Here is a 57,671-nt window from a genome sequence, read left to right on the forward strand (position 1 = left end):
TATCCGGAATTTCCTTCAGCATTTTCTTCCAGCTTTAAGTTAATCTCAGATCCATTAGCCGAGATAACATCATAAGCATTGGTGAGATCTCCCAGTTTTCCATTAGGAGTGAAAAAGATCATGAAATCAAGATCATTGGATGGGTCAAATTCTGTCCCGTTATCATTGGAAACTCTCCAGGTTCCATTAAAAGATCCCAGGTTGGAATCTGCAACCAGTTCATTCGAACTTTGGAATATAAATGTATAATTTTCAAGATCATCGGTCTTATTCTGACCATTTTCAGTAAAACTGGTAATTCGCCATTCAGAATCCAGTAAGATCTCATATAAAGCAATCATTTCAGTTTCTAACAATTCCATGTCATCATTGTCTGTGTCGCAGGAGACGATAAAAGACATAACGAAAATTACTAACAAACAGTTCAATCTTTTCATAGGGTTGGGATTTTTTTGTTCGGTTTAAACGTAAAGTTATAAAGAGAAATAGAATAAATTAAGAAATATTTAAGAATTAACATTTATAGTCAATTACTACTTTTTCAGCTAAATAGAATTCAAATCTTTCAGAAGGTTGAAAATATTATGTATTCAGTAATAATAAGAGGATACCGGATTTGCTTCGAAGTTTAGTCTAATTCGTGAGGGTAGTTAATCTTAACAAAGCCTTAGGCTAAAGGATACTACTTGTACCCTAATTTTGCCCTTTAGATTTCGAATCAGTTAAAGCAAATTTATTAAAGACGATGAACCTGGTTAATATTTCCAAAGAAGAGAATTGTTATAAAATCAAAAGTGTCAAATATGTAAAGGTATTTGGGACGACTTTGTATAGTTATGACAAAATATTCGTGAAGCAAACTGAATCCAATCAATGGATAAATAAGAACACAAATAAAGAGGCTACACAAGCTGAATCTTTAAAATTAGATAAATGGTTGAAAGACCACCAAAAGTTTATTGAAAAAGGCTGATTTCAGAACTTTAATGACGAAGGCTCAAGTCCTTAGGTTGAATTAAGCTAAAATTAGCCTAAAGTTTGAGGGTTTGTTTAGTCATACGTTCAATTTCCGATAACTTTAAAAATGATTAACCAATCAAATTAATTAAAATGAGTAGTAAGAAAAAGAATTTTGCTCGGTTTGGAATGGCTGCGAAAGGTGCAGTTTATTGCCTAATTGGAGTATTAACAGCAATGGCCGCATTTGGCCAGGGCGGGCAAAAATCGGGGAGTAAAGGTGCATTGCAATATTTAGCACAACAGTCATATGGACAGGTTTTACTTGTAATTATGGGAATTGGACTTCTTGGATATGTATTCTGGAGAATGTATCAGGTATTTTATAACCCAGGAGAATTTGAAGATAATCTAAAGGGTTATGGAAAGCGGATAGGGTATTTTATTAGCGGACTCATCTACGGTGGTTTGGCTTATTATTCTTTCAAATTAGCTTTTGGTAGCAGTAGTTCAGGTGGTTCTGGCGGAATGATGGGTGGTATCATGTCTGGATCTAATGGTGACACCATTGCCATTATTATTGGTATAGGTATGGCGATAAAGGCTATCTATGACTTGTATCGGGCTTATTCTGGAAAATTTCGTGAAGAAGTGGAAGAAGCAGGAATGGATCAAAAAGAACGGAAGTTGCTTATTAATGCCGGTAAATTTGGGCATACTGCCAGAGGATTAGTATTGGGGCTTATGGCTTATTTAACGTTGAAGTCTGGACTTTCTAGCGGTAGCAATGTTAAAACTCAAACCGATGCATTTAGTTATATACAGGCAGAATTTGGGTCTATTGCACTAGGTATCGTAGCAATAGGTCTAGTTGGATATGGAGTTTACATGCTAATAAAAGCGAAATATCCATCTATTACTATAGCCAGTCTTAGATAGTAACGATATTAGATATAACAGAAGCCTGCTAATTCAGCGGGCTTTTTTTATGCACTCATTTTTTTGAAGCTTGTGTGAATCTGACCAACGACTAACTATTTGTAAGTTTTTCTAGGATAGTAAATGATGCTTATAGTGTATGGTTATAATGATATCTAAAAATGATTACTTGACTGAAGGATATGTATGAGCTTAAGGATCAATATCTATTAAATACCTAAAAATTCCAGGTGTTTGATTTCGTGATACCTCAAACAGGCTTTGATGCATTCTTTTAATTCATAGATAGGTATTTCCTGATCTAATTTAAAAATGATAGCTCTGTTTCCTTCGAATCTTAATTTTGGTTCGTACAATAATCGAAAAGTTTCAATCAACCTGCTGGAGCACTAAAAGTAGAGTGCGTATTGTTCGGGATTTTTTGATTTCCAGTCTATTCTTAGCGTACTTCCAATATTACTTCGGAATGCGGGTTCGCTCCATTTTAAACCAAGATCGAGTTTGTCAACACCTTGAGATTCCTTAGCTTTCACTTCAGGTTAGCTTGGGTAATATAAGCTTCTAAATTAACTATTTTATTAATTAGAGCTGCTGAAAATAAATTAGCTAACCAGTCTTTACTGAAATTTTCAATTGCTAAGATTAGATCATCTTGTTCTGAAGGAATATTGGATTATTACAAAAGAGCAATTGTTATAAAATGCTTGTAAGGTATAATGATCTATCAGATCCTGAATAAAACGAGGCTAGAATAGGCACAGAAGAAACCAATAATAAAAAAAGCCTGTCAATCAAAAGATTAACAGGCTTTGGTCGGGGTGGCAGCATACATAATTATTCCTTGTTAATTGTGATATTTAACCGAATCATTTATGAATTATAGAAGCGTTTAAGTTTAATACTTGATCTAGATGTTAAAGTTTTAATTTAATTCATTGGTTTTTAGATCACAAAAAATATCATACCGGCTATGCGTAAAAACTTTTGGGTATATCTAAAAATGTTACAATTATTTACTTTTTATTTGAGAAAATTTTAAAACCCAAATTATCATGAGAAAAATTACCATTTATTGCGGATTTCTATTAATCGCAATTGGCTGTTCAAAAAGTCCTGTTTCCGAGGACTTAGCAACAAATCAAGAGAGTTCCTCTGAAATTTCAAAACCAATTAAAGAATTCAAAGATTGGGAGGATTTCCAAAAAACTTACCATGCTTATAATAGTATGCCTACCGATGATTTAAGGATGATGAGTCAATTTTCGCTTGATCGTGAATTGCCTGTATCTTTTGCTGTTAAAGCCATTTTAAATGAGGACCTAGAATTTATTGTTGATAATGAATTGGTATGGTACTCTGAAGGCAGCCTTTTAGTTCTTGATCAAGACCAACCTATTGACTACCAAAAGCAAAATGCGTCTGATTTAAATCGTATAGGTGAAATTAGAGAGAGTAGCGGTGTAGGCAAAGAGCCTAGTTCAGATCAAACAAAAATCACTATGGATTTAAATGATGTGGACTCAAGATATCAAAAACAAATTCATCGATACGATTATGTTGATCAATGTGGCCAGGGCGTTCATTATGGACCAAAAAGTAAAGACTTTAAATATGTCTATGAAGTAAAAACTGAGAGCGTCAGTTATGGTTATCAATATACTCATACATTGTTTTTCAATATTAAGCTGGAATATAATGCGAGATCAGGTCGGTGGACTAGCGCAGGAGAAAGACGGAAAATCACGATTGATGTCACAGATTATTCCTCTTTAGTATCCGGTGGTGGATATGTTTATACAGGAGGATCAATTAAAAGTATAAATAAAACTTTGAATTGTACACAGGATCAAAGCTTCGCAATCAGATCATACTATGACATCAAACCATTGGCTTACAATACAAAATGGAACGTTTCTCTTAAAGGTAAGGTAACACAGCAAATGATTGGAGATTCAGACGTAAATAAAATAACAACCAATCTTGATTGGTAAAATCTTAATTCAATACTAAGAAGAACGCCATTTCATTAGAAATGGCGTTCTTAATTTTTTTTTATTTGATTATATAATATTTAGAAATATTTGTTCGCAAATATATTGTAGTTGTTCTTCATAGTCCCATACTTCAGCACTTCTCTCATATGCGATGTTTGATAATTTAAAAGTTCCGATAACTTTTTAAAAGAATCATCTGCTTCCCAATAGTTGGCTTTGATCATTTCCACTTTTAAAAGCTTATTCTCATTTTGAAGCCGCCGAAAGGATTCGTAAATTTTGTGGTAGACTCTTTCCAGAGAATTATTTTCTTGAATGCTTTCCGCGTCAGAACCTCTAAGACTAATTTTGCGTTCATTCCCAGAGATTTGAAGCAATTCTAAGTTGTAAACTTAAATCTATTCGCTCACCATTCAGGCTAATTCTTGCATAAAAGGGAGCTTGGTCATTTTTAGCTTTACTGGATTTTGGAATGAAGACGAGCCCAAAGGCCACCGAATTTCTCATAATAATCATTTTCAAAGTTAAACAAAATGCGTGAAAACTAAAGTCAAATCAATTGTTCGATTATTCAGTCCGAAATTTAAGAGGTCTCCGAATCGGACTTGATATATTATTTAAAATTAAATTCTATTAGTGCCCAAAAACAAGAAAACCTTGTTAATCATACGATTAACAAGGTTTTAATTCCATTTGGTAATGGTCTTGGTCGGGGTGGCAGGATTCGAACCTGCGGCCTCCTGCTCCCAAAGCAGGCGCGATAACCGGGCTACGCTACACCCCGAAAAGTGAATTGTGTTTTTAGTCTTTTCCGTTCCAAACTATCCTGTAAGATATCCGGGAAGCGGAGGAATTTTATTCCAATTTTCCGGTCGAAAAGAGAATAAAAGAACCACAGACTAAAAATATAGCGGAGAGTATGAGATTCGAACTCATGCGACAATTGCTCGTCGACAGTTTAGCAAACTGCTCCATTAACCACTCTGGCAACTCTCCGTTTATTTAAGAACTTCGCAAGTAATTTTGCGGTTGCAAATCTAAGTTTTACTTACGTACCAACCAAACCTTTTTTATCTTTTTGGAAGAAAATTTAAGGTAAAATCGAGCAACTTTCCTTAAACTACTTGACTTCAATTAAATAGGCGTGAAAAAAAATTATTAAAACTTTTCTGGATATAAAAAGTTGTGCAAGTTTCTAATAGCCTTATCATGATTTCGAACAAAAGGGTTTTTATTATCCCAGACATATCCTGCAAGGACAGAACAAATTTGCATTTTAATATTTTCACTGGCATTCTCAGTGAAAAATATATCCTGTAATCTTCCTGTATACCATTCTTTTACATAGGTGGCGAATACATTAATAGCCTTTTGTATATGCTCAGTATATTCTTTATTCCAATCTATAACTTCTCCCGACAATTGCCTTGCAACTAGTTTAGCACTTAGTAATCCGCTTTCTGTCGCAAATGCAACCCCGGAAGAAAAAACCGGATCGAGAAATTCAGCGGAGTTTCCAGCCAGCGCAAAACCTTCACCATGTAAAAGCTGAACATTCTTGGATATACCAGATAGTTTTACAGGCTCAAACAAATATTCCTGCTTTGAAAATCGATCTTTGTAAAAGTCGCACTGATCCAGCATTTGCTTAAATATCCCATCCTTAGAGCCTGAAAATGTATGGAACCAGTCGTTTTCTCCCACAAACCCCAAGCTAGTAGTCCCGTTGGAAAAAGGAATATACCAGAACCAGGCACCACGTTTAATGATCTCAAAAGTAATTTGTGTTCCTTCTTTACCTTGAGGTCGGTCTTCTTCCTTAATGTGAGTGAATATGGAGGAATGATCATAAATCTTGGCGGGAGCTTCCAGTTTAAGCATTCCGGCTAAGACCCGGCCATTTCCACTGGCATCAATTATAAATTTGGAAGTGATACGACTTAGAACGGCATCTGGGTCTTTAGATTCAATATTCCAAAGCTTGCTTTCCCATTCCGCAGAAACCACTTCAGCTCCAAAATTAATCAGTACTCCTCTTTTCTGTAAGCTTTCTGCAAGTTTATGATCAAAGTCTGCTCTGGGTACCTGCCAGGTCCAGTTCCAGCCTTCCCCAAACTTTTTACTGAAATCGAATTCAACGACTTTCCCATTCTTAACGAAACGTGCGCCCGTCTTTTTCTGGTAATTTTGTTTCTGCAGGTCTTCGAGTAATCCGGCTTCAGCGAAATTATCCATACAGCGGGGAATCAAACTTTCCCCAATGGCAAACCTTGGGAAAAACTGCTTTTCCAGCACCAATACAGATACACCGGTTTTCTCCAGGTAACCTGCTGCAACCATACCAGCCGGTCCCGCACCAATAATTACAACGTCATATTCTTTTTTAACCATAATCTAAGTATACAAAGCTAATGGAAAATATGCTTTAGTTGAATTCACCTCGATAAAAAGCTCTGCCAGTTAAGGCAGAGCTTTCGTGAGATATAAGCAATCGATCATGCCAGTGGCAGATCTATTGGACTAATGTATCTTATTGAAATTGATTTTAATAGCCGAATTTCCAATGCTAACTGTTTAATAACTTCAGCAATACTTTGATAAAATTCTGGAGAAGTTAAGTTGACATTTATGAAATTATCAATACTTATAATTTATTACCCGGTTCATGCTATATCCCGCTTTCCCGCTAAAAATATTACATTTGTCCAGAGCGAAATCTTTATACAATCCTGAAATTAAGCAGCTACTTATGATTAACCTGGAGAAGGAACTTACACTTTCAGAATTTCAACAAGTTGTTTTTCAGAGAACAAGGGTAGAATTAGGTGTTGAAGCCAGAGACAGGATTATCCAAAGTCATCAATTTCTTGAGAAATTTTCGCGAAATAAAATCATCTACGGAGTAAATACAGGTTTTGGACCTATGGCACAGTACCGAGTTGCAGAAGAAGATTCTGTCAACCTTCAGCTAAATCTTATAAGAAGTCATGCTACAGGTGCAGGTGCTATACTTTCAGAAGTAGACGTGCGGGCGCTAATGTTAGCCAGGCTGAATACTCTTAGCTTAGGTAAATCTGGAATCGATATTTCTGTTGCTGAAGTTTTAATTCAATTGATCAATTTAGAAATCACACCTTTGATCTTTGAACATGGTGGAGTAGGAGCTTCAGGTGATCTGGTGCAATTAGCTCATCTAGCTTTGGTCCTTATTGGGGAAGGTGAAGTTTTCTACCAAGGAAAACGCAGAGATACTGAAGAAGTCTTCAGACAAAAGAATATTCGTCCAGCGAAGATCACCATTAGAGAAGGGCTGGCAATCATGAATGGAACTTCTGCGATGACCGGTCTAGGCCTTGTGAATATCGTTTACGCAAAGCAATTGCTGGACTGGTCGGTTTTTTGTTCTTCTGTGATCAATGAAATTGTAAAAGCTTATGATGATCACCTTTCCGAAGAATTAAATCAGGCAAAACTTCATAAGGGTCAGCAGCAAATCGCTAAACTTATGCGAAATCACTTGAAGGACTCCGGTCTCACCAGATCCAGAAAGGAAGAACTTTATAATACAGATCATGCAAAAACGGAGTTGTTCAAAGAAAAAGTTCAGGAATATTATAGTTTAAGATGCGTTCCACAAGTTCTTGGACCTGTGATGGATACTCTTTCACAAACGACCAAAATTTTACTGGAAGAGGTGAATTCTGCAAATGATAATCCTATTATCGACATAAAGACTGAGCAGGTTTACCATGGAGGTAATTTCCATGGTGATTATATTTCTCTGGAAATGGATAAACTTAGGCTGGTTATGACCAAAACATCCATGCTTGCGGAAAGGCAGATTAACTATTTACTGAATCCAAAACTCAATGACTTTTTACCTGCTTTTGTCAATGCGTCTAAATTAGGTCTGAATTTCGGAATGCAGGGTGCACAGTTTCCAGCGGTTTCGACTACTGCTGAAAATCAAATGCTTTCCAATTCCATGTACGTTCATAGCATACCCAATAATAATGACAATCAGGACATTGTAAGTATGGGAGCAAATTCTGCGATGATGACCCGTAAGGTGATCGACAACTGTTACGAGGTTTTAGCAACTGAAATGGCAACGATCCTTCAGGCACTTTATATACTTCAATATGATGATCGTCTATCTTCATCGACTACCTTGAAAATTGAGGATCTTAAAAAGATTTTTCCGCAGATAATAGAAGACAGGGTCCTGTATAAAGACATTCAAAATTTAAAGGGATATCTCAAAACTCATCAGGCTTATGACTAAGAAAAGATTTGCTTTGGTAACCGGCGGTTCACGCGGAATTGGAAAAGCGATTTGTCTAGCGCTGGCTAATGATCATAAACTCAATATCTTATTGAATTACAGGTCTAATGAGGAGTCGGCTCAAGCGGTCAAACGGGAAGTTGAATCATTGAATGTTATCTGTGAACTTCTTAAATTTGATGTTGCCAATGCTTCTGAAGTTTCAGAGAAGATTAGTACGTGGAAATCTGAAAATAAGGATTCAACTATTGACGTTCTGGTAAACAATGCCGGTATTAGCGACGACGGACTTTTTATTTTTATGTCTGAGAATAGCTGGAATTCGGTTTTAGATACTAGTTTGCAGGGATTTTATCATGTGACCCAGAGCGTTGTAAAGGATATGTTGAGAGCTAGAAGCGGAAGGATCATTAATATGGTTTCGCTCTCAGGTTTAAAGGGAAACGCTGGACAAGTAAATTATTCAGCAGCAAAAGGAGCTGTTATTGCAGCTACCAAAGCACTTGCACAGGAAATTGGAAAAAGGAAAGTAACGGTGAATGCAGTTGCTCCCGGATTTATTAATACTGAAATGACCGCAGATTTTGATGCTGAAAAATATAAAGAACTAATTCCTTTGAATCGATTTGGAGATCCGGAAGAGGTGGCAAATCTGGTAAGTTTTCTGGCATCTGATAGATCTTCGTATATCACCGGTGAGGTGATCAATATTAATGGCGGACTCTACTCTTAATCATGGCAACTTGGAAAGGGAAATCCCGGGGAACTTTACTTGGCTTCAGGATCTATGTAAAGATCATTAAAAGCTTCGGACTGATCGCTGCTTATTTTGTACTCCTTTTCGTTGCCGCTTATTTTATCATTTTCTCTTCTTCTTCGACCCGCAGCACCTATTATCTCTTCAGAAAAAGACTTGGGTATTCTCCCTTGAGCTCAGCATTTAATGTATATCGTAGTTATTTTACCTTCGGAAGAATACAACTCGACAGGATTGCGATCACCAATGGATTAAGAAACAAGTTTACTTTTGAATTCGATGGCGTTGAATATATAGAAGCATTGCTGAAGCAGCAGAAAGGCGGAATCCTGCTTACAGCACACATAGGCAATTTTAATCTTGCCAAGCATTTCTTTGAGGAACGACATGCAGATGCAGTTGTAAACCTTGTAGTAACCGACTTTGAACACCAACAAATCAAGCAATACCTGCAATCTGTCACTGGAGATACAGAAGTGAAAGTGATCGTGATGAAGGATGATCTAAGTCATGTATTTGCGATGAAAAAAGCACTGGATCATAATGAATTACTGGTTTTTGCGGCAGACAGGTTTATGGAGCAGTCGAGCACTATGGAAGCTAATTTTCTGGGGGAAAGGGTTAAATTTCCTGAAGGTCCTTTCAAACTTGCCGCCAGGAATAAAATTCCAGTTTTGTTTGTACACTTAATGCGGGAAAAGAATTTTCACTATCATTTTTTTGCACGTCCTTATAAAGCTAACAGCTACACGACAAAAGAAATTTTAAAATCTTATCTTGACGATCTGGAAAGAATGGTGAGAACATATCCTCACCAATGGTATAATTATTATGATTACTGGAACGATTTCAGTTAGCTATGGCAGAAAACTTATTACATCATCCAATCCGTTCAGCAGAGGAAATTTCTAATCTCATTCCTCAAAAGAAACCTTTTGTATTCGTGGACACTTTATTTGAATATACAGATCTTACTGGTGTAACTGGATTTACGGTCCCGGAAGATAGTCTCATGCTCGATCATGGTAAATTATCTGAGAGTGGTCTTATTGAACATATGGCTCAAAGTATGTCCTTACATCGTGGTTATCAGGGTTATCTTAGCGGCAATACGAAGCCAAAAACAGGTTTTATAGGTGTGATTAAAACTGTTGAAATTCTTGGGCAGCCTTTGGTTGGAGAGAGTATTACCACCTATGTGGAAATTTTGCATGAGATCATGAACGTGACCTCGGTCTCCGCCCGAACCGAAAATGACAGGGGAGAGGTGATCGCCATGTCTGAGATGAAAACGGTAACTGTTGATTAATGTCCACAAGATTAACTCATACCACAAAGCTGAAAGTAAAGTTTCATGAATGCGATCCTTTAAGAATCGTCTGGCATGGGAACTATCTTAAATATTTTGAGGAAGGTCGGGAGGATTTCTGCCATACTCTTGGTATATCTTATCTCGATGCTGAAAGAAATGGTTATTCAATACCTATAGTTTCATCAAGTTGTGAGCATAAAAAACCTTTGGCTTATGGAGATAAGTTTACGGTTGAAACAAGTTTTGAAAATGCTGCTTCAGCAAAAATGATCTTTACCTATAAGATCTTTAAGAATCAAGAATTGATCTGTACGGGGAGAACCGTACAGGTTTTTTTAGATCAAAATAATGAACTTTCGCTTATAAACCCTGAGTTCTATCAAGCCTGGAAATCAAAAATGAACTTGTAAAATGCAGCAAGTTTACTTAAAATCTGATAGCATAATATCTCCGTTGGGTTTTGGCACTATGGCCAATCTACGGGAATTGAGATTGCAAAATTCAGCTTTAAAACTTCAGAAGCCTACGTCAAAGTATCCAGCTGGTTATTATGCAGGGATGCTGGATGTAGAAATCATTGATCGCAGTTTTTCCCTGATAGGTAATTGTGATGACTACACGAAGCTGGAAAAGATGCTGATTCTTGCTATAAAGGATGTAGTCGATAAAGAGGAAAGGGTAGATTCTTTGAGTACAGGGCTGGTTATTGCCACTACTAAGGGAAACATCGATCTTTTGAACTCTAATAAATTTGCTAAAGAGCGGGTCGAACTCTGGAAAATGGCACAGGTGGTTGCAGACTTTTTCGGATTTAAAAATAAGCCCATCGTGGTATCAAATGCATGTATTTCCGGAGGTCTGGCTATCAAAACAGCCGCAGATTTTATTAAATATGGAAAGTTTAATAGTGCCATAGTAGCAGCAGGAGATCTGGTGTCAGAATTTGTATTATCTGGTTTTCAATCATTCCAGGCGATGAGTGCGAAGGCATGCAAACCTTTTGATGCCGAACGAAATGGAATTAGTCTTGGTGAAGCAGCTGCCGCAGTATTTATTGATGGGCAAACATCACAGGAACAAAATGTGAAATTCATTCATGCTGTTACTACCAATGATGCAAATCATATTTCCGGCCCTAGCAGGGATGGTGAAGGTTTGTACCAGGCAATTTCCAGATTAGAACATTTTACTGGTATTACTTCCGAAGAAATTGACGCAATTTCAGCTCATGGAACAGCGACCATCTATAATGATGAAATGGAAGCTATAGCATTTGATAGATCCAATCTCAACGATATTCCTATGCATAGCTTGAAAGGCTATTTCGGGCATACCTTGGGCGCTTCAGCCTTGATCGAATCCATTATGCTTAAACATAGCTTGCTTAAAAACGAATTGATCATTTCGAAGAATTTCGAAAGCTCAGGTGTTTCTGCATCCTTAAATATTACTACGGAAGCTACTCAGAAAGAAATTAATATGGCACTAAAAACAGCATCAGGTTTTGGAGGCTGTAATATTGCCATGCTTTTCAGGAAAACGAAAGCTCATGTCTGAAGATCAATCAATTAAGTTCATCAGGGTAAAGAACAATAGGATCACATCTTCTGAAGGATTATTGTTTAAAACAGAAGATAAATTAGAGTCCGCTAAATTGATGAGTCAGGCGTATAAGTTCTTCGGAATTAATTATTCCAAGTTCTTCAAAATGGATGGACTTAGCAAAGCAGGGTTCATTGCTGCAGAATTACTTTCAGAAAAGATCCAATTGGAGAAAAATACCGGTTTAATATTCTCAAATTCCAGTTCAAGCCTGGACACAGATCTTCGTTTTCAGGAAAGTATGCAGAATTTCGCTTCACCTTCTGTCTTTGTATATACTTTGCCGAATATTGTGCTGGGAGAAATAAGTATCAGACATTCAATTCAGTCTGAAAATGCATTTTTTATCACCGAAAAATTCGATCCGGAACTAATGCTGGATTATGCTGAAATACAACTTAAGAATTTAGCTTGCGAAAATGTGCTTTGTGGCTGGCTAAACTTGCACAATAATGAATATGATGTATTTTTGTGGCATGTCGCCGGTCTTGAAGATCTGCAATCTCAACGGGGACAGTTGCCGAAAATCTACGCTACTACACATGAGTGACCTACATACCGAGCTAAAGGAAAGCATAATAGAACAACTTAATCTGGAGGACATGGAACCTTCAGACATTGAAAATGACGACGCCCTGTTTGGAGATGGACTGGGACTTGATAGCATTGACGCATTGGAATTAATTGTGTTGCTTGAAAAAGATTACGGAATTAAGCTGACCGATCCTAACCAGGGAAAGGAAATATTTGCTTCAGTAAATACCATGGCTAGTTTTATTAAGAAACATCGTACAAAGTAAATTATGAAAGCTGTAGTCGTAACCGGGATGGGCATAGTTTCTGCCATTGGTTCGAGCGTAACGGCTAATCTTCATGCTTTGCAAAATGATGTTCACGGATTATCCAAACCCGATATTCTAACAACAAAACATCAATTTCCTGTTGGCGAGATCAAACTTTCCAATGCTGAATTACTGGAAGAATTAAAACTTTCTGCAAACTCTGGGATCACCCGTGCTTCCTTACTCGGAATCAAAGCAATTACTGAAATATTTAAAAATACAGATCTGGTACCTGACCCAGAAATTACAGCTTTTGTATCTGGAACCAGTGTGGGAGGAATCGATAAAACAGAGGAATATTTCGAACAATTTGACGAAAATGTTGCTTTAAGAGCCTATATACAAGCGCAACATCCAGGTTATACCACACAAAAGATCGCGGAATATTTTGGGATTAAAGAACATGTTACAACGATCAGTACTGCCTGTTCATCCTCTGCAAACGCTATCCTGAACGGGGCAAGGTTGATTCAGTCGGGTAGATTCAATAAAGTGATCGTGGGAGGAAGTGATTGTCTCACAAAATTCACTATCAATGGCTTTAATTCTCTTCGAATTTTATCAGAAAAACCAGCCAGACCATTCGATATCAACAGAAATGGACTCAATCTCGGAGAAGCAGCGGCGTATTTGGTTCTGGAAGCTGAAGGTACCAGTCTTGAACAACATGTACTTGCGAAAGTCTCTGGTGCGGGTAATGCAAACGATGCATTTCACCAAACTGCCTCTTCAGAAAACGGGGAAGGCGCGTACAAAGCAATGACCGCTGCGTTAAGATCGGCAGAATTAAATTCCTCCCAGATCAATTATATTAATGCTCACGGTACCGGAACACTTAATAATGATCTCGCCGAAACCAATGCTCTGAAGCGTGTTTTCGCACAGGCTCAAGTTCCTGACTTCAGTTCAACTAAAGCTTTTACAGGTCACACTTTAGGAGCGGCTGGTGCAGTAGAGGCTATTTATTCTATATTATCGTTACAGAATCAACAGGTTTTTGCCAACCTCAATTTTCAGGGTGTGATAGAAAATGGTTTGATGCCGGTTACTCAAAAGGAATATCGTAAACTCGATCACGTAATGTCGAATTCTTTCGGGTTCGGTGGCAACTGCACCTCGTTAATCTTCAGTAAATATGCGTAGTTTTTACATTAACAGTGTTTCCACCATTACAGCGCAGCCTGAAGATTTCCTAACTTCCAAAGAAGTGCTGGAACTGCAGGGAAATATCTTAAGAGCAAGTGCGCGTAATTATAAGGAATTGATCAAACCCATGATGCTGCGAAGAATGTCTAAAGCAGTTAAAATGGGAATCTTCAGTGCAGTACAAGCTCTTTCCAGGTCTGGTATTGAAAGTCCCGATGCGATCCTCGTTGGCACAGGTCAGGGTTGTATGCAGGATACCGAAAAGTTCATGCAACAAATAGAGGAAAGTGAGGAGCAATTGTTGACACCGACTTCTTTTATTCAATCTACCCACAATACGGTAAGCGGACAAATCGCGCTTTTTCTGAAGTGCACGGGTTATAATATGACCTACACTCAAAATTCAGTAAGCTTTGAAAGTTGTCTTCTGGATGCGCAAATGCAGTTTGAGCTCGATCCTGAAATTCAGAATTTGATCGTTGGTGCCGTAGATGAAACTTCAGAGAAATTTACAGGTTTTCAAAAGCTTGACGGTCAGATTAAAGAAGAGAAAATTACGAATACAGATCTACTAAATTCCAATACTTCGGGAACCATTATTTCTGAAAGTTCTGCATTCTTCAGTATTTCCAGGGATAAAAGTTCAGGTTCACTGGCAGTTTGCAGCGCTGTTAAAATTCTGAATGATTTTCAGCCTTCTGAAATTGAAGAAAAAGTCATTCAATTTCTACAAGAAAATGAGCTAACATCAGAGAATTTAGACGCAATTGTTCTTGGGAACAATGGAGACAACAGGTTTGATGTTTATTATCATAATCTGCAGCAAGGTCTTTTAAGAAATGTTCCACAGCTCGCCTATAAATCTCTGACCGGAGATAACAATTCTATTTCAGCAATTGGTTTTGCACTAGGGATTTCTATCCTTCAGCATCAAGAAATTCCGAAGAAATTCAGGCTAAATTCAAAGTCGGCTTCAATTTTCAACCGAATTTTGGTCTATAACCAATATCTTGGTAGAAATCACGGATTCATCTTACTGGAAAGTCTTGAAATATAAAATACTTCGCATCATCTTCAGCTTTATACTGCTTGGAAGCGTTCTGGGTGCTCTAAATGAGTACTGGTCTGGGTGGTTCATTCTGCTGGTGGCGGTCATATATGTAAGCACTATCCTTATACTGTCCACAAATATTCGCCTTAATTTTTTTCAGAATTCGATACATTCCGCAGTGGGAAAGGAAGGAGTAGGAATAAGTTTTGATGATGGTCCGCACCCAAATACTTTAAAGATTCTGGATATCCTGGATGAATATGAGGTAAAGGCATTGTTCTTTTGCATAGGGAAAAATATAGCGGAACATCCTAAAATCTACCGGGAAATCATAAAAAGAGGTCATGTGGTGGGAAATCATACCTTTTCACATTCTCGAAAATTCGGTTTTCTCTCAACTCACGCGATCATTTCTGAAATTCAGCAATGTGATCGTATTGCTACGGAAGTAGCTGGTTTAAAAACAAAATTGTTCCGGCCACCATTTGGAGTTATCAATCCCAAGGTTTCCAGGGCAATTCTTGCTACCGGCCACATCACTGTAGGATGGAGTGTACGGCCTTATGACGCGATCACCAGCTCGCCGGATAAGATATATCAACGAATTACAAAAGATCTAAAAGCCGGGGATTTGATACTTTTACACGATAATATCACTCAAAACGCTAAAGTCTTGGAACAGTTATTGGTATTTTTGAAGCAGAAAAATTTAATGGCAATAAGGCCAGATCACTTACTTGATATCGATGCGTATTCTTAAATTCATTTTTATACTTTTTAGTTGCCAGCTCTTCGCTCAGAATGCGACCTTTTCTACTTCGGAAGCTAAAGCTTTTAAAGAGTCGGTTTCCACTAAAGCAGAGACCATTGAAAATCTTGAGGCAGATTTCAGGCAGCTGAAGTTTATGAAAACCATGGAAAAGACTGTAGAAAGTGATGGTCATATTTGGTATGCTTCTCCTGGGAAACTTAAATGGTCCTATACTTCTCCTTACGATTATGAGTTGCTGTTCAAAGATTCGAGTTTATATATCATTGAGGATGGTAAAACCAGGAAAATGAATACTGGAAACAGCGAACTTTTCGAAAAAATGGGAGAACTTGTTACAGGAAGCTTTAATGGTCGCATTCTGGAAATGGATGAATTGTTTAGAACAGACTTTGCCAGGGAGGGAAAATTTGTAAAAGCTACGGTTACTCCAAAGGATGAGAATTTAGCTGAAATGTTCTCTGAGATAAGGATATTCTTCAATGCTGAAAAATATATTGAAAAAGTAAAGCTTATAGAACCTTCAGGCGATTTTACCGAGATTAAAATGAGTAATTTTAAGACTAATCAGAACATACCAGCTTCGGTATTCGATCATAAATAAGAAATTTTGAACGATTTTTATACTGTTACCAAGTCTGTAAAAGATAATGATACCACGCGAACAAGCCTGAAGGTCAATGCGGAGCATGAACTTTACAATGGACATTTTCCCGGAAGACCGGTAACCCCGGGAGTTGTGCTCATGCAATTATTTAAGGAGGAGGCAGAAAGAATTTCAGAAAAAAAGCTTAGTCTTAAGAGGGCAAGCAATGTAAAGTTTACTGCAGTTTTTAATCCTACAGATAATGATGAACTCATTCTGGAATCAAAATTAGAAAAGCAGGGAACTTACTACGAGCTTAAAGGCATCGCGAAAAGTGAAACTGGGATTATAACTAAGATCAACGCGCTTTACGAGGTGATATAAATTTGTCCTGGCATAGGCAATTACTCTTTATTTAAATGATATTTTTGCATTAAAGCCAACAATTTGGGTACACTGCCTATTCTTCAAGAACGTTTTGATGCACTAAGTTGCGGTGTTATTGTTCCTACTTACAACAATGATCATTCGCTTCGTGCTTTTCTTACCGAATTGGTTACTTATACCCGCAATATCATCGTTATTAACGATGGATCGACAGATACCACCAATGAGATTTTAAAGGATTTTGAATTCCTGGATATTGTATCGCATGATACTAACAGAGGTAAAGGTATTGCCTTAAAAACAGGTTTTAGAAGAGCAGAGGAGAAGGCTTACGAGTATGCGATCACTATAGATTCAGATGGGCAACATTATCCGGCAGATCTGGAGAAGTTCCTGGTAGAACTCGAAAATAGGAAAACTGGCGATCCTGAATTATTGCTAGTGGGTGATCGAAATATGGCGCAGGCCGGAATCCCGGGACAAAGTAGCAAAGGCAATAGATTTTCCAGTTTCTGGTATTTGGTAGTAACCGCCCAGGAATTAAAAGATACTCAAAGTGGTTACCGACTGTATCCCGTTCGGCTTATTAATTCTTTAAGACTGATCACCTGGAAATTTGAATTAGAGATCGAGGTCCTGGTAAAGTCGGCATGGAAAAAAGTGGAAGTAAAAAATATACCTATAAGGGTTCACTACGATCCAGGAGAGCGGGTGACTCACTTCCGCCCATTCTGGGATATTGTACGTATCGTCTTTTTATACATGTACTTTGTATTGATCAGTTTCCTTTACATCCATCCAAGGAATAAATATCGTGAATTCAAGCAAAAGGGGATCAGTAGATTTTTTAGAGAGGATATTATAAGAGATCAGGATTCTCCTCAAAGAAAAGCATCCGCCATCGCTTTGGGAATATTTGTAGGGATCTCACCATTTTGGGGTTTGCATACCTTACTAGTTTTTACACTAGCATCACTACTGAAAGTTAATAAGGCCATAGCCTTTTTATTTAGCAATATAAGCATACCGCCTTTTATTCCGTTAATTCTCTATTTAAGTTATCAGTTAGGGAATTTTGTTATGGGGAATGGTTTTGACTGGCAATTGAACCTCGAGAATTTTGATTCGGGAAAAGATCTTTTCATAGGTTTAACTCAATATTTAATTGGTAGCATAGTCCTGGCAATTATTAGTGCAGCACTTACGTGGATTTTATTTTACTGTCTGTTCTCCATTCTGAAATCTAAACAACCAGCAAATAATTAATGTCTAGATTTTTTCTGAAAATTCACGAATTTTTGAATCGGCATAGAAGCCTGGCGTTGATCATTGCAGTTCTATATATCGGCCTTATGTCCCTTCTTGCTTCAGGCATAAAGTTAGAAGAGGATATAACCAAACTAGTGCCGTCTGGAAATGATCAGGATCTGGTGAAAACCATACTGGAAGAATCGAAGTTTTCAGATAAGATCATCTTTCGGGTGAAGGCTGAAGAAAATACAGATCGGGATAGCGTGGTGGCTTATGCCAACGAAATATCTGAGTTCTTAAACACAGAGCTTTCAGAATACGTTGCTGGTGTCAAAGGAAAAATTCCGGAACAGGACATCAAACAAATCTATAATTTTGTTCAGTCCAATTTACCCATCTTCTTAAATGAACAGGATTACGTAATCATTGATCAAAAGACCGATGCAGACAGTATAGCTGCAAGTATCGAATCTGGTTACAAGCAATTAATATCACCCACTGGATTTGTGACTAAAAATTATTTTCTCTCAGATCCTCTTAGTATTACAATACTTGGTTTGGCACGTTTGCAGGAATTGCAGGTTGGAGACCAGTATGTGCTATATCAGAACTATATCATGACAAAGGATCAAAAGAACATTCTGTTCTTTATAGATCCCGTCTATCCTGCATCAGAATCGAACAGGAATAAACAGTTTACAGCGAAACTGGAAGCTAAGATCGCGTCGCTGGATGCTCGCTATAATACTATAACAGGAGATTATTTTGGCGGACTCCGTTACTCGGTAGCCAATGCAGAACAAATAAAACAGGATGTCCGAACTACTGTAATAATTGCGGTTACGGTATTGCTCATTTTACTGGTGGTTTATTACAGGAAATTTTATGTTCCAATTTTGCTATTTCTACCCAGTATTTTTGCCGGAATCACGGCTGTAGCCATTCTTTATATTTTACAGGGATCAGTTTCGGCTATAAGCCTGGGAATTGGTGCGATTCTTTTGGGTATTACGCTGGATTACTCCTTACATATTTTAACGCATCTTCGAAATAGTTCAAATATTGAAAAACTGTATAAAGATATTACGAAGCCAGTCATTATGAGCAGTCTCACCACGGCGATCGCATTTATGTGCCTGGTTTTTGTAAAAAGTGAAGCTTTGCGTGATCTGGGGATATTTGCAAGTTTAAGCGTGTTATTCTCTTCCTTCTTCGCCCTTGTGCTTATTCCTTTTCTATATACACCAGGGAATATTTACGCAAAAACAACGATTCTGGACAGAGTTTCAAGCCTGGATTATTCCAAAATTAGACCTTTGATATACTTGCTATCAGGATTATTTGTAGTGTCTCTTTTCTTCTTCAGCAAAGTTGAATTTCATGAAGATCTATCAGAACTAAACTACCAGCCGGAACATATCAAAAAGGTAGAATTAGAGCTTGAAGGACTTGCTGGACGATCTGGAAAAACAATTTTGCTGGTTGCTTACGGAAACTCGCTGGATGAAGCTTTGTATAGGAATAATCAGTTATACCAGGATCTCAAAAAGTTCGAAAATGAAGGTGATATTGAAAACTTCAGTAGTATAGGAGGAGTAGTGCTTTCTACCGAAACCCAGGAATCCCGTATCGACAAATGGAACAGCTTCTGGACTGCTGAAAAACAGGATTCGGTAAAGAACAATATTCAAAAGACTTCAAAAATCTTTGGATTTAAATCGAATAGTTTTAGCAATTTCGATGAACTGCTGGTTAAAAATTATTCAAGTATAGGTCTCAAAGATTATGAGTTGGCCGGCTCACTTTATATGCAGGATTTTATATCCAACAATCCAGAAATTTCAACTGTTTCGAGCAGCGTTAATTTACCAGAAGATAAGGTTGAAAGATTTATTAGCTATTTCGAAAATGTTCCAGGAGTGGTAGCACTGGACAGAAAGGCGATCAATCAGAACTTTTTAGGAGATCTTAAAGCCGACTTTAATATCCTTATTCTCGCTTCAGTAGTGGCAGTTTTCCTGGTGCTGCTGGTATTTTATCAGAACTTGCTTCTAAGTGTGATCACCTTGCTACCAATCGCGATCACCTGGATCTGTGCCCTGGGTATCATGTATTTCTTTGGGATAGAATTCAACATTCTAAATATCATTATTTCGAGTTTTATCTTTGGGCTTGGCCTTGATTACAGCATTTTTATTACTAATTCATGTCTCAATGAATATGAAACTGGTAAATCTGAATTAAAAACCTATCAGGCATCCATCATTCTGTCGGTTATCACAACATTGCTGGGAATAGGGGCTCTGATTTTCGCTAAACATCCTGCTCTGAAATCCATTTCGATCGTTTCAATTATTGGAGTGCTTACAGCGGTTTCGGTAAGTTTCATACTTCAGCGCAGTTTATTCAGAAAATTGATCTTTCAGCAATATGGATCATTATCCTTCAGAAAAAATAATAAAAACCCTGTTTCTGAAAAACTTTATCATAAAGATGCAATTCTGAAGCATTACCGCTATCATTCAACTTATTCCGAAGCTAAAGCTGAATTCAGGCAACAAAGAGAAAAGTTCTTAAAGATATCACGTTATCTTGCTGAAGTAGATGATCTCCTTGTTCTGAATTCGGGAATAGGAATTTTGCCTTTATATATCAAGATCAAGTATCCTCAAAATGAAGTGTATAGCCTTGAATTCGAAGAATCGAAAAGAGCAGCGGCAAAGAATGCCTATAGATTAAAAGATGATAAAATCCATATGCTTGAAAGTGTTCAGGATCTTCCATTGCTTCGTAATTATATTATTCAGGGAGATACTCACGATTCTGCCCTAATCAAAGATCTTTCTAAAAGTGCCGATTTAATGATATTTCTGGATACAAAAATGAAAACTCGCTGGTTGCTTGATCAAAATTTTGAACTTACCTATCGACAGAATGATATTTTAATCTACCGAAAACTGACTTAGATGAAGAAGTTTATTCTACATATCCTCATTTTATTTTTTTTCAATTCCTGCGGAATTAAAAAGTCCATGGATCACAAGCCAGATCTTAGCGGTTTTGAACAAATTGATACCACAAGAATAAAACATTCAGATAGTCTATACACTCTGGGGAATAACCAGCTCTACCAGAACGATCTTGGCGTATGGGAAATGTATCTCGAAGGTAATGCCCTGGAAAGGGGAGTCGCTCATGGAAGTCTGGGACGGGAGCTTATACACCATCAGGAAAAAGCATTTATGTTTAAGCTGGAAGAAATGGTACCTTCAGAAGATTATAGAGGCTTCCTGAAAACATTTGTTAGTTGGTTCAACCGGAAACTGTACCTCCATGTTTCTGAAGAATATAAACAGGAGATCTATGGGGTTTCAAGGTACGGCCTGGAAAAGTATGATGATTTCGCACCTGCTTATATTCGCATGTTATATTTTCATGGAGCGCATGATATTGGACATGCTTTACAGGACCTAATGTTGGTGGGATGTACAAGTTTTGCAGCCTGGGACGAAAAAACCAGCGATGGAGAATTATTAATAGGTCGTAATTTTGATTTTTATGCAGGTGATGATTTTGGAGAACAAAAGATCGCCGCATTCGTAGCGCCGAATAAAGGTCACAGATTTATGATGTACACCTGGGGCGGGATGATAGGGGCATTAAGTGGTATGAACATGCAGGGAATCACCGTGACTATCAATGCCGGGAAATCCAGAGTGCCACTGGTTGCCAAAACTCCCATTAGTCTGTTAGCACGGGAAATTTTGCAATATGCCGGATCAATTGAAGAGGCAATTGCGATTGCGAAAAAACGTGAAGTGTTTGTTTCAGAATCGATCATGATTGGAAGTGGAGATGAAAAAAGAACGGTTTTGATAGAAGTGTCCCCTGGTAATTTTGGAGTATACGAAGTGGAGAATCGTGATCAACTAGTTTGTAGCAATCATTTTCAAAGCGAAGCATATTCGAGTGATAGAAATAATAAGCTAACCCGTGAGGAAAGTCACACTCAATACCGGTACGACCGCATGCAGCAATTGCTTGAAAAGGAAGATAAATTGAATCCACTTAAGGCGGTTGAGATCCTTAGGGATCGGCAGGGTCTGGACGGGCAGTCGATTGGAATGGGTAATGAAAAAGCAATTAACCAGCTCTTAGCGCATCATGGAATCGTTTTTAAACCGGCGGAACGGAAGGTTTGGGTAAGTTCAAATCCCTACCAGATGGGAGAATTTATACATTATGATCTAAATCAGGTTTTCTCAGATTATGGTCAGGGCATTAAGTCGGTTTCAGTGTCAACGAAGGAATTCAATATCCCGGCAAGTAGTTTCCTTCAAACTCAGGAATATCAGGATTACGAAGCCTTTAGAGTACTTGAAAGTAAAGTTAAAGGAGCATTATATAGCGCAAAATCTGTAGATGGGAATAAAGCCAGGCAACTTGTAAAACTTAATCCCGATTTCTGGGAGGCTTGGTATTTAGCAGGCAGAATCTATTATAAGAATAAGCATTATAAAAGTGCGTTGATCCATTTTAAGCAAGCCAGAAAAAGAGAGATTACAACCATTCCTGATTTAAAGCAAGTGGAGAAAATGATCAGGAAATCGACCAGAAAAATTTAATTTGAAGTGCAGGAGTCAGATCAAAAAACACAGTGGCAGAAAATTCAGCAACAGCTGAGCTATACATTCAGAACATCAAAATTTTATCAGAATGTTTTGCAGCAAAATTCTATCCAGGTCGATAGCATCACTAGTTATGTGGAGTTTTCAAAATTACCCATAACTACCAAAGAACAGCTGCAGCAATATAATGAGGATTTCATTTCCATTCCACAGGAAGATATCATAGATCATGTTACCACCAGCGGGACTCTTGGTGAGCCGGTTTCTTTCTATTTAAACGAACATGATCTAGACAGGCTCGCTGAGAATGAGTCACGTTCTTTCAAACTTGCCGGGATTACAAATCATGATAAAGTTTTGATCACTACAACGCTGGATCGAAGATTCATGGCGGGAATGGCTTATTTCCTTGGTCTTAGAAAATTAGGTGCTGGAGCGATTAGAACCGGAGGTGGTTTGCCGGGATTGCAATGGGAAAGTATTTTCAGATTTAAACCGAAATATATCATTGCTGTCCCTTCCTTTCTTCTGAAACTCATTCAATATGCTGAAGAAAATCATATTGATTATCGAAACTCATCAATTCAGTCTGCAATATGTATTGGCGAACCTTTGCGAACTTCCAATTTTGAGTTAAATAGCCTGGGACATAAAATTTCTTCCTTATGGGATATAGAGTTATTTTCGACTTATGCTTCAACAGAGATGGCTACTGCTTTTACGGAATGTAACCAGCATCAGGGCAATCATGTCCAGGAAGATCTCATTTATACTGAAATTCTTGATCAGGATGGCAATCATGTTGCTGATGGTGAAATAGGTGAGCTCGTAGTTACTCCATTAAATGTACAAAGTATGCCGCTTATTCGTTTTGCCACAGGCGATATGCTCACTTATACCGATACTCTTTGCGAATGTGGCAGGAAAGGAAGACGATTAGGACCAGTAATTGGCAGGAAGCAGCAGAAAATAAAATTAAAAGGCACCAGTCTTTATCCACAGCATATCATCGAAATATTAAATAGGTTTAACGAACTCCAAAATTTTATTATTGAAGTTTCTCTGGATGAAATTGGGGGTGACCAACTTAAAATTTTGATTCCGGAAAGTTTCAGGGAAATTGAAAGCCTGAAGGAGCATTTAAAAGCATTCTTGAATGTTTTGCCAGAGATTGGCTTCAAAGATTCTAAAACTCTTCAACAACTCAAATTTCCGGTTAATAGCAGGAAGCCAAAAATCTTTTACGATCTACGCTAAGTTTGCCTTTCTACAAAAGACTACAGTCTTCTCATTTTCCAGGTTTGTAGTGAAAAAGATATAATCATTTCCTCCATCCTGAATTTTGTATTTTTTCCGAATATTTTCTACTGAATCTGGGAAATTCCTGGTAGTAACATTTGCTTTTTTATTCTTCAATATCTTCTTTAGGTGCTTGTCTTTATAACTCTTAATATCAGTTATATGGAATATTCTTCCCGGAAATTCTTTAACCAGTGTTTCTGAAGTATAAATATGAGAATGCTCATGCAGTTTTAGAATTCCAAAAGTGGTGCTGACTTCCGTAAATAATCCGCTTTTCATGATCGCGGCATTCGGTTCGTAGAGATAGTTTAAAGGTTTTGAAAGAACCGCATTCAAGGGTTTTACTTCTGTATCAAAACTAAATTTTTGCAACTTTTTTCCCTGGAAATTGAGGGTTGTCACTTTAAAATCAGACCTCCAGTTTTTTTCAAATAGCCAAAGCAGCTCCTTTACTTCATTGTTAACCGCTATGATATGAATCTCCTTAACAGAATGCAGTTCACGCAGTCCAGCTGTGATATCGAGAATAGGTGAAGTTTTTAGAAGAATATAATCAGACTTTTCAAGTAAGAAATCGAGTTCTTCAGGAACATCTGGTGTACAATCAGATAAATGGTAGACTTTACCGCCATGTTCATCACGTCTCGCAGGATCTGCATAGATCCAGTCAAATTTCTGGTCGGTTTGCTTTAGTATATCAAGGCTATCTCCATGATGCAAACAAATATTAGAAGCTTCCAGTTCTTTGAAATTGTGCGCAGCCATTTCAAACAGCTCTTTATTCAATTCGTAATATTGAAAACTGTCGAATTTCTTTGCCAGGAAGTAAGTATCTATACCTAAACCTCCGGTGAGATCTGCCCCTGAAGAACCATTTACTAATCCTGATTTATATTCCGCAGTGATCTGTGAGGATGTTTGTTCCAGATTAAGCTTACGAGGGTAAAGTATTCGCGGATTATTAAAAAACAGTGGAAATTTCTTCTCTGCAATGCGCATGCCTTTTATCTGAGTTGCAATCTCCTGAATTTTAATATGGCTGAAAGGGCTACCTCTTAAAATGAGAGCAGGCAGATCCTTTTTTTGATTTTCCTTTATAAAACGTTGGACTTCTTCCTCTAAAAGCGCCTTTTGAAGCATCTAATTACAGATCTCTGGTTAGTCGTTTCACGATCTTGTATTCACTCAAAGATTCTTTGGCGATCACCTTAAGCGCTGTATAAAAAGGAACTGCGACTACCATTCCTGCAATCCCAAACATAAGTCCGGCGATCAGGATGATGAGGAATATTTCAAGTGGATGGGATTTCACGCTTGCACCAAATATCATGGGCTGGGAAATAAAGTTGTCAATTAGCTGACAAATTGCATAACCCATCATCACGTAGATCAATCTTGGAAGAATGATACTACTAAAATCTGCTCCAAGAAAACTGGAGATTACGAACAAAGCCATTAAAATACCTGCTAACAGTGGTCCCAGGTATGGAACAAGATTCAGGAACGCGCAAATAAAAGCGATGGCAATTGGATTATTGATCTCAAAGACACTAAGTAAAATGGAGTAGAGGAAAAACAACACTGTAATTTGCATAGTTAATCCCACAAAATACCGGCTTAGTAAAACCTTGATCTTATTAAAAACTCTTTGAAATTTCTTTTCTTCTCCATGATTGGCGAACACGAGGATGCTATTCAGCATTAACTTGGAATCTTTCAGGAAGAAAAAGGAAATGAAAATAATCGAAAATACAGCGATCATGGTTGTCCCCAATATTCCGAAGACATTATTTAAGAATTGCGGAATTAGACCAACATCGAAGTTTCGTACAAATTCACTTCGTTTCAGACCTTCAATTAAGTTCAATTCATTGACTCCTAGATAATTGTTTACCTGATCGTTTAAGTCATTCAGATCACTTTTAAAAGCTTCAATATCGATCTGACCCAAATATTTGCTTTGTTCAATAATAATAGGAACAAAAACGAAAATAATACCTACAAAGATTGATAAGACCAGCAGTAACACCGTAATTACCGCTAATTGATTGGGGAGTTTCAGCTTATTCCGAAGAAAGATGACGACAGGTCTACCAACAAGAGCTATGATTCCAGCAATGGCAATATAAACGATCACCGATTGTATTTCCCATAGAAAATAGAGTGCCAGAACGATACCAATCATGATACCCACTGCTCGTAATATACCGTTCGCGAATTCTTTTGCTTTCACAGCGTAAATATATTATTTCTAACTTAACTGCACAGCACTTTTGTAATTTCATACAAAGCAATTCCCAGTGATTGGGCGACATTCATGCTACTGTTCTTTCCAAACATCTCGATATGGTATGCAGTATCACATTTTTTTAAAATTTCTTCGGAAATGCCGTGTCTCTCGTTTCCGGCTACTAAAAGTATTTTTTCGGCCTCTAGTTGAAAGTTTGAGATAGGCTTACTTTCTGAAGTGATCTCGATCGCGGTCATTTTGTAACCGCTGTTTTTAAGATCAACAATTGCTTGGGTTGCATCTTCGAAAACCTCAAAATCTACCGTGTTATGGGTGTTTCTGGCTGTTCTTTTTAATCGGTTACTGTTTAGATTTGGAACGGTCCCATGAAAGATAAGTTTTTCAACTCCAAAGGCATCGGCAAGACGAAAAATGCTTCCTATATTCGCTTCACTGGTAATATTGTCAAGCAGCAAAATAACTGGAAATTGTTTGTTCTCGAAATTCGTAGTGTCGTGAGTAAGTTGCATAACTAGTTTTCGAATGCGTATTTGATGATGTTTGCTCCCATTTGCAATGCTTTAAGCCGAATTTCTTCCGGGTCATTGTGAACTTCCTGACTTTCCCAACCATCACCGAGATCACTTTCTACGGTGTATAAAATTAGCAATCTCCCGTTTTCAAAGATTCCCAGAGCCTGAGGTCTTTGTGCATCATGTTCATGAATTTTTGGAAGTCCGTTAGGAAATTTATACTGATTCCTGAAGATTTCGTGATCCGCAGGGATTTCCTGTAGATTTTGTTCAGGAAATAATTCCTTTAATATTGGCCGGATATACTCATCCATTCCATAATTGTCATCGATATGCAGGAATCCGCCACTCAATAAGTATTGCCTGAGATTTTCTTTTTCAGCTTCGCTAAATACCACATTTCCATGTCCGGTCATATGTATAAACGGATATTGAAATATATCACTACTTCCGGGTTCTACAGTTTCCGGTTTCTCATTCAAAGAAGTTTGTAAGTTCGTATTACAGAATTTGATTAGATTAGGCAGAGCAGTTGGATTCGCGTACCAATCTCCACCACCGTTATATTTTAGAACCGCAATTTCCTGCGCATTAACCTGAAAGGATACGAGCATTAAAAAAAGGATTCCAAAAACGAACTTTTTCATGAATTTTGATTGATGAGTGCGACTGTGTGACATGCGGCAATCGCTGCAGTTTCAGTACGTAACCTGCTTTCTCCAAGGCTTATTTGCTGCCAGTTTTCTTCCATCGCGGTTTTTATCTCGTTAGGACTAAAATCTCCTTCAGGACCAATTAAAATATTGATGGTGCTGTTGGCTTTCAGTTTATTCTGAAGATAAGGTTTCTCTTCATCATCCTCGCAGTGAGCAATTAATTTCATGCCTGGCATTTCTGTCTGCATCAATTCAGAAAAACTAACAGGATCGTTTAATTTTGGGAAATGCATATGCAATGATTGTTTCATAGCGCTCAATAGCACTCGTTGATAACGTTCCAGCTTTACGGTTTTGCGTTCACTATGATCACAAATAACCGGCGTAATTTCGTGCACTCCAATCTCCATCGCTTTTTCTAAAAACCACTCATAGCGATCGTTCATTTTCGTGGGTGCAACGATCATATGTAAATAATAGGGTGGTGCTGGCTGACTTTCAGAAGAATTAATGCTTGCGATACACTGCTTGACATCAGCCTGGATGATCTGAGCCTTGAATAGCATCCCATTTCCATTAGTGATACTTAACTCATCACCTTCGGTTTTCCTCAAAACCTTTACAATATGCCTGCTTTCATCCTTCGGAAAAATTACCTGTTTATCGTTTTCTGAAATATCTGGATTGTAGAATAATTGCATACTATATTTTATATCTCGATTGCGCGGTTACCGAAAAATCGGCAAAATCTTTCTGCAGGTATTTGTGATAACCTGCGATCCCGATCATTGCAGCATTATCTGTCGTGTACTCAAACTTCGGAATAAAACATTTCCAGCCCCATTTTTTTTCAGCATCAACCAAAGCCTGCCGTATTCCACTATTTGCTGAAACTCCGCCACCAATGGCCACCTGGTTGATACCGGTTTTTTTCACGGCCTTTTTCAATTTATCCATCAAAATTCCTATGATCGTATATTGAATAGAGGCACAAATATCTTTTAGATTCTTTTCGATAAATTCAGGATCTTCTTTTGTTTTCTTCTGAATAAAATATAACACAGCTGTCTTAAATCCACTAAAACTAAAGTTCAGGTCATCAACTTTGGGCTTGGTAAATTGAAAAGCTTTTGGGTCACCTTCTCTGGCATATTTATCTATTAAAGGGCCGCCAGGATAGGGTAGTCCTAATATTTTGGCACTTTTATCAAAAGCTTCACCAACTGCATCGTCCAGTGTTTCGCCAATAACTTCCATATCAAAATAATCTGAAACCTTCACGATTTGGGTATGTCCGCCGCTTATGGTCATAGCCAGAAATGGAAACTCAGGCTTGTCAAATCCTTCCTCTTCAATAAAATGCGCCAGGATATGTGCCTGCATATGGTTGACCTCGATCAAAGGCACTTCCAGACCCATTGCGAGTGACTTGGCAAAAGAGGTGCCAACGAGCAAAGAACCCATAAGTCCCGGACCTCTTGTAAATGCAATTGCAGAGAGATCTTTTTTGTCGATATTTGCCTTTTCCAAAGCCTGGTGGATCACAGGAACTATATTCTGTTGATGCGCTCGTGATGCAAGTTCTGGAACAACTCCACCATATTGTTTGTGTACTTCCTGAGTTGCAACAATATTGGAAAGAATTTTACCGTTGGAGAGTACGGCAGCCGCCGTATCATCACAGGAAGATTCTATAGCGAGAATGTTTATTAAATGATCAGCCATCAGATTTATTTGGGAATAGATATTGTAAATTAGTCGCAAAGTTAAAACATAAAAACGTATCAAAAAATTCTGGAAAATACTAACGAAAACAGTGGTTGCACTTGTTTTGTTATTCATTATTTTATTGATCGTGTTTTCTATTCCTGCTGTTCAGACTTCAGTAGCAAGAAAACTCACCAATTCTCTTCAGGAAAATAGTGATGTCAATATAGATATTGGACGTGTTTCAATTAGTTATTTTGGGGATATTCTTCTAAATGACATCTATTTGGAAGATCACCATAAGGATACACTATTTACCGCGAAAGAGATCAGTTCTTCTATTTTAAGCTACTCTAAGCTTATGAGCAATGCTCCAGTACTTGGAGATACAAGAATTGATGGCCTGAACATGCATATGCGCAGGTATAAAGGTGAAGACAGGGATAATCTGGGCATACTTATTCAAAAACTTCAGAAGGAACCAACAGGAGATCCTAAGGATTTTAACCTTACTGCGGAAGATGTACAGATCACGAACAGTCGCTATAGTTTCATCGATGAAAATCTTGACCGCTCTGATGTTTTGGTCGTTGAGGATCTAAATATTTACGCAAACGAGCTAAGGATCTTTAATTCCAATATAGATATTGATATTGGAATGCTTCGGGGCTACGAACATCGTGGGATTCAGATAGATCAGCTTTCTACACTCTTTCACTACGATCCAAACAGGATGAGCTTGCAAAATATGATCCTGCAAACTCCGGGATCTATGGTTAATGCCGATCTTTCTTTTGAATATGACCTCTCAGATTTTTCAGATTTTGAGAATCTTGTACAGGTAGAAGCGAAGTTTCGGGAAAGCATCCTGAATTCCAATGATCTAATTACGTTTTATGAAGGGTTCGGAGAGTATCAACTTGTAAAGTTTCAAACAGAACTTACTGGTACTTTAAATGATTTTCGGTTAGACGGATTCCGACTTCAGGGTCTCGATAGAACTGAAATCTATGGGGATTTTCAGGTAGTTGGTTCTTTTTCAGATGAGCCGAATTCTTTTAAATTAGATGGTAGTTTTTCAGATTTTAATACGAACTACTATGATATGATCAACTTCCTGCCGGGAGCGCTTCAGGGTCAATTGCCTGAAACTCTTCGTGATTTTGGTAATGTAAATATCAAAGGAAATACAGTGGTCACAAATGGCTTCCTGGATGCAGATGTTGTGATAGCCACACAATTGGGATCTGCAGATGCAGATTTTGAACTTAATAATTTCAATAATTCTGCTGCCTCAAGTTATAAAGGTAAACTGATCTTTAAAAACTTTAACCTTGGTCGTTTGATTGGTAATACTCAATTAGGGAAAGCGAGTTTTGATATCGACTTTGACGGGAAAGGGCTGGACCAGGAAAACCTGAACACGCAGCTAAAAGGAACCATTGCTAAATTGGAATTCAATAATTATGCTTATTCCAACATTCAAATCATGGGGAATCTTCGGAATCCTCTTTTTAATGGTTATTTCAAGTCGAATGATCCTAATCTGGAGATGGAATTTAATGGTCTGGCAGATGTTTCAGAAGAAACCAATGTGTATGATTTTGAAGCTTCTGTAGGATATGCCGACCTGCATGCGCTTAATTTTGTGAATAGAGATACGGTTTCAGTTTTCAAGGGTGATGTGATCATGAATATGCAGGGAACTAATGTTGATAACGCATTTGGAGATATCCTGCTTCTAAATACTTCTTATAAAAACCAGAACGATCTTTATTATTTCGATGATCTTAATATAGCTTCTACATTTGATGGTCCAGTTCGAACTATCACGATCAATTCCCCAGATGTTATTAATGGAGAGGTAAGCGGAGTTTTTAAAGTGAACGAAGTTGGTGCGCTTATAGAAAATTCCATAGGTAGTATTTACACGAACTACAAGCCAAAAACTATCACGACGAACCAGTATATGGAGTTCGATTTTGATATCTATAACCAGATCGTCGAAGTTTTTTATCCTGAAATCGAACTGGCTCCTAATACATTTATTAGAGGTCGGGTGGAGTCTGATGAATCTGAATTTAAATTAACCTTCAGATCTCCAAGAATCGATTTCTTTGAAAATATGGTGGAAGATATTAACCTTCAGGTTGATAATACGAATCCTATCTACAACACCTTCTTCGAAGCCGATAGCGTTTCCACCGATCTTTATAAATTTTCAGAATTCAGTTTTATTAATGTGACTCAGCGTGACACCCTATTCATACGTTCAGAATTTAAGGGCGGAAAGAATAATTCTGATGAATTTAATCTGAATCTATTTCATACCATCAATGAGAACAGTAAGTCTGTAGTTGGTATACAGAAATCAGATTTTAAATTCAAAGACAAGGTTTGGTACCTGAATGAAAATAGTGATCGTAGTAACAAAATAGTTTTTGATAATAGCTTTCGTGATTTGCAGATCGATTCGCTCGTTATGAGTCATAAGAATGAACAAATCCGACTCAGCGGAAATATGCGGGACAGCACCTATAAAAACTTTAAAATGAAGTTTAGTGAGGTGGATATTGGAAAGATTACTCCAGAAATAGATAGTCTCGATCTAGCCGGGATTCTTAATGGCGATCTCGAACTACTACAGGAGGATGGTGCTTATTTCCCGGTTTCGAACTTAAGGATCGACCAGTTCCAGGTGAATGATCTTGTGATGGGTGATCTGGTTCTAGACGTAAGCGGAAATCAGGATCTAAGTGCTTATTCGGTTTACGCACAACTTGAGAAGGAAGGCATTGAATCATTATCTGCTATTGGCGATATTAATGTGAATGGCAGCGAACCAAGGATCGATCTGGAAGTGAATATGAATCGCCTCAATATGGGCGTGTTTACTCCTTTGGGGGCAGATGTTCTTACAGATATTAGAGGATTTGCCACAGGAAGGGCTTTCGTTACTGGGAATTACAAAAACCCTGATTTCTCCGGATCTTTATCATTAGCTGAAGCTGGATTACGAATCCCTTATTTGAATGTAGATCTAGATTTCCAGGAAAATGCAGAGATAGATCTTACCCAGCAGCAATTCGTATTTGATAATATCGATATTGTAGACACCAAATTCAATACGAAAGGAACTTTGGATGGTCTAATATCTCATCGTAATTTTTCTGAATGGTTTCTGGATTTAACGCTGGTTTCAGACCGGATCCTTGTTTTGGATACTGAAGCCGATGAGGATGCACTCTATTATGGAACCGCTTTTATTGATGGAGAAGCTTCGATTATGGGACCTACAGATGAACTGGTGATCGAAGTGAATGCGGCTACTGAAAGAGGGACGGTTTTTAAAATTCCGCTAAGCGATACTGAATCTGTTGGAGATAATTCCTTTATAAGATTCTTAAGCCCTGAAGAAAAAGCAGCGCGTCTTGCCGGAGAAGAAATTGAAATTCCCGAAGTTAAAGGTCTCGAACTGGTTTTTGATCTAGATATTACCAATGATGCTGAAGTTGAAGTTGTAGTAGATCAGACCAGTGGAAGTACTTTGCGTGGAAGAGGCTCGGGTAACTTACTTCTGGAGATCAATACCAATGGAAAATTCAACATGTGGGGAGATTTCATTGTCTATGAAGGAGTCTATAACTTTAAATACGCCGGATTGGTTCAAAAAGTGTTCACGGTAGAATCTGGAGGAAGTATTAATTGGGACGGAGATCCAATGGACGCTCAACTGGATGTAAGTGCCGTGTACTCATTGAACGCTAATCCTGCAGTGTTATTGGAAAATCCATCGGTTAATAGAAAGATTCCTGTAGATGTAGTTATTAATTTACAGGGAGAAATCGCTCAGCCAGAAATTGGCTTCGCGATAGATTTTCCAAGTGCTAGCTCCACCGTAAAATCTGAATTACAATATCGAATAGATGACAGGGCTACTACCGAGTTACAGGCATTGTTTCTGGTTACTCAGGGAACATTTTACAGTGAGTTTGGATTACGTGGCGCTGCAATTTATGGGACACTTGCCGAAAGAGCTTCCAGTATTGTAAACGATATTTTTGCTGATGATGATGGTAAATTCCAGGTAGGTGTCAATTATGTACAGGGTGACCGGACTCCAGATCAGCAAACCGTAGATAGGTTTGGTTTGACGTTGTCCACACAGATCTCAGATCGTGTATTGATCAACGGTCAGGTGGGTGTTCCGATTGGAGGGGTTACCGAATCTGTTATAATTGGAGATCTGGAAATTGATTTTCTCCTAAATGCAGATGGTACTTTAAGAGCTTCAGTATTTAACCGTGAAAACAACATTCAGTTTATTGGTGAGGAGATAGGTTTCACACAAGGAGTCGGCCTATCTTATAATGTAGACTTTGATACCTTTAAGGAGTTGATCAGGAAGATCGCAAGTACTACTATTGAAGGTTTTGATGATTCAGAAGAAGAAAAAGATCCTGCAACACCGTCACCTGCACCAGATTTTATGAATTTTAAATCTGAAGAAGAAAATGAATAAAGCTCAAACTTCAGAAATAAATAAAATCTGGGAGTTCTTTTGATTGGCATCCTAAGATTTAGTTTGTAGTTTTAATCTATTAAGAAAATTATCAATGAGTAAGAAATTGAAAAAGATTGGGGTGATGACTTCCGGTGGTGATTCTCCGGGAATGAACGCTGCAATTAGAGCGGTTGTAAGAACCTGCGCATATTATCATGTTGATTGTGTTGGATACTATCGTGGTTTTCAGGGAATGATCGCGGGAGATAGTACTCCATTAACTGCGCGTAGTGTACGAAATACGATCAACCAGGGTGGAACCATATTACAGTCGGCCAGATCCAAGGAATTCATGACCGAAGAAGGACGGGCTAAGGCTGCTGCCAACCTCAAGAAAGAAGGAGTAGACGCCATGATCCTTATTGGAGGTGATGGAACATTTACCGGAGGTCAGGTTTTTAGCAAGGAGCATAATATTCCAGTAATTGGTGTGCCTGGAACTATTGATAACGACATTTTTGGAACTCATTATACCATTGGTTACGATACGGCATTGAATACAGTTATCGAAGCTATTGATAAGATACGTGATACGGCAAGTTCCCATAACCGACTATTTTTTGTAGAGGTAATGGGTAGGGATGCAGGTTTTATAGCATTGAATACCGGTATTGGCGCTGGTGCTGAAGAGATTTTGATTCCTGAAGAAGATCTTGGTTTGGATCGACTACTGGATTCTCTGGAACGTAGCCGAAGAGCTGGAAAAACTTCCAGTATCGTAGTGGTTTCTGAAGGTGATAAAATAGGAAAGAATGTTTTCGAACTCGCAGAATATGTAAAAGAGAATCTGCCATTTTACGATGCTCGGGTAACTGTTTTAGGACATATTCAAAGAGGAGGAAGGCCTTCCTGTTTTGACAGGGTTTTGGCGAGTAGGCTAAGTGTCAAAGCTGTCGAGCTGCTATTAGACGGAAAGCGTGACCTGATGGTGGGAATGATGAATAATGAAATTGAAAGCTGTAGCCTGGATCAGGCATTAAAAGGAAAGCATAACATTAATAAAGATCTATTACGTATTTCTGAAATACTCTCAACTTAATGAAGACAATAGCGATCATTGCACATGACGGGAAGAAACCTGAAATGGTTCAGTTTCTAAATCAGTTTAGCGAAGTTCTAAATTCTAAGGAAATTAAGATCATCGCCACCGGAACTACTGGTGCTAAGACCGAAGCTGCAGGTTATAAAGTAGAAAAGTTACTCTCTGGTCCTTTGGGTGGAGATGCTCAGATTGCTGCCAGAATTGCTGAAAAGCAGGTCGATATGGTCATCTTTTTTAGAGATCCACTGGATAAGCATCCTCACGAACCAGATATTTTTATGCTCATGCGATTATGTGATGTTCATAATGTTCCCTTAGCGACAAATCCTGCAACTGCCAGACTTTTAATTCAAGGTCTGTAATTAGAATTTAACCGCGATCGCGCTAATTTCAACATTTACGAACTTTGGAAGATTTGCAACTTCCACAGTTTCTCTTGCCGGAGCATTTTCTGAAACGAAATATTTAGCGTAGACTTCATTGATCTTTCCGAAGTTATTCATGTCACTAATAAAAATTGAAGTTTTGACTACATGATCAAGGGTCAAACCAGCTTCAGTTAGAATAGCCTTCAGATTTTCCAAAACCAGTGTTGTTTCAGCTTCAAGATCTTCAGTTTTTAGATCACCGGTAGCTGGATCTATCGCAATCTGTCCGCTTATATATAAAGTATCTCCAGCGAAAATTGCCTGGTTGTAAGGTCCTATGGGTGCCGGAGCATTGTTAGTCTTGATGATATTCTTCATAACTGATTATTTTATAAGGTTCTATCGCGATCCCGTCGCTTTTCATATTTAATATCACTTAATACGCTCGCCTTGATCCTGATCAGGAAGTTCCATGACTTTCTAGGGCCAAAAGGAACCCAGCTAAAACTCATCAACCAGCTATCTAGATCACGTTGAAAACGTAATTGAGTAGGAGTAACACCGCTGTTTACAAGGTCGTAACCTGTACTCGCTCCAATTTTCCATTTTGGTGCGATTTCTATGTTTCCATTAAACATTAATGAATGCGCAGATACGGTATTCTGTCGGGCAGAATTCGTGTAATTCATAGCATAAGCTACACGAACATCCCATGGGATATTATAATTGTACCATCCATTTTCATTCTCCTCCTCATCACCTTCGAAAGGATCTTCATCGAAAAGACGGCCATCTTCGCCCATTCCTGTTCCGAAGAGATCATCAGGACGTCCACCATTTCTATAGGTCTCATTGTCCATATCATCGGTTTCTTCGTCTTCAACGCCTTCAAAATCCTTGTTGGAAAAGGAATAGCCAAAGTTTATTGTTCCCGCGGTAAGTCGAAATAAGCTTCCGCCGTTTTCAATATTCAGCTTATCGATCCTGCGATTATTGTTATCCAGAGCGTATATATCTAAATTTCCTCCAAAGTTAATGTCTAGCTTATTTTTGATCACCGGAATGGAACCTCGAAGTGAAATAGGGGACAGGCGCAAGGAATCTCCAGCAAGATTATAACTTGTTCCTATACTGAAGTTATTCAGTAAAGTGATCTTTTCCGGTTCTATAGCAGTACTATCTTTCGACCTAACCTTGGCTTCAATAGTATTACTTAAGCTGAAGCCCAGTGAACTGGAAAAATTTCTTCCTGGTGCTCCATATAAAGTTCCGTCAAACCTGGAATAATCCACGATTTCTTCAATGAGCTCTCCATTTTCATCTTCAGATTCCTGAATATACTGATCATAAAACCGATCAAAACCTGGATTGATATTATAACTGACTGAAGGTCTCATGACATGGCGAATCGCCTGTATTTTTTTATCCTTTCCGAAGGTTTTCCTACCATATAACGTAGTTCCAAGGCTAGTATTGAAGTTGTAGGTACGATACGAGTCAAAACCTTTAATTGTGTCTATCACGACATCATCCAGTACAGGATCGTAAGACCTTTCAAAAGTTCTGGAAACCCAGGTTTCTTCATAGCTGGTACCTGTGGAAACACTTAAATATTTAAATAGCTTAAAGTTCGTATTTAGCGGAATACTATGTTGGGCGCCCAGCCTTGCATCATCGAACATTTGCGGAGTCAGAAAAAGGGAGTCTGCAGTATTGATCTGGTTCTCTGCCCGTAAGTTATACTGAAGGTTAATATTCTCAATAAAGCCTTTTTTACTACCTGTAGCCGGAGCCAGAGGATAGATACGAGACATACTTAATTGTAAGGTTGGCAAACTAAGATTCACCGAATTAGTTCTGGTATTTTGGGAGTGACGCGCGGCCAGACTTAAATTCACCTGAGGTTCACCAGGAAATGTCTTACTGTATGAAACCGAAGAGTTTAATTCATTATTCAGGTAATTCCCTGTGTTTGCCTGATTAATGGATTCGGCATAATACTCGCTGCTCCCTAAGTTTACTGAAGCTGAAAACCTGGAATTAGGACTGGCTTTTGGATCCTGACTATGAGACCACTGGATGTTATAGCTGGATCTTTCAGCAAAATCGGGGAAGCCTCTTTCACTCGTGAATAACTTTTCAAACCTTACTCTCGCATTTCCACGATACTTATACCTGTTTGCGTAATTGGATGAAAATTCCAGAGTGTAAGAGCCGTTCGTGTAATAACTACCTAAAGCCAGTAGATCCACATAATCACTAATAGCAAAATAATAACCACCATTCTGAAGGTTGTAACCATACTGGGAATCTCCAAACGACGGAATAATAAAACCTGAAGTTTCTTCGTCTGTTAAAGGGAAATATCCAAAGGGAAGTCCTAGTGGAGTAGGAACATCGGCAATGTACATGTTTACTAGTCCGGTCACGATCTTCTTCTCAGGTACGAACTTGATCTTCCTCGCATAGAAAAAATACTCCGGGTTATCCACATCCTGAGAAGTGGTAAACCGAACATTCTTCATGAAATACACCGAATCATTTTCCCGTTTGGTCACCATCCCTTTTACATTAAAGTCGGCTTCCTGGGTTCGGGAATTGTAAACCAAAGCTCTTTCAGTATCAAAATTGAACCGAAGTGAATCTGGCTCTACTTTTCTATTCGCCTGTGTGAAAATAGGTTTTTGTATATATTCTCCCAAGGAATCCTCAATTCCATAGGCGAAAAACTCATTCTTATTATTATCGATAACAATGAGTCCTGCCTCTATGGTCATATTACCATAGACGATCTTTGCTTCGTTATACAGGTAGATCTTATTTTCTTTTGGGCTTAAGCGCATGTAATCTTTGGCGCTATAATCTACAACATCGGTAATAAACTGGGGTTTTTTGACTGAATCCTGTTTAATGGTATCGGTAACCTGCAGGTTCTGGGCGATCTCTTCAGGATTAACTGCGGGAGCAATACTATCCTTCTGACTTTCAACAGGGATCGAGTTATTTCCAATCTCCTGCGCATGCAAAAGCGAGGTCATAAATAGCGTGAAAACTAAGCAAAAAAGTGTATTGGGGATATTTGTTTGCAATGCTTTAAGTGCTATTTTTGTACGGATTGGCGTGCTTTTTGCAAATCCAAAATTACATATATTTTTTTAGCTGAGTTTTGAGACTGCAGGAAAAATAGCAATAAAATATTCACCCCACACAAGCGTTAGCTTTCTATGAGAACGAACTTACTTAATCTTTTCGTATTCACAAGCCTTTTCTTTGTTACATCAATGGCAAGTTTTTCTGCTGAAATCCCTCCAAATCTGGATGAATTTGTAGTAGTTCTCGATGCTGGTCATGGCGGAAAAGATCCCGGTAACATGGGTAATGGTTATAAGGAAAAGGATATTGCGCTAAGCATCATCCTGAAGATTGGTGCCGAGCTTGAAAAATATAAGAATATAAAGGTAGTATATACCAGAAAGTCTGATGTGTTTGTAGAGCTGTTCGAGAGAGGTAGAATTGCTAATGAAGCGAATGCAGACCTTTTTGTGTCTGTACATTGTAATTCTCATAATTCCCAGGCTTCAGGAACCGAAACTTTTGTACTTGGACTTAATAGGAATGAGACTAATTTTGAGGTAGCGAAAAAAGAAAACTCGGTGATCTATTTAGAGGATAACTATGAAGTTACTTATGCCGGGTATGATCCTAATTCACCTGAATCTACTATTGGGCTTACGATCATGCAGGAAGAATACCTGGATCAAAGTATTTTGCTTGCAGATCTTGTTCAGAAACAATTTACCAATACACTAAAGAGAAAGAATAGAGGAGTTAAGCAAATGGGATTAATTGTTCTGCATCAAACCTACATGCCGAGCGTTCTTGTGGAGACTGGTTTCCTTACAAATAACCAGGAGGGACCTTACCTTAATAGTTCTAGAGGGAAAGATGATATGGCCCGTGCAATTACCAATGCTATTCTAAATTACAGTAAAACCATTAATTTAAGTACCCTGGAGCAAGTAGCTGCAAATCAAGCTAATGAAACTGTGGATAAGAGAGTTTTACCGGAATCCCAGGTTTTTAAAGATGTACTATTCAGAGTGCAACTTGCGGCCGGCTCAAAGAAACTGGATACTAAACCTTACAACTTCAAAGGAATTAAGGGTGTAAGCAGGGAGAAAGAAGGTAAACTTTACAAGTATTATTATGGAGCAACTTCAGATTATCTCAAGATTCAGAGAATGCATAATGAAGCAGTAAAAAATGGATACACAGATAGTTATATCGTAGCCTTCAGGAATGAACAAAAAATAACGCTTAACGATGCGTTAAAATCAAAGCTAAAATAGAAGTGCTTTTCTATTTTTATTTCTAAATTTGTGCGTATTCACTTAAAAAATTGCTTTTGAAATATTCCAGAGAGGTAAAAACTGCCGTTCTAGCTATCGTAGCGATAGTTATTTTATTGTTTGGTTATAGTTTTCTCAAGGGAGAAAATCTCCTCGCCCAAAATCGAATTTTTTATGCTGAATACGATGATGTAGAAGGACTCTCACCATCTTCTGAAGTTACTATCAACGGTCTTAAAGTTGGTCAGGTAAGCAGCATAGAGTTCAAAGATAATTCAGGAAGACTTGTTGTAAGTTTTACTGTAAAAAATGATTTCAAGTTTTCGAAGAATAGTAAGGTGAACATTTATGGTGGAAGTATCATAGGTGGGAAATCTTTAGCTATTGTACCAAATTATGATCAGAAATCTGAATGGGCTCAGTCTGGAGATACACTCGAGGGAGATAAAGAAGAAGGGATCATGGAGCTTGTGAATGATAAACTGACTCCTTTACAGAATAAACTGGAGAATACGATCACCAGTGCAGATTCAATGTTAACGGCCATCACAGAAATTTTAGATGACTCTACCAGGAACAATATTCGCGGTACTTTTAGAAATCTTGATGCTACCGTATCATCATTTAGAGTGACCGCAGATGAGCTTCAGGGTATAGTAAAGGGAAATAGTTCTAAGATTGATCGAACGTTTACGAATCTTGATGAGATGTCTACGAACTTCAATAAGTTTTCAGACACTTTATCTACTATGAATATTGGCAAGATCACCTCAGATCTTGAAAAGGTAATTGCAGATTTTGAAGGAATCTCGAATAAACTAAACAGCAAGGAAGGAACCGCAGGAAAATTGATCAATGATGATGCTGTCTATAATAACCTGGATCAGGCAACCAAACAGCTAGAACAACTCCTACAGGATATCAAACTTAATCCAAAGCGCTACGTTCATTTCTCAGTTTTCGGTAAGAAACCTGGAGAATATGAAGAACCGGAAGATTCCTTAAAATAAATCTATCATGCAAATTGTTTCGCAAATCCTATTTGTGATCGCTCTTTTAGTGGGCGTTGGCTTTTTCGCCAGAAATATCAAAAGACTTATTCGAAATATCAAATTAGGTCGGGAAATCGATCGAACAGATAATGGTGGAGAAAGATTTGCCAAAATGGCCAGAATAGCATTAGGGCAGAGTAAAATGGTAAAAAGACCGGTTTCCGGTTTTCTACATATTATCGTTTACGTGGGCTTTATTATTATTAACATAGAAGTTCTCGAAATCGTTATCGACGGAATTTTTGGCACTCATAGAATCTTTTCTTTTCTAGGTGGTACTTATGATGTCCTCATCGCAAGTTTCGAAATCTTAGCTTTCCTAGTTTTTGTTGGAGTAGTGATCTTCTGGATACGTAGAAACGCACTTAACATCTACCGCTTCCTTGGTCGTGAACTGAAAGGCTGGCCAAAGAATGATGCAAATTACATCCTGTATTTTGAAATGGTGCTAATGGCATTATTTCTTATTATGAATGCTACAGACTATCAACTGCAAATGAATGGAGCAGATCATTATGCTTCAGAAGCAGGTATAATGGGAAGCTTTCCAATAAGTCAGTTTTTACTTCCTATTTTGGACGGAATGAGCAACGCGACACTTATTATCATTGAAAGAGCCGCCTGGTGGTTACATATTCTTGGAATTCTATTCTTTCTTAATTATTTATACTACTCAAAACATTTACATATCCTACTAGCATTTCCAAACGTATATTTTTCAAAACTTAGTCTTCAGGGGAAATTTGATAATCTGGAGTCAGTGCAGAAGGAAGTAGCGTTGATGATGGATCCAAATGCCGATCCTTTTGCAGCTCCTGCAGAAGGCGAGGATGAAGGAGAGCCGGAAAAATTTGGAGCTTCAGATGTCTTTGATCTCAACCAGGTTCAATTGCTGAATTCCTATACCTGCACAGAGTGTGGAAGATGTACTTCTGAATGTCCTGCGAACCAAACCGGGAAAAAACTTTCTCCAAGAAAGATCATGATGGACACTCGTGACAGGCTCGAGGAAGTAGGTGAGAATATTACCAAGAACGGAAAATTTGAAGATGACGGTAAGCAATTACTTGATGACTATATTCTTAGAGAAGAATTATGGGCATGTACTACCTGTAATGCATGTGTAGAGGCCTGTCCTGTGGGGATCGATCCATTATCCATTATTCTGGATATGAGAAGATACCTGGTAATGGAGCAAAGTGCCGCTCCTAATGAGTTATCCATAGCGATGACAAATATTGAAAACAATGGTGCACCATGGCCTTACAACCAGATGGACCGTTTGAACTGGGCCAAAGAAAATTAATACATTAGAATTATATAAAGATCGATAATATGGCAGAAGCACTCAAAGTACCTACAATGGCAGAATATATGGCAGAAGGCAAAAAGCCTGAAGTTCTGTTCTGGGTTGGTTGTTCGGGAAGTTTCGATGATCGTGCTAAAAAAATCACTAAGGCATTCGTAAAACTTTTGAATAAGGCTGGAGTGGACTTTGCTGTTTTAGGAACCGAGGAAAGCTGTACCGGGGATCCTGCAAAAAGAGCTGGAAACGAATTTCTTTTCCAAATGCAGGCTGCTACCAATATTGAGGTGTTGAATGGTTATGAGATCAAAAAGGTGGTTACTGCCTGTCCTCACTGTTTCAATACCATCAAAAATGAATATCCAGCTCTTGGTGGAAATTACGAGGTAATGCACCACACTCAGTTTTTAAAAGATCTTTTGAATGAAGGTCGTCTAAAGGTTGAAGGAGGAAAATTCAAAGGAAAAAGAATTACTTTCCATGATCCATGTTATTTAGGTCGCGCAAACAATGAATATGAAGCTCCTCGTGATCTTCTGCGGAAGCTTGAAGTTGAGCTTGTTGAAATGCGCAAGTGTAAGAAGAATGGCTTATGCTGTGGAGCCGGAGGAGGACAAATGTTCAAGGAACCTGAACCAGGAAACAAGGATGTGAACATCGAACGTACTGAGCAGGCTATGGAAGTGAAACCTGAAATTATTGCCGCTGGTTGTCCATTCTGCAATACCATGATGACAGATGGGGTTAAGAACAAGGAAAAGGAAGATAGTATCGAAGTTATGGATGTTGCTGAAATGATCGCCAACGCAGACGAACTTTAAATTCTAAAAGTTAAAAGACCAGTCTCTATTTGACTCCAAGGCTAAATCAATTAGATTTGTGTGAACACAAATTTAGCCTATGTTAGTACCATTTGATAGCCTTTCAGAAGATTCAAGAGTTTGGATTTATCAGGCAAATAGATCTTTTACAGAAGATGAATTACAGGAGATCTCATCAAGATTAGACCAGTTCATTGAAAGATGGACGGCACACGGAGGAGATCTTAAGGCTTCCTACGATATCAAGTACAAAAGATTTATTACAATAGCCCTGGATCAGAAATTGAATGCTGCAACAGGTTGTTCTATCGATTCTTCCGTGCAATTTATTCAACAACTGGAGAAAGATTACGATGTGGATCTTCTCGATAAAATGAATGTATCCTATAAACAGGGAGAATTCGTTGCTTATAAAACACTTACCGATTTTAGAAAAATGGCTAAGGATAAAGCGGTGTCCATGAATACGATCGTATTCAATAATCTCGTTAATACCAAAGCCGAATATCTTACAGAATGGGAAGTACCTGCTTCTGAGAGCTGGCATAAACGCTTCATGAAATAATGAAATTGAGAACCCTGTACCTCAAATTACCACTTTTACTCTTTTTGTTTTGCAGTCTTAGTGCTTTCTCCCAGGTAAAAAACCCATTGTTCACCAAAGATCATGCTGCTCAAAAGCATTGGGTGGATAGTACGTATGACTCCATGAATCTTAAGGAAAGAGTGGGGCAGCTATTCATGGCAAGTATCTGGTCTAAAAATGATAACGAAGCCGATACTATTCGTAAACTAATTGCTGAAAATCACATTGGGGGACTTATTTTTTCCAAAGGTGGTCCGGTGAAACAGGCTCAGTTGACGAATGAGTTTCAGAAGATGTCTAAAGTTCCATTGCTAATTGGAATGGATGCCGAATGGGGGCTTGCCATGCGACTTGACAGCACTTTTGCCTTGCCATGGAATATGACTCTTGGTGCTATACAGGATAATCAACTGGTTGAGGAAGCTGGTGCGGCTATTTCGAAACAAACCAGGAGATTGGGGGTACATTTTAACTTTGCTCCTGTAGTGGATATTAATACCAACCCAGACAATCCAATTATAGGAAACAGGTCTTTTGGAGAAGATAAATTTAATGTCACTGAAAAATCTCTTGCGTTTATGCGAGGAATGCACCGAGAGGGAGCACTCAGTAGCGCAAAACATTTTCCAGGTCATGGCGATACAGACTCAGATTCGCATAAGACGTTACCCACGATCAATTTTTCTGCGGAAAGGATCGAACGTGTAGAACTTTATCCTTATAAAAAATTAATTCCTGAAGGGCTTAGTAGTATCATGGTAGCACATCTCAACGTCCCAGATTTAGAGCCTACAGATGGTAAACCTGCCTCATTATCAAAAGATATTATCACAGATATACTGAAGAAAGAGCTTGGCTTTAATGGTCTTATTTTTACCGATGCACTTGACATGAAAGGTGTTTCGAGAAATATGGAACCAGGAGAAGTGGATCTTGATGCCTTTCGTGCGGGGAACGATATCCTGTTAATGAGTGAAGACGTTAGCAGAGCTTCTCAAAGTATCATGGATGCAGTAAATGATGGTACTATTAGTGAAAACCGATTGGCTCTTTCAGTAAAGAAAATATTATACGCTAAGTATAAAGCTGGTCTTGATAAATTTAAACCGGTTAGTACAAATTTCCTGATAGAAGAATTATATACTTCACGTGACGAAGCTTTACTGGAAGAGCTCTACGAAAACGCTGCAACGCTGATCAAAAATAATAAAGCTGTAGTTCCGGTTAAAGATCTTTCAGAAGAGAAGATTGCCTATGTGAATTTTGGGGATGACGATGGTAGTGCTTTTCTTCAGCAGCTAAAGAAATATGCGAAAGTAGATTGGGTTCAGGCAGATAAGTTGTCCTCCCTACTTGACAAACTGGAAGAATATGATCGTGTGATCATTGGTTTCCACAAATCGAATAGCAGTCCGTGGGCTTCCTATAAATTTTCAAATAACGAATTGGTATGGTTACATGAGATTGCCCGTAAAAATAAAACAATCCTGGCACTATTCGCAAGACCTTACGCACTACTTGATGTAAAAAGCTTTACGAATATTGAAGGGATCCTAATTGGTTACCAGAATCATCCATTGGCTCAGAAAAAGGTGGGTCAGATAATTTTTGGAGCAGCTCAGGCGAAAGGTCGTCTTCCGGTTAGCATCCAGAATGAATTTCCAGCAGGAACCGGTTTTAATACTAAGGATGTTGATCGTTTAGCTTATGGAACTCCGGAAAGCGTTGGAATGAATTCCCATAAACTTCAGAATATTGATAGTATTATTAATTATGCTATTTCAGAAAAAATGACCCCGGGAGCACAGATACTCGTTGCCCGGCAGGGAAAAGTGATATACCAGAAGAATTTTGGTTATCAAACTTATGAAGAAGAGTTGCCTGTGACCGATACTACGGTTTATGATCTGGCATCTCTTACCAAGATCCTGGCAACTTTACCGCTGGTCATGGAATTGGATGAGAAAGAAGTTCTTGATTTTGATACCACGCTTGGGGAATTACTTCCTTCTTTAAAAGGTTCGAATAAATCCAATATCAAATTGCAGGATATGTTGATGCATTATGCTCGATTGCAAGCCTGGATCCCTTTTTATATTTCTACCCTTGATTCTGAAACTAAGGGGCTTTCTGCCAATTATTATAACACTTTACCTTCTGAAACGTACAATACTCAGGTTGCAGACAATATGTTTATAAGAAAAGATATTGGTGACACAATTATTAATACGATCAGACTTAGCGATCTTGAGAAAACGAGGTCTTATAAATATAGCGATCTACCATACTATCTATTAAAGTATTACCTGGAGAGCTATTACGACTCTTCGCTTCAAAACATTACACAGGAACATTTTTATAAATCCCTGGGTGCTAACTACACTGGGTATTTACCCAAAACTAGGTTTGATAGCCTGCAAATAGCGCCTACTGAGAATGATCAATTATGGAGAAGGCAGGTTGTTCGTGGATATGTTCATGACCAGGGTGCTGCGATGCAAGGTGGAATTGGAGGCCACGCAGGTTTGTTTAGTACTGCAAATGATGTCGCTAAATTAATGCAAACCTATTTAAATGGTGGTTCTTATGGCGGGAAGAAATATTTACGTGAAGAAACTATTGAGAAATATAATACCTGCTATTATTGTGAACAGAATGTAAGAAGAGGTGTAGGTTTCGACAAACCACAGCTTGGATCTTCAGGGCCAACCTGTAACTGCTTGTCTATGAAAAGCTTTGGACATAGCGGATTTACAGGAACATTCGCCTGGGCCGATCCTGAAGAAGAGATAGTTTATGTATTTTTATCAAACAGAACTTTTCCTGATTCAACGAACAGGAAACTCATCAGGGAAGATATCCGGTCTGAGATCCAGAAAGTGATTTACGAATCTATAGATTTCTAATTAATGAAAATTGCAATTGTTTGTTATCCTACTTTTGGTGGTAGCGGAGTAGTAGCCACCGAGTTAGGCTTAGCGCTATCCAGACGTGGTCATGAAGTTCATTTTGTTACTTATAAACAGCCGGTAAGGTTGGAAACAATTTCCAGTCATATCAGGTTTCATGAAGTGAACGTTCCGGAATATCCGTTATTTCATTACCAACCCTATGAGCTTGCTTTAAGTAGTAAACTGGTAAATGTTATAAAAAACTACGGCATAGAACTTCTGCATGTTCATTACGCGATTCCTCATGCTTATGCTGGTTATATGGCTAAAAAGATGCTGGCTGAAGAAGGAATCGAAATCCCAATGGTGACGACTTTGCATGGAACAGATATCACCCTGGTTGGAAATCACCCCTTTTATAAGCCTGCAGTAACCTTTAGTATCAATAAAAGTGATTATGTTACTTCTGTTTCAGAAAGCTTAAAAGAGGACACCCTAAGGCACTTTGACGTCAAGACAGATATTGAAGTTATTCCTAACTTTATTGATGTATCTAAATTTCAGAAGAAAACATTTACAGACTGCCAGAGAGAACTGATGGCGCAATCTGATGAAAAAATTATTACACATGTAAGTAACTTTCGGAAAGTAAAGAGGGTTGATGATGTCGTAAAGATTTTCTTTGAAATTCAGAAATCTGTAAGTGCCCGTTTAATGATGGTAGGTGAAGGTCCGGAAAGAGAAACAGCGGAAAAACTGGTTCGCGATCTGGGTATGAGAGACAAAGTATTATTCCTGGGGCAAAGTAATGAAATTGATAAGATCCTGTGCTTTTCAGATCTGTTCCTTCTACCTTCTGAAACTGAGAGTTTTGGATTGGCTGCACTTGAAGCAATGGTTCACTCTGTCCCTGTAATATCCTCTAATACTGGAGGTTTGCCAGAAGTGAATAAAAATGATTTCTCAGGTTTTCTTCATGACGTAGGTGATGTATCTGCAATGGCTAACAGTGCTATATCAATTTTAGAAACAGAAGAAGTTCTACGGAAATTTAAAAGGCAGGCTGGAGAAACAGCAAGGGATTTTGATATCAATATGATCGTTCCAAGGTATGAGGAACTATACAATAAGGCTTTGAGTAAAGCATAAAAAAAGGAGCCAATTGGCTCCTTTTTTCTTTTTATCTTCTCCTCAATTAGAATTGGTATCTAATACCTAAAGCAACATCTGGAGTAAATTCATTGTGATCATCATAATCTGAAAATCCAATTTCAGGTCTGAAATCTAATGATAACAATAGTGGGAAATCAAAATTATATTCGATCCCTACGTTACCAGCCAGTAATGCAAAAACACCATCATTACGATCTATATCACCACCTCGGTTGTCATCGTAATTACCAAGTCCCGCACCAGCACCTGCGTACCAGTTAAAACCTCCTTCAATGTTCCATACCCATTGGTACAATCCAACAAGCTTGATAGCATCGTAATTGCTATCATTTCTCCATCCAAGATCGAATTCTAACCTGTTGTTCTCACTTGTTGCTCTCTGATATGAAACTTCGGCGCCAAATCCTCCACCATCACCTACTCTTAAACCAAGTGCGTTTTGAGATATCTGCTGTGCATTGGCCTCATTCAGAAATACAGCTCCAAAAATAAAAGCTGCAAATAGAACTACTTTTTTCATGTTTGATTGTTTTAAATTTATCCTGGCAAATTTATGCCGTTTACCAATATGAGAACGTCCAGGCTAGTAAATGTATTGTTAATATTAATTAAGATTCTGTTAAGTAGGTAAACTGAAACTTCCTAAATTTGAGTATGAAAATGAAGAATTCCCTGCTGCAGCTTGCTAAAGATTTAGAAGGAGAGCTATGCCTTGATGAGCTCTGGAAAACTATTTACGCGACCGATGCTTCTGTCTATCGAGAAATTCCACTAGCTGTAAGCATACCAAAGTCGAAGCAAGATCTTATTAGACTTATAAGATTCGCCAGGGAAAATAAAATTACCTTGATCCCGAGGACTGCTGGAACTTCATTGGCTGGACAATGCACTGGTAATGGGATAGTAGTAGATGTGTCGCGTCATTTTACCGATATTATCAATATCGACCCCGAAAGCAAGACAGTAACTCTTCAGCCTGGAGTGATTCGGGATGATCTCAACCGAAAACTTTATAAGCATGGTCTTTTTTTCGGGCCTAATACTTCGACCTCTAACCGCTGTATGATAGGAGGGATGGTAGGGAACAATTCCAGTGGAACAACTTCGATCAGGTATGGTACAACCCGGGATAGGATCAAATCAATCAAAGCACTGTTAAGTGATGGAAGTGAAGTTGAGTTTAGAGATCTTACAAAAATTGAATTTCAGAAAAAATTAAAGATCAAGGGACTGGAGGGTGATATTTATCGTAAGATCCAGGATATACTTAATTCAGAAGAAAACAAAGAATCGATCATTAGCTATTTTCCTCCTATGGAACTACATAGGCGAAATACAGGCTACGCTCTGGATGAGTTGTTGCATACTGAAATATTCACGGATTCTGAAAGAAAACTGAATATCTGCGATCTCATTGCAGGTAGTGAAGGAACCCTGGCTTTTATTATTGAAATAACGCTAAAGCTGGATATTCTACCTCCTTCAGAAAAGGCGATGATCGCAGTGCATTTTCGTTCTATTGATGCCTGTATGCAAGCGGTAGTTCCAGCTATGGAGCATTCGCTATTTACCTGTGAGATGATGGATAAGATCATTCTCGACTGCACCAGTGATAATTTGAAATATCGTGAGAATAGATTCTTTATAGAAGATGATCCTGAGGCTATCCTGATGCTTGAGTTACGCGCAGAAACACAGGAAGCACTTGAGAAGAATCTGGAAGCTTTGATGAGTACACTTAAAAGTTCCAATCTTGGTTATGCTTTTCCCATTCTTTATGGTGATCAAATTGACCTCGCTCTGGATCTTCGGAAAGCTGGATTGGGACTACTGGGTAATATGAAGGGAGATCGCAAAGCTGTTGCATGTATTGAAGATACAGCTGTGGCCATCCTGGTACTGGCAGATTATATTGCGGAGTTTACACAGATCATGAAAAATTATGATCAGCAAGCCGTTTATTATGCACATGCTGGTGCCGGAGAGATTCACTTACGTCCTATTTTGAATCTGAAAAAATCTGAAGACGTTGGTTTATTCCGAAGTATTACGCTGGATGTAGCGAAACTGGTTAAAAAATATAATGGTTCTCTTAGTGGAGAACATGGCGATGGAAGGTTAAGAGCAGAATTTATTGAACTTATGTATGGTGAAAAAGTGTATTCTCTGCTGAAGGATATAAAGTTTGCTTTCGATCCAGATAATATTTTTAATAAGGGTAAGATCGTGGATGCACCTGCTATGGATACTTCTCTTAGATATGTTCCAGATCGTAAAGAACCCGAGATCGATACCATCATGGATTTTTCTGATGCTGAAGGTGTCCTGAAGCTAGCTGAAAAATGTAATGGAAGTGGTGATTGCCGAAAGTCGGTAGAAGCAGGAGGAACCATGTGTCCAAGTTACAGGGCGACCAGGGATGAAAAAGATACCACCAGGGCTCGTGCAAATGCTTTAAGGGAATTTCTTACAAATTCAGATAGGGAGAACAAGTTTGATCATCCAGAATTAAAGGAAGTGCTGGATCTATGTATTAGCTGTAAAGGATGTAAAAGTGAATGTCCATCCAATGTGGATATGGCAGCTCTTAAAGCTGAATTTCAATTTCAATATTACAAATCGAACAAACCTAGTTTAAGGGATCGAACTTTTGCGGGTATCACGAAGCAAAACGCTATGGCATCTAAAGTTCCTGGTCTATCGCGATTTGTAATGCAGAACAAATTTACTTCCAGAATAGCAAAAGAATTACTTGGGGTAGCGGTAGAAAGAGAACTTCCAGCAATTGGAAAGACTACGCTCAAAAAGTATTATCTGACCAATAAAGAGAAGCTCAAAGTTCAGGATCCTGTTAGAACTGTTTATCTATTTAATGATGAATTTACAAATTATCTCGATGTAGAAGTTGGTATTGATGCGCTCAAATTATTAAGTCGGTTAGGCTACCAGGTGATAATGATTGACCATCCTGAAAGCGGAAGGAGTTACCTTTCCAAAGGTTTTCTGGCTGAAGCAAAGAATTTGGCTAACGAGAATATAAGAATATTTAATCCCTTGATAAATAAGGAAACTCCATTGCTTGGAGTGGAACCTTCTGCGATCTTAAGCTTTAGAGATGAGTACCTACGACTAGCAGATAAAAAGGAATCTGCTAATGAGCTTTCTGAGAATTGCTTTATTATTGAAGAATTTCTGAAACAGGAGCTTGCAGTAGGTAATATTAGAAAGGAACAATTCACAAATCAGGCAGCAGTTATTAAAATTCATGGGCACTGTCACCAAAAAGCCTTATCCAATACCTCCCGAACTTTTGATATTCTTAATATTCCTGAAAACTATAAAATAACTATCATTCCTTCAGGATGTTGTGGTATGGCTGGATCTTTCGGTTATGAAAAAGAACATTACGAGATCAGTATGCGAATAGGGGAGAATTCACTATTTCCGGCTATTCGAAAGAGTAATGAAAGCACGATCATATCTGCCAACGGAACCAGCTGTAGACACCAAATTAAGGATGGCACTGGAAGAATAGCACAACACCCGGTAAGTATTTTATACAAGGCGCTTGCCTAAAGACGCAAAGTTTTGTTAATGCTTTATTAATTGTAATTCTAGGACTTTCAAAACATTAAATTTAGCCCTCTAAATTAAAACTAATAAGAGCTTCGAATACGGTATGTCAATGGATAAAGAAATGCGAATTAAGCAACTCGAAGAAGACTTACAACGGGCCAGGGAGAAAATTGATGAATTAGAAACTGCAAATATTAAGTTTGAAGCAAAAACTAATAGATCTCTATCTAATAATATTTTTGATTTAAAGGAATCGGTTATAGATAACATTCATCATCCTCTGGTAATCCTTGATGATAAACTTAAAGTTGTATTTGCAAATAAATACTTTCTTAAGACATTTAAAATATCTTCTGAAGAAGTTCAGGATACATTAATTTATGAAGTAAAGGCTGCTCAGTGGGATATTCCGCAGCTCAAAACTGTACTGGAAACAATTTTACCTTCAAATAGCAAAATGACAAATTTCGAGATGCAGGTAGAAGGCAATGGTGGTACAGAAAAGCACTTGCTTTTAAATGCTAGTGAAATACAGTTATCCGGGACTGATAGTAATTTTATATTACTAAGTATTGAAAATATAACCAAAAGAAAAATAGCTCAGAATAATTTAAAGAAGAGCCAGCAGCAATTCCGTGATCTATTTTATTCTACAACAAGTTTGATAGCGATATTTCATGGACCAGATCATGTGGTAGATATGGCCAACGATGCTATTGTTAAAGTATGGGGGAAGGGAAAAAAAGTAATTGGGAAACCTATTGTGGAGATCTTACCAGAGATTGAAGACCAAGGTTTGGTGGATTTATTAAACCGGGTTTATTCTACCGGTGAACCTTTTCATGCCGTTGAAAAACCTATTGCCTTTAATATTGACGGGGTTATAGAAGAAAGATATTTTGATATCCTATATCAACCACAAAGAGATAGTAATGGTAATATTATTGGAGTGGCAAATATCTCGAGTGATGTAACTAAACAGGCATTACTGAATAAACAAATCAGAAAAAGTGAGACTGATTTTAGACAGCTCGTTAATTTTATGCCTCATAAAATTAGTATAGCTGGACTGGATTCTAAGGTCAAATTTTACAATCAGAGTTGGTTGGATTATGTTGGACTAAACTTGAAGGAATTTTTGGAAAGACCGTGGTTGGATATTATTCATCCCGAAGATAAAGAAAGAGTTTCCAAGGAAGTAGCGCAACATTTGAGTAATGGTGAGTCTTTAGAGACTGAAATTAGGCTTCTGAATAAAAAAGGCGATTACTTGTGGCATCTCTGTCGCAGCAATCCTTTAAAGGATGTAGACGGTAAAATTTACTCATGGCTAACCTCCAGTACTGAAATTCAGAAATTAAAAGATGATGAGAAGCGAAAGGAAAGTTTTTTAAGGCTGGTAAGCCATGAACTCAAGACTCCAGTTACTTCCATTAAAGGCTACATACAATTGCTACAATCTATATTGCCTGAGAATGTAGAGACAGATTCTAAGAATATTCCTGTTAAACCATATTTACATAGAATAGAAAGCCAGATCGAAAGACTTATCCGGTTAATATCTGAAATGCTCGATTTAAGTCGAATTGAACAAAATGAACTAATTCTGGAGCTCAGCGATTTTCAATTGAATGAACAGATCGAAACGGTAGTTGAAGATCTTTCTTTTTCATATCGCGAAATGCAAATTGATATTAATCACATGGACCAAATATCTGTAAATGCTGATCGAGAGAGAATTGGGCAGGTTATAACTAATCTTATTACGAATGCTGTAAAATATTCTCCAGACGCTAAGAAAGTATCCATAAGGATTTTTAAGACTGATGAAAATCAAGCAGCGGTAAGTGTTAAAGATTATGGAATTGGTATTGCTTTGCAGGAACAACAACAAATTTTTAAACGTTTCTACAGAGTCTCTGGAAATAAAGATGAAACTTATGAAGGCTTCGGAATAGGACTGTATCTGTCAAATGAAATTATAGAAAAACATCAAGGAAAGATTGTTGTGAAAAGTGAACCTGGTAAAGGTTCAGAATTTACTTTTATATTACCCTTAAAATAAATGAAGAATGGCTAGAATCTTAATCGTAGATGACGATCAAACTATAGGATTAATGCTTAAAGATATACTTGAATTCTCAGATCATAAAGTTACTGTATCTCAGCAACCTAAGCTCACTAAGGAGAATATCTTGCAGCATGATATAGAACTGATACTTCTGGATAAACTTATATCTGGTGTAGATGGTACAGATGTGTGTGCAGAACTAAAATCAGACGAGGAAGTCGCTCATGTACCAATCATTATGATGTCTGCATTGCACAATGTAGGTGACCTTTGTAAATCTGTAGGTGCCGTTGAATTTATCCCAAAGCCATTCGATATGGAGACTCTTTTAAACAGAGTGTCTGAAGTTCTTGCGAGGGACAAAAGTGGAGAGTCCACAAGATCCTAGAAATTCATGGATTAAATAATATAATTCTAAATTAAGCATTAGCCTTTTCCTGCATTGGGAATATTTAGGATTCCACTTTCAAATATGTTCTTAAAAAATTACATTTGTTCAAAATCGAATAAATGGCAGGAAATTCTATAGGCGCACTCTTCAGATTAACTACGTTTGGTGAATCTCATGGTGTCGCTATTGGTGGTGTGATTGATGGATGTCCTGCAGGAGTTAAGATAGATATAGAGAAGATACAGCAAGACCTAGATAGAAGACGTCCCGGGCAATCTGCAATCGTGACTCAGCGTAAGGAGCCTGACACTGTAGAATTTCTGTCAGGAATTTTCGAAGGTCAGTCAACCGGAACACCCATTGGATTCGTAATTAAAAATGCGAATCAAAAATCTAAGGATTATTCTCATATAAAAGATACTTACAGGCCTTCCCATGCCGACTATACCTACGACGAAAAGTATGGTGTTCGCGATTACCGTGGCGGTGGAAGATCATCGGCCAGAGAGACGGCATGTAGGGTTGTTGCTGGTAGTATTGCCAAACAGCTATTAAATTCTCTTCAATTTAATGCCTATGTTTCTACTGTAGGTCATATTGAACTAAATAAAAAATACCAGGAACTGGACTTTTCAGAAGTTGAAAAAAATCCGGTGCGTTGTCCAGATCCTGCCAAGGCTAAAGAAATGGAGACTTATATCAAGGAAATTCGATCGAGTGGTGATACCGTTGGCGGAATCGTTGATTGTGTTATCCAGAATGTCCCTAAAGGTCTGGGTGAACCTGTTTTTGATAAATTACATGCTGAACTTGGTAAAGCGATGCTTTCCATCAACGCTGTAAAGGGTTTTGAATACGGCAGCGGATTTGCCGGAACTACCATGAAAGGTAGCGAACACAACGACCAGTTCAACCAGGATGGTTCTACGAAGACTAATTTAAGTGGCGGTATACAGGGAGGAATAAGCAATGGAATGGATATCTACTTCAGAGTAGCTTTTAAACCTGTTGCAACATTAATGCAAAAGCAACAAACAATCAATTCCAAAGGAGAGCAGGTATATATGCAAGGGAAAGGAAGGCATGATCCATGTGTTGTGCCTAGAGCAGTGCCCATCGTAGAAGCCATGGCCGCAATTGTTATGGCCGACTATTTTCTTCAGAATAAATCATCAAAAATTTAATAGCAGAACATTAGGTATATGAAAAAACTTGCGTTGCACTGGCAGATACTTTTAGGAATGGCCGCTGGTGTCATTTTTGGACTAATCATGACTAATTTTAGTTGGGGACCAGAATTTACAGGGGATTGGATCAAACCTTTCGGGAACATATTTATCAATGCACTTAAGTTAATTGCAGTGCCATTGATTCTTGCCTCACTTATCAAGGGGATCTCCGATCTTAAAGATATTTCAAAGTTGTCCAAGATGGGAACCAGAACCATTGCGACCTATGTAATTACAACCGTGATCGCAGTTTCCATAGGATTGCTCATGGTAAACCTTATTGCGCCTGGGAAAGCGATTTCTGAAGAAACGCGTAGTGATCTAATTGCTAGTTATGAAGGGGATGCTTCGGTTAGAATCACAGATGCCCAGAAGCAGAAGGATGCGGGACCTTTACAGGCTCTGGAAGATTTAGTGCCGAGTAATATTTTTGGTGCGGCTAGCGATAACGGGAACATGCTTCAGGTTATATTTTTCGCCATATTCTTTGGACTCGGACTCATCCTTATTCCTGAAAAAACAGCGAAACCAGTTAAGGATTTCTTTGATGGTTTTAATGAAGTCATTTTAAAAATGATCGACCTTATCATGCTAACTGCACCATACGGTGTATTTGCTTTACTGGCAGCACTTGTTGTAGAATCACCAAGTGCAGATCTCTTTGCGGCTCTGGCTATGTATGCACTCACTGTACTGCTAGGTTTAGCTCTTATGATAGGAGCATATATTTTGCTGGTATGGATCTTTACGAAGAATACACCATCATTTTTCCTTAACGGAATCGGGCCTGCTCAATTACTTGCTTTCTCTACAAGTTCCAGTGCTGCCACGCTTCCTGTTACGATGGAAAGGGTAGAAGAACACATGGGTGTAAATAAGGAGGTTACTAGTTTCGTGCTTCCAATTGGCGCCACGATCAATATGGATGGTACGAGTCTTTACCAGGCGGTCGCCGCCGTATTTATCGCACAGGCATTCGGGATGGACCTATCACTAGGTGCCCAATTGGGGATCATCGCAACAGCTACATTGGCTTCTATAGGCTCAGCGGCAGTGCCGGGAGCCGGAATGGTAATGCTGGTAATTGTACTTGCACAAGCTGGAATTCCTGAAGCAGGATTGGCTTTAATATTTGCAGTGGATAGACCATTGGATATGTGTAGAACCACGGTTAATGTAACCGGAGATGCTGCCGTATCGTTAATGGTAGCGAAATCTGTAGATATGATGGGGCCACCAAATGTTAAAGACTGGGATGATGATTATCATCCTGAAAATGAGGAGACCGTTTAATCCAGAAATTTAGATTTTAGTTCGGGAGTAGGGATCATACAGTTATCCTTCTTCCCGAACCACTTATATCGATTGCTGGCCACAAAATCATAGATGCTATCTCTCAAACCCTCAGGTAAAAACAAGAAGTTTTTCAATAATGAATATCCTCCATCAAGGTCTCTTGAGATTTCCAGGGCTGCAGTAGATTTTCTATAATAAGCCACACCCGGTTCAATAAGCATAATAGAATCCAGGTCTTCAGGATCAAAGCCTCTTTCTTCAATGAGCCTTTTCCCGGTTTCACTTTGAAGGGATGCGAACCTAAACCTATCCTTACGGTCATGTTTAATTATGAACTGTACCGCGTTATTGCAAAGGTTACAAACGCCATCAAACAGAATGATCTTATGTTTGGAAGTATTTTCCATTACTATTTCTTTTTAGCAGATTGTACGAGTTCCAATTGAGCCATTCCTACAGAAGTGGTGAAAATACCATAATTGACAAGAGCTTTGTCTTTTTCTATCTTATCGATCGTTCCAACCGCTTTTCCATCTTCAAGCCGAACACGATCGCCAATCTTTAATTTAGCTTTTGGTTTATTGGCTTCCTGCTTTTTTAATTGCGTTTCTTTTTTCTTCTCTTCCTTTTTCTTTTCCCGAATTGGTTCAATTTTTTTCTGAACCTCCTTTTTCAACTGTTCTTCTTTGTTTTTCTTGGCTTTAAGTTTCTTGGCACTTTCTTTTTTTCGTTTGGAATTTTCTATTTCCACTAGCTTTATAAATTCTCCAATAAGCTCTTTCTTTTTTTTATTGCTGAAGTATTTTTCACTTAGATCATTGACCTTCTGACCAAGATAGATCATTCGCTGATTGGTATCGTACAGTTCCTGATAGCTTTCCAATTTTTGCTGAATCCTGGAATTTGTTTCTTCCAGTTTTTCTTTTTCTGCTGCGGCCTTTTCTTCTTTGGTCTTAAGACTGTCGGTTGTTTTTCTAAGGTTAGAACGCTCCTTCTGAAGGTTCGCTATACTTCGATCAAATCTAATCTTACCACGTTCAACCTTCTTTTTGGAACGATTAATCAGGCTATATGGAATTCCGTTTTTCTGGGCAACTTCAAAGGTAAAAGAGCTTCCGGCTTCTCCAACCTGAAGTTTATAGATTGGTTCTAGCGTTTGATTATCGAACATCATATTCGCATTGCTCATCTCTGGCAATTCATTGGCCAGTTTCTTCAGGTTAGCGTAATGTGTTGTAAGTATTCCGAAGGATCCTTTTTCATAAAAAACCTCCAGAAATGTTTCAGCTAAAGCACCACCAAGTTCTGGGTCACTTCCCGTACCAAATTCGTCAATTAGAAACAATGTTTTGTCATCACATTTCCGCAGAAAGTAATTCATGTTTTTAAGTCGGTAGCTATACGTACTAAGGTGATTTTCGATAGATTGATTATCACCTATATCGGTAAGAACTTTGGAGAACAGGCACATTCTACTATACTCATGAACCGGGATAAGCATTCCACTCTGGAGCATTACCTGTAAGAGTCCAACCGTCTTAAGAGTGATACTTTTACCACCCGCATTCGGACCTGAAATAACCATTATTCGGTTATCGGCGCCTAGTTCAATGCTCTGTGGATATGTTTTTTCGTTCTTTTTCTTATTATTCAGAAGTAATAGAGGGTGGTAGGCATCCTTCAGAAATAATTCCCTATCCTTAGTGATCTTTGGTAAGATTCCCTCGATCTTATATGCGTACTTGGCCTTCGCGGAGATCACATCCATTTCACTTAGAAGATCCTGGTGCTCTACCAGAACTTCACGATAGGGTCTGGCGAATTCTGTAAGTTCTTTTAAAATACGCTTAATCTCTTCCTTTTCCTCGTATTCTAAATTGTTAAGTTCCCGGGTGTATCGATGAGTAGCTTCCGGCTGAATATACACAATACTGCCGGTTTTGGAATTCCCCATGATTCCACCTTTTACCTTACGGCGATACATAGATTTTACAGCGAGTACCCGCACATTCTCCACAACAC

The 57,671-nt window shown here is 38.2% G+C and carries 51 protein-coding genes and 2 tRNA genes (2 of these 53 running past the window's edge); 35 read left to right on the forward strand and 18 right to left on the reverse strand.

Annotated features, from left to right (window positions below):
* On the reverse strand, window positions 1–437 hold the 5' portion of the coding sequence (locus tag ACSHZO_RS08675) for a hypothetical protein (protein ID WP_298247074.1). 22 nt of this gene lie to the left of the window's left edge; only the first 437 of its 459 coding nucleotides appear in the window; it begins with the start codon at window positions 435–437; its stop codon lies beyond the left edge, outside the window.
* A gap of 308 nt (window positions 438–745) precedes the next feature.
* On the opposite strand from ACSHZO_RS08675, the gene ACSHZO_RS08680 reads away from it, so the two are divergent.
* Window positions 746–973, forward strand: coding sequence for a hypothetical protein (locus tag ACSHZO_RS08680; RefSeq protein ID WP_298247075.1), 228 nt, complete (start codon window positions 746–748; stop codon window positions 971–973).
* Between the two features lie 137 nt (window positions 974–1,110).
* Entirely contained in the window at window positions 1,111–1,896 is a 786-nt protein-coding gene (locus ACSHZO_RS08685; protein WP_298247076.1) for a DUF1206 domain-containing protein, read from the forward strand.
* Window positions 1,897–2,285: 389 nt separating this feature from the next.
* On the opposite strand, the gene ACSHZO_RS08690 is transcribed toward ACSHZO_RS08685, so the two are convergent.
* The gene (locus ACSHZO_RS08690) at window positions 2,286–2,429 is read right to left on the reverse strand and encodes a hypothetical protein (protein WP_298247077.1); all 144 of its coding nucleotides are present in this window, start codon (window positions 2,427–2,429) and stop codon (window positions 2,286–2,288) included.
* Between the two features lie 519 nt (window positions 2,430–2,948).
* On the opposite strand from ACSHZO_RS08690, the gene ACSHZO_RS08695 reads away from it, so the two are divergent.
* Window positions 2,949–3,887 carry a hypothetical protein gene (locus ACSHZO_RS08695; protein ID WP_298247078.1) on the forward strand — a complete coding sequence of 313 codons (939 nt, stop codon included), beginning with the start codon at window positions 2,949–2,951 and terminating at the stop codon, window positions 3,885–3,887.
* Between the two features lie 80 nt (window positions 3,888–3,967).
* Here ACSHZO_RS08695 and ACSHZO_RS08700 read toward each other — a convergent pair whose 3' ends face one another.
* The 5 genes from ACSHZO_RS08700 to ACSHZO_RS08720 all read right to left on the reverse strand — a co-directional run bounded on the left by ACSHZO_RS08700 (window position 3,968) and on the right by ACSHZO_RS08720 (window position 6,281).
* Window positions 3,968–4,267 (reverse strand): hypothetical protein, encoded by a 300-nt coding sequence (locus tag ACSHZO_RS08700; RefSeq protein ID WP_298247079.1) that lies wholly within the window; start codon window positions 4,265–4,267, stop codon window positions 3,968–3,970.
* The gene (locus ACSHZO_RS08705) at window positions 4,245–4,406 is read right to left on the reverse strand and encodes an Arm DNA-binding domain-containing protein (protein WP_366878122.1); all 162 of its coding nucleotides are present in this window, start codon (window positions 4,404–4,406) and stop codon (window positions 4,245–4,247) included. The genes ACSHZO_RS08700 and ACSHZO_RS08705 overlap by 23 nt, the downstream gene beginning before the upstream one ends.
* A gap of 190 nt (window positions 4,407–4,596) precedes the next feature.
* Window positions 4,597–4,674 (reverse strand) — tRNA-Pro (locus ACSHZO_RS08710).
* 127 nt (window positions 4,675–4,801) lie between these two features.
* Window positions 4,802–4,886: transfer RNA gene (locus ACSHZO_RS08715), tRNA-Ser, on the reverse strand.
* A gap of 162 nt (window positions 4,887–5,048) precedes the next feature.
* On the reverse strand, window positions 5,049–6,281 hold the full coding sequence (locus tag ACSHZO_RS08720; RefSeq protein ID WP_298247080.1) for an NAD(P)/FAD-dependent oxidoreductase: 1,233 nt from the start codon (window positions 6,279–6,281) through the stop codon (window positions 5,049–5,051).
* A 358-nt stretch (window positions 6,282–6,639) separates the two neighbouring features.
* Between ACSHZO_RS08720 and ACSHZO_RS08725 the strand changes: the two genes are divergently transcribed.
* The 17 genes from ACSHZO_RS08725 to ACSHZO_RS08805 all read left to right on the forward strand — a co-directional run bounded on the left by ACSHZO_RS08725 (window position 6,640) and on the right by ACSHZO_RS08805 (window position 23,763).
* Complete coding sequence (locus ACSHZO_RS08725; RefSeq protein WP_298247275.1) at window positions 6,640–8,175, forward strand: HAL/PAL/TAL family ammonia-lyase; 1,536 nt, start codon at window positions 6,640–6,642, stop codon at window positions 8,173–8,175.
* Window positions 8,168–8,908: a 3-oxoacyl-ACP reductase FabG gene (gene fabG / locus ACSHZO_RS08730; RefSeq protein ID WP_295181624.1), complete on the forward strand. Its 741-nt coding sequence runs from the start codon at window positions 8,168–8,170 to the stop codon at window positions 8,906–8,908. The genes ACSHZO_RS08725 and fabG overlap by 8 nt, the downstream gene beginning before the upstream one ends.
* A 2-nt stretch (window positions 8,909–8,910) precedes the next feature.
* Complete coding sequence (locus ACSHZO_RS08735) at window positions 8,911–9,789, forward strand: lipid A biosynthesis acyltransferase (protein WP_298247081.1); 879 nt, start codon at window positions 8,911–8,913, stop codon at window positions 9,787–9,789.
* A gap of 2 nt (window positions 9,790–9,791) precedes the next feature.
* Complete coding sequence (locus tag ACSHZO_RS08740; protein WP_298247082.1) at window positions 9,792–10,241, forward strand: hypothetical protein; 450 nt, start codon at window positions 9,792–9,794, stop codon at window positions 10,239–10,241.
* Window positions 10,241–10,654, forward strand: a complete 414-nt coding sequence (locus tag ACSHZO_RS08745; RefSeq protein WP_298247083.1) for an acyl-CoA thioesterase — start codon at window positions 10,241–10,243, stop codon at window positions 10,652–10,654. Before ACSHZO_RS08740 ends, ACSHZO_RS08745 begins: the two co-directional genes overlap by 1 nt.
* A 1-nt stretch (window position 10,655) precedes the next feature.
* Window positions 10,656–11,801 carry a beta-ketoacyl synthase N-terminal-like domain-containing protein gene (locus tag ACSHZO_RS08750; protein WP_298247084.1) on the forward strand — a complete coding sequence of 382 codons (1,146 nt, stop codon included), beginning with the start codon at window positions 10,656–10,658 and terminating at the stop codon, window positions 11,799–11,801.
* Window positions 11,794–12,396 (forward strand): 3-oxoacyl-ACP synthase, encoded by a 603-nt coding sequence (locus ACSHZO_RS08755; RefSeq protein ID WP_298247085.1) that lies wholly within the window; start codon window positions 11,794–11,796, stop codon window positions 12,394–12,396. The genes ACSHZO_RS08750 and ACSHZO_RS08755 overlap by 8 nt, the downstream gene beginning before the upstream one ends.
* Complete coding sequence (locus ACSHZO_RS08760; protein ID WP_298247086.1) at window positions 12,389–12,646, forward strand: phosphopantetheine-binding protein; 258 nt, start codon at window positions 12,389–12,391, stop codon at window positions 12,644–12,646. The genes ACSHZO_RS08755 and ACSHZO_RS08760 overlap by 8 nt, the downstream gene beginning before the upstream one ends.
* Window positions 12,647–12,649: 3 nt before the next feature.
* Entirely contained in the window at window positions 12,650–13,831 is a 1,182-nt protein-coding gene (locus ACSHZO_RS08765) for a beta-ketoacyl-[acyl-carrier-protein] synthase family protein (protein ID WP_366878058.1), read from the forward strand.
* Window positions 13,824–14,891 carry a beta-ketoacyl synthase chain length factor gene (locus ACSHZO_RS08770; RefSeq protein ID WP_298247087.1) on the forward strand — a complete coding sequence of 356 codons (1,068 nt, stop codon included), beginning with the start codon at window positions 13,824–13,826 and terminating at the stop codon, window positions 14,889–14,891. Before ACSHZO_RS08765 ends, ACSHZO_RS08770 begins: the two co-directional genes overlap by 8 nt.
* The gene (locus tag ACSHZO_RS08775; RefSeq protein ID WP_298247088.1) at window positions 14,881–15,645 is read left to right on the forward strand and encodes a polysaccharide deacetylase family protein; all 765 of its coding nucleotides are present in this window, start codon (window positions 14,881–14,883) and stop codon (window positions 15,643–15,645) included. The genes ACSHZO_RS08770 and ACSHZO_RS08775 overlap by 11 nt, the downstream gene beginning before the upstream one ends.
* Window positions 15,632–16,258 carry a LolA family protein gene (locus ACSHZO_RS08780; protein ID WP_298247089.1) on the forward strand — a complete coding sequence of 209 codons (627 nt, stop codon included), beginning with the start codon at window positions 15,632–15,634 and terminating at the stop codon, window positions 16,256–16,258. The genes ACSHZO_RS08775 and ACSHZO_RS08780 overlap by 14 nt, the downstream gene beginning before the upstream one ends.
* Before the next feature lie 6 nt (window positions 16,259–16,264).
* Window positions 16,265–16,624, forward strand: coding sequence for a hydroxymyristoyl-ACP dehydratase (locus tag ACSHZO_RS08785; protein ID WP_298247090.1), 360 nt, complete (start codon window positions 16,265–16,267; stop codon window positions 16,622–16,624).
* 63 nt (window positions 16,625–16,687) lie between these two features.
* The gene (locus tag ACSHZO_RS08790; RefSeq protein WP_298247091.1) at window positions 16,688–17,893 is read left to right on the forward strand and encodes a DUF2062 domain-containing protein; all 1,206 of its coding nucleotides are present in this window, start codon (window positions 16,688–16,690) and stop codon (window positions 17,891–17,893) included.
* Window positions 17,893–20,844 carry an MMPL family transporter gene (locus ACSHZO_RS08795; protein ID WP_298247092.1) on the forward strand — a complete coding sequence of 984 codons (2,952 nt, stop codon included), beginning with the start codon at window positions 17,893–17,895 and terminating at the stop codon, window positions 20,842–20,844. The genes ACSHZO_RS08790 and ACSHZO_RS08795 overlap by 1 nt, the downstream gene beginning before the upstream one ends.
* On the forward strand, window positions 20,845–22,503 hold the full coding sequence (locus tag ACSHZO_RS08800; RefSeq protein WP_298247093.1) for a C45 family autoproteolytic acyltransferase/hydolase: 1,659 nt from the start codon (window positions 20,845–20,847) through the stop codon (window positions 22,501–22,503).
* A 6-nt stretch (window positions 22,504–22,509) separates the two neighbouring features.
* Complete coding sequence (locus ACSHZO_RS08805) at window positions 22,510–23,763, forward strand: phenylacetate--CoA ligase family protein (RefSeq protein WP_298247094.1); 1,254 nt, start codon at window positions 22,510–22,512, stop codon at window positions 23,761–23,763.
* Here the strand turns inward: ACSHZO_RS08805 and ACSHZO_RS08810 are convergent.
* Genes ACSHZO_RS08810 through tsaD form a run of 6 tightly spaced genes read right to left on the reverse strand, consistent with a single transcriptional unit; the run spans window position 23,755 to window position 28,952 of the window.
* Window positions 23,755–24,948, reverse strand: a complete 1,194-nt coding sequence (locus ACSHZO_RS08810; RefSeq protein WP_298247095.1) for a class I SAM-dependent methyltransferase — start codon at window positions 24,946–24,948, stop codon at window positions 23,755–23,757. The two genes, ACSHZO_RS08805 and ACSHZO_RS08810, sit on opposite strands and share 9 nt — an antisense overlap.
* A 4-nt stretch (window positions 24,949–24,952) precedes the next feature.
* The gene (locus ACSHZO_RS08815) at window positions 24,953–26,041 is read right to left on the reverse strand and encodes an AI-2E family transporter (protein WP_298247096.1); all 1,089 of its coding nucleotides are present in this window, start codon (window positions 26,039–26,041) and stop codon (window positions 24,953–24,955) included.
* Between the two features lie 23 nt (window positions 26,042–26,064).
* Window positions 26,065–26,568, reverse strand: coding sequence for a TrmH family RNA methyltransferase (locus tag ACSHZO_RS08820; RefSeq protein WP_298247097.1), 504 nt, complete (start codon window positions 26,566–26,568; stop codon window positions 26,065–26,067).
* Between the two features lie 2 nt (window positions 26,569–26,570).
* Window positions 26,571–27,218, reverse strand: a complete 648-nt coding sequence (locus ACSHZO_RS08825; RefSeq protein WP_298247098.1) for a DUF4159 domain-containing protein — start codon at window positions 27,216–27,218, stop codon at window positions 26,571–26,573.
* On the reverse strand, window positions 27,215–27,928 hold the full coding sequence (locus tag ACSHZO_RS08830) for a 16S rRNA (uracil(1498)-N(3))-methyltransferase (protein ID WP_298247099.1): 714 nt from the start codon (window positions 27,926–27,928) through the stop codon (window positions 27,215–27,217). The genes ACSHZO_RS08825 and ACSHZO_RS08830 overlap by 4 nt, the downstream gene beginning before the upstream one ends.
* A gap of 1 nt (window position 27,929) precedes the next feature.
* Entirely contained in the window at window positions 27,930–28,952 is a 1,023-nt protein-coding gene (gene tsaD, locus ACSHZO_RS08835) for a tRNA (adenosine(37)-N6)-threonylcarbamoyltransferase complex transferase subunit TsaD (protein WP_298247100.1), read from the reverse strand.
* 91 nt (window positions 28,953–29,043) lie between these two features.
* Between tsaD and ACSHZO_RS08840 the strand changes: the two genes are divergently transcribed.
* The 3 genes from ACSHZO_RS08840 (at window position 29,044) to ACSHZO_RS08850 (ending at window position 34,902) form a co-directional block, all read left to right on the forward strand.
* Window positions 29,044–33,456, forward strand: a complete 4,413-nt coding sequence (locus ACSHZO_RS08840; RefSeq protein ID WP_298247101.1) for a translocation/assembly module TamB domain-containing protein — start codon at window positions 29,044–29,046, stop codon at window positions 33,454–33,456.
* Between the two features lie 94 nt (window positions 33,457–33,550).
* Window positions 33,551–34,537 (forward strand): 6-phosphofructokinase, encoded by a 987-nt coding sequence (gene pfkA, locus ACSHZO_RS08845; RefSeq protein ID WP_298247102.1) that lies wholly within the window; start codon window positions 33,551–33,553, stop codon window positions 34,535–34,537.
* Complete coding sequence (locus tag ACSHZO_RS08850; RefSeq protein ID WP_298247103.1) at window positions 34,537–34,902, forward strand: methylglyoxal synthase; 366 nt, start codon at window positions 34,537–34,539, stop codon at window positions 34,900–34,902. Before pfkA ends, ACSHZO_RS08850 begins: the two co-directional genes overlap by 1 nt.
* Here ACSHZO_RS08850 and ACSHZO_RS08855 read toward each other — a convergent pair whose 3' ends face one another.
* Together ACSHZO_RS08855 and ACSHZO_RS08860 are read right to left on the reverse strand one after the other, a co-directional pair.
* Window positions 34,903–35,286: a RidA family protein gene (locus tag ACSHZO_RS08855; protein ID WP_298247104.1), complete on the reverse strand. Its 384-nt coding sequence runs from the start codon at window positions 35,284–35,286 to the stop codon at window positions 34,903–34,905. It lies immediately after the preceding gene.
* An 11-nt stretch (window positions 35,287–35,297) separates the two neighbouring features.
* Window positions 35,298–37,946 carry a putative LPS assembly protein LptD gene (locus ACSHZO_RS08860; RefSeq protein WP_298247105.1) on the reverse strand — a complete coding sequence of 883 codons (2,649 nt, stop codon included), beginning with the start codon at window positions 37,944–37,946 and terminating at the stop codon, window positions 35,298–35,300.
* Window positions 37,947–38,132: 186 nt separating this feature from the next.
* On the opposite strand from ACSHZO_RS08860, the gene ACSHZO_RS08865 reads away from it, so the two are divergent.
* The 7 genes from ACSHZO_RS08865 to bshA all read left to right on the forward strand — a co-directional run bounded on the left by ACSHZO_RS08865 (window position 38,133) and on the right by bshA (window position 47,062).
* Window positions 38,133–39,257, forward strand: a complete 1,125-nt coding sequence (locus tag ACSHZO_RS08865) for an N-acetylmuramoyl-L-alanine amidase family protein (RefSeq protein WP_298247106.1) — start codon at window positions 38,133–38,135, stop codon at window positions 39,255–39,257.
* Window positions 39,258–39,313: 56 nt separating this feature from the next.
* On the forward strand, window positions 39,314–40,267 hold the full coding sequence (locus ACSHZO_RS08870; RefSeq protein WP_298247107.1) for an MlaD family protein: 954 nt from the start codon (window positions 39,314–39,316) through the stop codon (window positions 40,265–40,267).
* A gap of 7 nt (window positions 40,268–40,274) precedes the next feature.
* Entirely contained in the window at window positions 40,275–41,615 is a 1,341-nt protein-coding gene (locus tag ACSHZO_RS08875; protein WP_298247108.1) for a (Fe-S)-binding protein, read from the forward strand.
* A 29-nt stretch (window positions 41,616–41,644) separates the two neighbouring features.
* The gene (locus ACSHZO_RS08880) at window positions 41,645–42,436 is read left to right on the forward strand and encodes a (Fe-S)-binding protein (RefSeq protein WP_298247109.1); all 792 of its coding nucleotides are present in this window, start codon (window positions 41,645–41,647) and stop codon (window positions 42,434–42,436) included.
* 79 nt (window positions 42,437–42,515) lie between these two features.
* Window positions 42,516–43,001, forward strand: coding sequence for an ABC transporter ATPase (locus tag ACSHZO_RS08885; RefSeq protein WP_298247110.1), 486 nt, complete (start codon window positions 42,516–42,518; stop codon window positions 42,999–43,001).
* Entirely contained in the window at window positions 43,001–45,928 is a 2,928-nt protein-coding gene (locus ACSHZO_RS08890) for a glycoside hydrolase family 3 N-terminal domain-containing protein (protein ID WP_298247111.1), read from the forward strand. Before ACSHZO_RS08885 ends, ACSHZO_RS08890 begins: the two co-directional genes overlap by 1 nt.
* 3 nt (window positions 45,929–45,931) lie before the next feature.
* The gene (gene bshA / locus ACSHZO_RS08895) at window positions 45,932–47,062 is read left to right on the forward strand and encodes an N-acetyl-alpha-D-glucosaminyl L-malate synthase BshA (protein ID WP_298247112.1); all 1,131 of its coding nucleotides are present in this window, start codon (window positions 45,932–45,934) and stop codon (window positions 47,060–47,062) included.
* Window positions 47,063–47,108: 46 nt separating this feature from the next.
* Here bshA and ACSHZO_RS08900 read toward each other — a convergent pair whose 3' ends face one another.
* The gene (locus ACSHZO_RS08900) at window positions 47,109–47,606 is read right to left on the reverse strand and encodes an outer membrane protein (RefSeq protein ID WP_295181084.1); all 498 of its coding nucleotides are present in this window, start codon (window positions 47,604–47,606) and stop codon (window positions 47,109–47,111) included.
* Between the two features lie 140 nt (window positions 47,607–47,746).
* Here ACSHZO_RS08900 and ACSHZO_RS08905 point away from each other — a divergent pair, with 140 nt between their 5' ends.
* The 5 genes from ACSHZO_RS08905 to ACSHZO_RS08925 all read left to right on the forward strand — a co-directional run bounded on the left by ACSHZO_RS08905 (window position 47,747) and on the right by ACSHZO_RS08925 (window position 55,646).
* Entirely contained in the window at window positions 47,747–50,662 is a 2,916-nt protein-coding gene (locus tag ACSHZO_RS08905) for an FAD-binding and (Fe-S)-binding domain-containing protein (RefSeq protein WP_298247277.1), read from the forward strand.
* Between the two features lie 109 nt (window positions 50,663–50,771).
* The gene (locus ACSHZO_RS08910) at window positions 50,772–52,727 is read left to right on the forward strand and encodes a PAS domain-containing sensor histidine kinase (protein WP_298247113.1); all 1,956 of its coding nucleotides are present in this window, start codon (window positions 50,772–50,774) and stop codon (window positions 52,725–52,727) included.
* A gap of 7 nt (window positions 52,728–52,734) precedes the next feature.
* Window positions 52,735–53,121 (forward strand): response regulator, encoded by a 387-nt coding sequence (locus ACSHZO_RS08915; RefSeq protein ID WP_298247114.1) that lies wholly within the window; start codon window positions 52,735–52,737, stop codon window positions 53,119–53,121.
* A 122-nt stretch (window positions 53,122–53,243) separates the two neighbouring features.
* A complete protein-coding gene (gene aroC, locus ACSHZO_RS08920) occupies window positions 53,244–54,308 on the forward strand; it encodes a chorismate synthase (protein WP_298247115.1) in 1,065 nt (354 codons plus the stop codon).
* 18 nt (window positions 54,309–54,326) lie between these two features.
* Complete coding sequence (locus ACSHZO_RS08925) at window positions 54,327–55,646, forward strand: dicarboxylate/amino acid:cation symporter (RefSeq protein ID WP_298247116.1); 1,320 nt, start codon at window positions 54,327–54,329, stop codon at window positions 55,644–55,646.
* On the opposite strand, the gene ACSHZO_RS08930 is transcribed toward ACSHZO_RS08925, so the two are convergent.
* Both ACSHZO_RS08930 and ACSHZO_RS08935 read right to left on the reverse strand, forming a co-directional pair.
* Window positions 55,643–56,056, reverse strand: coding sequence for a thiol-disulfide oxidoreductase DCC family protein (locus ACSHZO_RS08930; RefSeq protein ID WP_295181074.1), 414 nt, complete (start codon window positions 56,054–56,056; stop codon window positions 55,643–55,645). The two genes, ACSHZO_RS08925 and ACSHZO_RS08930, sit on opposite strands and share 4 nt — an antisense overlap.
* Window positions 56,057–56,058: 2 nt before the next feature.
* A protein-coding gene (locus tag ACSHZO_RS08935; RefSeq protein WP_298247117.1) for an endonuclease MutS2 crosses the window boundary here: on the reverse strand, window positions 56,059–57,671 show its 3' portion. Its footprint extends 574 nt past the window's final position; 1,613 of the gene's 2,187 nt are visible here — the last part of the coding sequence; its start codon lies off the right edge, out of view; it ends in the stop codon at window positions 56,059–56,061.

Source organism: Christiangramia sp. 3-2217-3z (assembly GCF_051195275.1).
GTDB lineage: Bacteria > Bacteroidota > Bacteroidia > Flavobacteriales > Flavobacteriaceae > Christiangramia > Christiangramia marina.

Coding starts and splice junctions, on each gene's coding strand:
- ACSHZO_RS08680 (WP_298247075.1), top strand. CDS start 746: ATGAACCTGGTTAATATTTCCAAAGAAGAGAATTGTTATAAAATCAAA.
- ACSHZO_RS08685 (WP_298247076.1), top strand. CDS start 1,111: ATGAGTAGTAAGAAAAAGAATTTTGCTCGGTTTGGAATGGCTGCGAAA.
- ACSHZO_RS08695 (WP_298247078.1), top strand. CDS start 2,949: ATGAGAAAAATTACCATTTATTGCGGATTTCTATTAATCGCAATTGGC.
- ACSHZO_RS08705 (WP_366878122.1), bottom strand. CDS start 4,406: ATGATTATTATGAGAAATTCGGTGGCCTTTGGGCTCGTCTTCATTCCA.
- ACSHZO_RS08720 (WP_298247080.1), bottom strand. CDS start 6,281: ATGGTTAAAAAAGAATATGACGTTGTAATTATTGGTGCGGGACCGGCT.
- ACSHZO_RS08725 (WP_298247275.1), top strand. CDS start 6,640: ATGATTAACCTGGAGAAGGAACTTACACTTTCAGAATTTCAACAAGTT.
- fabG (WP_295181624.1), top strand. CDS start 8,168: ATGACTAAGAAAAGATTTGCTTTGGTAACCGGCGGTTCACGCGGAATT.
- ACSHZO_RS08735 (WP_298247081.1), top strand. CDS start 8,911: ATGGCAACTTGGAAAGGGAAATCCCGGGGAACTTTACTTGGCTTCAGG.
- ACSHZO_RS08740 (WP_298247082.1), top strand. CDS start 9,792: ATGGCAGAAAACTTATTACATCATCCAATCCGTTCAGCAGAGGAAATT.
- ACSHZO_RS08745 (WP_298247083.1), top strand. CDS start 10,241: ATGTCCACAAGATTAACTCATACCACAAAGCTGAAAGTAAAGTTTCAT.
- ACSHZO_RS08750 (WP_298247084.1), top strand. CDS start 10,656: ATGCAGCAAGTTTACTTAAAATCTGATAGCATAATATCTCCGTTGGGT.
- ACSHZO_RS08755 (WP_298247085.1), top strand. CDS start 11,794: ATGTCTGAAGATCAATCAATTAAGTTCATCAGGGTAAAGAACAATAGG.
- ACSHZO_RS08760 (WP_298247086.1), top strand. CDS start 12,389: ATGAGTGACCTACATACCGAGCTAAAGGAAAGCATAATAGAACAACTT.
- ACSHZO_RS08765 (WP_366878058.1), top strand. CDS start 12,650: ATGAAAGCTGTAGTCGTAACCGGGATGGGCATAGTTTCTGCCATTGGT.
- ACSHZO_RS08770 (WP_298247087.1), top strand. CDS start 13,824: ATGCGTAGTTTTTACATTAACAGTGTTTCCACCATTACAGCGCAGCCT.
- ACSHZO_RS08780 (WP_298247089.1), top strand. CDS start 15,632: ATGCGTATTCTTAAATTCATTTTTATACTTTTTAGTTGCCAGCTCTTC.
- ACSHZO_RS08795 (WP_298247092.1), top strand. CDS start 17,893: ATGTCTAGATTTTTTCTGAAAATTCACGAATTTTTGAATCGGCATAGA.
- ACSHZO_RS08800 (WP_298247093.1), top strand. CDS start 20,845: ATGAAGAAGTTTATTCTACATATCCTCATTTTATTTTTTTTCAATTCC.
- ACSHZO_RS08810 (WP_298247095.1), bottom strand. CDS start 24,948: ATGCTTCAAAAGGCGCTTTTAGAGGAAGAAGTCCAACGTTTTATAAAG.
- ACSHZO_RS08820 (WP_298247097.1), bottom strand. CDS start 26,568: ATGCAACTTACTCACGACACTACGAATTTCGAGAACAAACAATTTCCA.
- ACSHZO_RS08825 (WP_298247098.1), bottom strand. CDS start 27,218: ATGAAAAAGTTCGTTTTTGGAATCCTTTTTTTAATGCTCGTATCCTTT.
- ACSHZO_RS08830 (WP_298247099.1), bottom strand. CDS start 27,928: ATGCAATTATTCTACAATCCAGATATTTCAGAAAACGATAAACAGGTA.
- tsaD (WP_298247100.1), bottom strand. CDS start 28,952: ATGGCTGATCATTTAATAAACATTCTCGCTATAGAATCTTCCTGTGAT.
- pfkA (WP_298247102.1), top strand. CDS start 33,551: ATGAGTAAGAAATTGAAAAAGATTGGGGTGATGACTTCCGGTGGTGAT.
- ACSHZO_RS08850 (WP_298247103.1), top strand. CDS start 34,537: ATGAAGACAATAGCGATCATTGCACATGACGGGAAGAAACCTGAAATG.
- ACSHZO_RS08855 (WP_298247104.1), bottom strand. CDS start 35,286: ATGAAGAATATCATCAAGACTAACAATGCTCCGGCACCCATAGGACCT.
- ACSHZO_RS08860 (WP_298247105.1), bottom strand. CDS start 37,946: ATGACCTCGCTTTTGCATGCGCAGGAGATTGGAAATAACTCGATCCCT.
- ACSHZO_RS08865 (WP_298247106.1), top strand. CDS start 38,133: ATGAGAACGAACTTACTTAATCTTTTCGTATTCACAAGCCTTTTCTTT.
- ACSHZO_RS08875 (WP_298247108.1), top strand. CDS start 40,275: ATGCAAATTGTTTCGCAAATCCTATTTGTGATCGCTCTTTTAGTGGGC.
- ACSHZO_RS08880 (WP_298247109.1), top strand. CDS start 41,645: ATGGCAGAAGCACTCAAAGTACCTACAATGGCAGAATATATGGCAGAA.
- ACSHZO_RS08885 (WP_298247110.1), top strand. CDS start 42,516: ATGTTAGTACCATTTGATAGCCTTTCAGAAGATTCAAGAGTTTGGATT.
- ACSHZO_RS08890 (WP_298247111.1), top strand. CDS start 43,001: ATGAAATTGAGAACCCTGTACCTCAAATTACCACTTTTACTCTTTTTG.
- bshA (WP_298247112.1), top strand. CDS start 45,932: ATGAAAATTGCAATTGTTTGTTATCCTACTTTTGGTGGTAGCGGAGTA.
- ACSHZO_RS08900 (WP_295181084.1), bottom strand. CDS start 47,606: ATGAAAAAAGTAGTTCTATTTGCAGCTTTTATTTTTGGAGCTGTATTT.
- ACSHZO_RS08905 (WP_298247277.1), top strand. CDS start 47,747: ATGAAGAATTCCCTGCTGCAGCTTGCTAAAGATTTAGAAGGAGAGCTA.
- ACSHZO_RS08910 (WP_298247113.1), top strand. CDS start 50,772: ATGGATAAAGAAATGCGAATTAAGCAACTCGAAGAAGACTTACAACGG.
- ACSHZO_RS08915 (WP_298247114.1), top strand. CDS start 52,735: ATGGCTAGAATCTTAATCGTAGATGACGATCAAACTATAGGATTAATG.
- aroC (WP_298247115.1), top strand. CDS start 53,244: ATGGCAGGAAATTCTATAGGCGCACTCTTCAGATTAACTACGTTTGGT.
- ACSHZO_RS08925 (WP_298247116.1), top strand. CDS start 54,327: ATGAAAAAACTTGCGTTGCACTGGCAGATACTTTTAGGAATGGCCGCT.
- ACSHZO_RS08930 (WP_295181074.1), bottom strand. CDS start 56,056: ATGGAAAATACTTCCAAACATAAGATCATTCTGTTTGATGGCGTTTGT.